Below are 55,507 nucleotides of genomic sequence, written 5' to 3'. Positions count from 1 at the left end.
TCGGGGAGAACAGGGTCCACTTGCCGTCTTCGAAGACGCGCTTCATGAACAGGTCCGGAATCCAGTTGGCGGTGTTCATGTCGTGGGTACGACGACGGTCGTCACCGGTGTTCTTGCGCAGCTCGAGGAATTCCTCGATGTCCATGTGCCAGGTTTCCAGGTATGCGCAGACCGCGCCCTTGCGCTTGCCACCCTGGTTGACGGCGACGGCGGTGTCGTTGACCACCTTGAGGAAGGGCACGACGCCCTGGGACTTGCCGTTGGTGCCCTTGATGTAGGAGCCCAGCGCGCGCACCGGGGTCCAGTCGTTGCCCAGGCCGCCGGCGAATTTGGACAGCATGGCGTTGTCGTGGATGGCGCCGTAGATGCCCGACAGGTCGTCCGGCACGGTGGTCAGGTAGCACGAGGACAGCTGCGGACGCAGGGTGCCGGCGTTGAACAGGGTCGGGGTCGACGCCATGTAGTCGAACGAGGACAGCAGGTTGTAGAACTCGATGGCACGCTCTTCGCGGTTCTTCGGCTCTTCGATGGCCAGGCCCATGGCCACGCGCATGAAGAACACCTGCGGCAGTTCGAAGCGGATGCCGTCCTTGTGGATGAAGTAGCGGTCGTACAGGGTCTGCAGGCCGAGGTAGGTGAACTGCTGGTCACGCTCGTGGTTCAGCGCGCGGCCCAGTTTCTCCAGGTCGTACTCTTTCAGTTTCGGGTCGAGCAGCTCGAACTCGGCGCCTTTGTCGACGTAGGCCGGCAGGGCCTTGGCGTACAGGTCGGCCATCTCGTGGTGAGTGGCGCTGCTGGTGATGTCGAGGAAGCTCAGGGCCTCGGCGCGGATGTTGTCCATCAGCAGGCGGGCGGTGACGTAGCTGTAGTTCGGCTCACGCTCGACCAGGGTACGGGCGGTCATCACCAGGGCGGTGTTGACGTCTTTCTCGGCCACGCCGTCGTACAGGTTCTTCAGGGTTTCGCGCTCGATCAGCGAACCGTCGACCTCGGCCAGGCCTTCGCAGGCTTCGCGGATGATGGTCTGCAGGCGGCCCATGTCCAGCGGCTGCAGTTCACCGCTGGCGGTAGTGATGCGGATGCTCGGGTGCGGCTGTGCGATGTCGCTGCCGGCGTTGGCGCTCTTGCGCTTGTTGGCCTGGGCTTCGCGGTAGATCACGTAGTCACGGGCGACCTTCTGCTCGCCGGCGCGCATCAGGGCCAGTTCGACCTGGTCCTGGATCTCTTCGATGTGGATGGTGCCGCCGGACGGCATGCGGCGCTTGAAGGTGGCGGTGACCTGCTCGGTCAGGCGCGCGACGGTGTCATGGATACGCGACGAGGCGGCGGCGGTGCCACCTTCCACAGCGAGGAACGCCTTGGTGATGGCAACGGTGATCTTGTCATCGGTGTAGGGGACGACGGTGCCGTTGCGCTTGATCACGCGCAGTTGGCCGGGCGCGGTGGCTGCCAGATCCTGGGAGGAATCGGCGGCCTGCGGCGCCACGGCCTGCGGGTTCTCGCGAGTGGTGTCGGTATGCATGGAGATCTCCGTGTTCTGTAATTTTCTGGTTGGACGTCACGACAGTAGATGCCGCGCCTTGTCCGCCGTTCATTCCATTAACAACTGTTCCGCACGCGGCAGGCGAGGCCGGGCACGGGGTGTCGCAAGAGCTGGCAGGGTGGGCACGACTTGAAGTGCCGTCCTGGCGCATAAGTCTGGCGAGGCATTACGGCACCTCACCTACTACATATAGTGGTCGACAGCTGAATCTGTTCACTGTCTGACCTGCTCACGCGTATCGTCGAGCGATGCGGCGTGGCCATGACCCGGGTCAGGCCCGGGTCGTGCAAAACGTTTGAACGAAATACCTGGAAAACCCTGTGAAAAGGGCTTGCGCGATGCGTTCTTGTAGTGTCCAGTTTTTCGTTGTGACCCAACATCTGGTGGGTGTCGCGCGATGGGGATACAAGATAGTGCGCTGTTTGAGGCATTGCAAGGCGCCGGGAAAAGAACAACCTGTGGATAAGATGTGAGTGCCTTGTGGGTGTGCCGGGCCAAGCGCCCGTGTTCTCTGGCTCTGGCTGCCGATGACCGTTCGTCGCCCCTGACGGAAGGATTTGCACGCGTTGGCGAAGCTGCCCGGTGCCGCACAGACTAACACTATATGTAGTGATCTTGGCATGTGCTGTGCTAGCGCCTGGCGTGCGGCGAAGGAGCCTGGTTTGCCGCTCGCACCGAGGTGCTGACAAGCCCTAGAATGGCCGCTGTGGTTGCGGCACTGGCCGGCATGCGAAAGGGGATAGGGTGTGGAACAAGAAGCGTGGCAGATTCTGATCGTCGAGGATGACCAACGCCTGGCGCAGTTGACCCGCGAGTATCTGGAAGGCAACGGTTTGCGCGTGGCCATCGAGGCCGATGGCGCCCGTGCCGCCGCGCGCATTCTCGCCGAGCAGCCGGACCTGGTGATCCTCGACCTGATGCTGCCGGGCGAAGACGGCCTGAGCATCTGCCGCAAGGTGCGTGCGGGCTACAAGGGGCCGATCCTGATGCTCACCGCCCGCACCGACGACATGGACCAGGTGCTGGGCCTGGAGATGGGCGCCGACGACTATGTGTGCAAGCCGGTGCGCCCGCGTGTGTTGCTGGCGCGCATCCGGGCGCTGCTGCGAAGGCGCGAAGGCGCGGAGGGCGAGCGCGACGAAGGCCAGCCACGACGCCTGCAGTTCGGCCCGCTGGCCATCGACAGCGCCATGCGCGAGGCCTGGCTCGGCGAGCAGGGCATCGAGCTGACCAGCGCCGAGTTCGACCTGCTCTGGCTGCTGGCGGTCAACGCCGGGCGCATCCTCTCGCGCGAGGAGATCTTCAACGCCCTGCGCGGCATCGAGTACGACGGCCAGGACCGTTCCATCGACGTGCGCATCTCGCGCATTCGCCCGAAGATCGGCGACGACCCCATGCACCCGCGCCTGATCAAGACGGTGCGCAGCAAGGGCTACCTGTTCGTCGCCGAAGCCGCCGAGGCGCTGCCGCACGGCGACGCGGCGCCCGTCGTGCGCAACTGACCGGGCGCCCATGAATTCGATCTTCCTGCGTATCTACGGCGGCATGCTCGCCGCGCTGGTGCTGGTGGCGCTGCTCGGCGTCGGCGCGCTGCACCTGGTCAACGAGGTGCGCGCCGACCAGTACCGTGAAAGCCTGGCGCGCGGCACCTTTCGCCTGATGGCGGACAACCTGCTGCCGATGAACGAGGTGGAGCGCCGGCGCGCCCTGGTGGTGTGGTCGCGGCTGCTCGGTATTCCCCTGGAGCTGCAGGCGATGAGCGACGTGGCGCTGGAGAGCCGCGAGCGCAATCGCCTGCAGCGCGGCCACGTGCTGGTGCAGCAGACCGGGCCGCACTCGGCCAGGGTCTATGGCCTGCTCGACGGCAAGCAGCCGTTGCTGCTGACCGGCGAGATCCAGCAGGTCAGCGAGCAGCTGGCGCGGGCCACCAACTACCTGCTGATCGACGAGCTGGTGCGCTATCCGGTGGACGAGCAGCCGCGCCGCCTGGCCGAGCTGAAGGAGGACAAGCAGTTCGGCTTCGACCTGCAACTGGTGCAACTGGAGGATGCCAGCATCGACCTCGACCAGCGTCGGCGGATCGACGAGGGCGACACGGTGATGGCGCTGGGCAAGGGTGGTGACTCGATCTATGTCTTCTCCGGCATCGTCGACACGCCCTGGGTGCTGGAGATCGGTCCGCTGTACCAGATGAATCCCTATCCGCCGCAGCTGCTGGTGCTGATCGGCGCGCTGGGGCTGAGCCTGATCGGCCTGATCGTCTACCTGCTGGTGCGCTCCCTGGAGCAGCGCCTGCGCGGGCTCGAGGGCGCCGCCACGCGGATTGCCAGTGGCCGCCTGGATGCCCGCGTGCCGGCGCGTGGCGCCGACTCGGTGGGGCGCCTGGCGAGCAGCTTCAACGCCATGGCCGAGCACCTGCAGACTTCGCTGAGTACCCAGCGCGAGCTGGTGCGGGCGGTGTCCCACGAGCTGCGCACGCCGGTGGCGCGCCTGCGCTTCGGCCTGGAGATGATCGCCGATGCGCCGAACGAGGCGGCGCGCAGCACGTACATGGAGGGCATGGACAGCGACATCCAGGACCTCGACAAGCTGGTCGACGAGATGCTCACCTACGCGCGCCTGGAGCAGGGCTCACCGGCGCTGAATTTCCAGCAGGTGGAGCTCAAGGCGCTGATCGACCAGGTGATCGACGAGCTGGCACCGCTGAGCAATCGGGTGCGCGTGGAGTGCGGCGCGGTGCTCAGCGTGCAGGCGGGCGGGGTGTGCTGGGTCGAAGCCGAACCGCGCTACCTGCACCGTGCCCTGCAGAACCTGGTGAGCAACGCCATGCGTCATGCCGAGGGGCGTGTGCTGATCAGTTGCCAGGTGGGCTACAAACGCTGCCGGATCGATGTCGAGGACGACGGTCCGGGCGTGCCGGAAGAGGCCTGGGAGCGCCTGTTCAGCCCCTTCCTGCGTCTCGACGACAGTCGCACGCGGGCCTCCGGCGGGCACGGCCTCGGCCTGTCCATCGTGCGGCGGATCATCTACTGGCATGGCGGTCGGGCGCAGATCGGTTGCAGCGACAGCCTCGGCGGTGCGCGCTTCAGCCTGGTGTGGCCACGGCTTCAGGGGGAGTAGGGCGCTCAGGCCGCCACGGCGACCAGGCTCAGCAGCCTGTCGTCGAACCGGGCGAACTGGCCCTCCAGCTCGGCGCCCGTGCGCCAGTCCGGGTGCAGGTCGATCAGCAGGCGCAGGCGGGCGCTGTCGTGATCGGCCTCGAGCAGCTCGGCGTCGTGGAAATAGAAGCGCGTCAGGGTCAGCGGGTAGAGCGCCTTGAACAGGCTTTCCTTCAGCGAGAAGGTCAGGCTGATGCGCAGGGCGCGGGCCGCGTCGTCCAGAGGCTGCAGGCGCTGCAGCTCGGCCTCGGTGAGAATCTCTCCCTGCAGGCGCAGGGCGCGCTCCGTCGGCAGCAGGCGTTCCACGTCCAGGCCCAGGGCGCGCCAGCGATTGCGCGGGGCGACCAGCGCGGCGGCCCAGTTGTCGCCGTGGGTGATCGAGCCGGCGACGCCTGACGGCCACTGCGGCGCACGATCGTCACCGACGGCCGGCACCTGGGCGTTGCCGGTCACGCGGCGCAGGGCTTCGCGGGCGCAGAGGCGACCGGCCAGGTATTCGGCCTGGCGCTTGGCCACGCCGCGCACTGGCGCGATGGCGCAGCGGGGGAAGTCGTCGGCGGCCAGCTGCGTGGGGTCGAAGCGCGTGCTGATCAGCTGCGCACCGGCCAGCGGGCGGGGCAGTGGGTCGTGGTCGTCGAGCGGGCTGCAGCAGGCGGGGTGGTAGGCATTCATGGCCGCGATTGTGCCGCGCGGCGGACCGCCCAGTCATCCATCGTTTACATTTCTTTGCAGGCAGTTAACAAAGCTAAACGGACGTTGCCCCGGGCTTTTGTCAGACTGCGCCTGCATTCCTCAGGGAATGCAGGTGAGGTTGTAGTCAGTGCGAGGCGCTGACGTTTTCTCCGAGTTCGAGAACGGTAGCCCGATTGGGCTGCCGTTTTTTTTGCTCGTTTTTCTGGGCGTGCACGAATGGGGGCACGCTTCAGCGATCCATCGCTCTGGTGGATGTAAAAGGCGACATCCACCCTACGGTGCTGGTGGATGTGAGAGGCGACATTCGCCCTGCGGCTCCGCGTGATCGCCAAGGCGTTCGCATTTGCGCTGTGGCTTTCTGGAGGGTATTTGCAGTCAAATGCCTGTGCGGGCAAACCAACCCCCGCGAGGACCATGGACGATGACCCAACAATCGCAATTCGCCCTGCTCGGCAAGAAGCGCTTCCTGCCGTTCTTCATGACGCAATTGCTCGGCGCCTTCAACGACAACATCTTCAAGCAGTCGCTGATTCTCGCCATCCTCTTCAAGCTCAACACTGGCGTCGACCGCGATCTGCTGGTCAATCTCTGCGCGCTGCTGTTCATCCTGCCGTTCTTTCTGTTTTCCGCGCTGGGCGGCCAGTTCGGCGAGAAGTTCGCCAAGGACGCGCTGATCCGCAAGATCAAGCTCGCCGAGATCTTCATCATGCTCGCCGGGGCTGCCGGGGTGCTGCTCGACAGCCTGCCGCTGATGCTCGGCGTGCTGTTCGCCATGGGCACGCAGTCGGCGCTGTTCGGCCCGGTGAAGTATTCGATCCTGCCGCAGCACCTGCAGGAGCAGGAGCTGGTGGGGGGCAACGCGCTGGTGGAAATGGGCACCTTCCTGGCGATCCTCGCGGGCACCATCGGTGCCGGGGTGATGATGGCCAGCAGCAGCTACGCGCCCATCGTCGCCGCTTCGGTGGTGGGGGTGGCGGTGCTCGGCTACCTGGCCAGTCAGGGCATTCCGAAGGCCTCGGCGGCCATGCCGGAGTTGCAGCTGGACTGGAACATCTTCCGCCAGTCCTGGGTGATCATGAAGCTCGGCCTGGGCCAGCGCCCGGCGGTGTCGCGCTCGCTGGTGGGCAACTCCTGGTTCTGGTTTCTCGGCGCGATTTACCTGACGCAGATTCCGGCCTACTCCAAGGAGTGGCTGTACGGCGACGAGAGCGTGGTGACGCTGATCCTCACCGTGTTCTCGCTGGGCATCGGCCTGGGGTCGATGCTGTGCGAGCGCATGAGCGGGCACAAGGTGGAGATCGGCCTGGTGCCGTTCGGCTCCATCGGCCTTACCCTGTTCGGCATCCTGCTTTGGTGGTTCTCCGGCGGCTTTCCGCAGGGCGCCGCGCCGCATGACTGGTTGGCGCTGCTGGGCCATGGCCAGGCCTGGTGGATCCTCGGCTGCATCCTCGGCATCGGCCTGTTCGGCGGCTTCTACATCGTGCCGCTGTATGCGCTGATCCAGTCGCGCACGGCGGAGCACGAGCGGGCGCGGGTGATCGCCGCCAACAACATCCTCAATGCGCTGTTCATGGTGGTCTCGGCCATCGTCGCGATTCTCTTCCTCAGCGTCGCCGGGCTGTCGATTCCGCAGCTGTTCCTGGTGGTGTCGCTGATGAACATCGCGGTCAACAGCTACATCTTCAAGATCGTCCCCGAGTTCAGCATGCGCTTTCTCATCTGGCTGCTCGGGCGTTCGATGTACCGGGTCGAGCACAAGGGGCTCGAGGCGATCCCTGACGAAGGCGCTGCGGTGCTGGTGTGCAACCACGTGTCCTTCGTCGATGCACTGCTGATCGGTGGTGCGGTGCGGCGGCCGATTCGGTTCGTCATGTACTACCGGATCTACGACCTGCCGGTGCTCAACTTCGTCTTCCGCACGGCCGGCACCGTGCCGATCGCCGGGCGCAACGAGGACCTGCTGATCTACGACGCGGCGTTCAAGAAGATCGCCGAGTACCTGCGCAATGGCGAGCTGGTGTGCATCTTCCCCGAGGGCAAGCTGACCACCGATGGCGAGATCGACGAGTTCAAGGCCGGGGTCGAGCGCATTCTCGACGAGAACCCGGTGCCGGTGATCCCCATGGCCTTGCAGGGCCTGTGGGGCAGCTTCTTCAGCCGTGACCCGCACAAGGGCTTGTTCAAGCGCCTGTGGTCGCGGGTGTGCCTGGTGGCGGGCCAGCCCGTCGCCGCGCAGGACGCCAGGCGCGAGGTGCTGCAGGCGCAGGTGGCGGAGCTGCGCGGGGACTGGCGTTGATCTGAATTCAGGGGGGGAGGGCTGCAGTCATGCAGGCGGCGCCGCGCTGCTGAAGCACCTCCCGCCGGGCTGATCGGGCTCAATGGCTCAGCTTGAGTCCGATCAGCCCGCAGACGATCAGCGCCACGCTGGCCAGGCGCAGCAGGGCCATCGATTCACCGAACAGAATGATGCCGGCGATCACCGTGCCCACGGCGCCGACACCGGTCCAGATGGCGTAGGCCGTGCCCAGCGGCAGTTCCTTCATGGCCAGGCCGAGCAGGCCAAGGCTGATCAGCATCGCGCAGACGGTCAGGGCGGTGGGCAGGGGGCGGGTGAAGCCGTCGGTGTATTTCAGGCCGATGGCCCAGCCGACTTCGAACAGGCCGGCGAGCAGCAGGATGATCCAGGACATATAGCCTCCAGGGGTGACTGAAGGGGCCGTCCCCGGATGAGCCACCCTGGGCTCAGGGTGTGGAGGTCGTCCTCGCGTGCGCCATTATTGTGCATATCGGCGCGCCCGGGGCAAGGCGCCCCGGATTGGTGCGAGTGCTGGGCTCAGTCGCTGTGCGTGCCTGTGCCCTGGCCCATGCGCCGGTAGAGGGTCGCCAGCAGTGGCCCGGAGAGGTTGTGCCAGACGCTGAACAGGGCGCTGGGCACGGCGGCCAGCGGGCTGAAGTGGGCGCTGGCCAGGGCGGCGCCGAGGCCGGAGTTCTGCATGCCGACCTCGATGGACAGGGTCTTGCGTTGCGCCAGCGACATGCCGAACAGGCGTCCGGCCAGGTAGCCCAGGCCCAGGCCGATGCCGTTGTGCAGGATCACCACGGCCATGATCAGCAGGCCGGATTCGGCGATCTTGCCCTGGCTGGCGGCCACCACCGCCGCGACGATGGCGACGATGCTCACCACCGATATCAGCGGCAGCACCTCGACGGCGGTCTTCACCCGCTCACCCAGCAGGCGCTGGGCGACCAGGCCGAGCACGATGGGCAGCAGCACCATCTTGAGGATGGAAATGAACATGGCGCTGAAGGACACCGGCAGCCATTCCGAGGCCAGCAGCCAGATCAGCGCGGGCGTCACCAGCGGGGCGAGCAGGGTGGTCACGGCGGTGATCGACACCGACAGCGCCAGGTCGCCACGGGCGAACCAGGTGATGACGTTGGAGGCGGTGCCGCCCGGGCAGCAGCCCACCAGTATCACGCCGACGGCGATTTCCGCCGGCAGCGCGAAGGCCTGGCACAGCGCCCAGGCCAGCAGCGGCATGATGCTGAATTGCGCCACCACGCCGAGCAGCACCGCCAGTGGCCGGCGCGCGACTTCCTGGAAGTCGGCAGCCTTGAGGGTCAGGCCCATGCCGAACATGATCAGCCCGAGCAGCGGGACGATCCAGGCGGTCAGCGGCAGGAACCAGCTGGGCTGGAAGAAGGCCGCGATGGCGAACAGCAGCACCCAGACGGCGAAGGTGTTGCCGATGAAGCGGCTGAGGGTGATCAGGGCTTGCATGGTGTGTTTCCTGGCAGGTTCGGAAAAGTCGGCCAGCCTAGCAGAAGCGCTGCTGGTCGGGTCGGGTACGCAGCCGCTGCGTGTAGCGCTGCGTACCCGGGTCGTAGGAACCGGCTTGCCGGCGATGCTTTTTCCAGGAGGGCACGGATCGCGAGCCAGCCCGCTCCTGCAGACGCCTTACAGCGGTTCCTCGTCCGCCGGGTAGCGGCTGGCGCTGAGGCTCTCCTTGATCTTGCGCAGGTGCGGCTGGAAGTCCACGCCACGGCGCAGGGTGACGCCGGTGGCGAGCACGTCGAGCACGGTGAGCTGGATGATGCGCGAGGTCATCGGCATGTAGATGTCGGTGTCTTCCGGTAGCGGAATGTCCAGGCTCAGGGTGCTGGCCTTGGCCAGCGGCGAGCCGGCGGCGGTGAGGCCGAGCACCGAGGCGCCGTTCTCGCGCGCCAGGCGGGCGACCTCCACCAGTTCGCGGGTGCGCCCGGTGTAGGAAATGATCACGAACAGGTCGCCGGTGTGCGCCACCGAGGCGATCATGCGCTGCATCAGCACGTCGGAGTGGGCCGACACCGCCAGGTTGAAGCGGAAGAACTTGTGCTGTGCGTCCAGCGCCACCGAGGACGAGGCGCCGAGGCCGAAGAAATGGATCTGCCGCGCCTGGATCAGCAGGTCGACGGCGCGGCTGACGTGCTGTGCGTCGAGGCTCTGGCAGGCGGCGTCGAGCGAGGCGATGGTGCTGCCGAAGATCTTCCGGGTGTAGGCCTCGGGGCCGTCGTCGGCGGACACCGCACGGCTGACGTAGGCGGCGCCACTGGCCAGGCTCTGCGCCAGCTGCATCTTCAGTTCCGGGTAGCCGTTGGCGCCGAAGGAGCGGCAGAAGCGGTTGACCGTCGGCTCGCTGACCCCGGCAGCCTGGGCGAGAGCGGCAATGCTGAAGCGGGTGGCCTGCTGGGGGTCGTAGAGGATCACCTCGGCGACCTTGCGTTCAGCCTTGTTCAGGTCGTCCAGGCGGCTCTGGATCTTTTCCAGCAGGTTGCGCACGCGGTCCATAGGGGCTCCTAACAGGCGGTTGAACGGGGGTGGCGGCATCGCGACGGGCGGTAAGACAGCCGGCCTATCCTACTGATGACGCTCGATGGTCTCCACCGACTTCTCTGTTCTAGAAAATAATGTTGTTGCTATAACAATATTTACCCTTGATAAAACCCTTATCAACCGGTATTTCTAACGCATCTTGATAAAAGAACAATCTCATGGCCGCAATCAAGCTTGAATCCTGTACCTTCGCCCTGTTCGGTGCCCTGGGTGATCTCGCCTTGCGCAAGCTGTTTCCCGCGCTTTACCAACTCGATCGTGCCGGTTTGCTGCACGATGGCACGCGCATCCTGGCGCTGGCCCGCGAGGCCGGGACCCCGGACAGCCACCTGGGCGCCATCGAGCAGGCGCTGCGCCTGCATGTGCCGGCCAAGGAACTGACGGACGTCGACCTCTCGCGTTTCCTGGCGCGGCTGAACTACCTGAGCATGGATTTTCTCAAGGCCGAGGACTACGCGGCGCTGCTCGAGCACGTCAGTCCGCAGGATCAACTGATCGCCTACTTCGCCACGCCGGCCTCCGTCTATGGCGGCATCTGCAGCAACCTGGCGGCCGTCGGCCTGGCCGAGGGCACGCGGGTGGTGCTGGAGAAACCCATCGGTCACGACCTGGCGTCCTCGCGCGCGGTCAACGATGCGGTGGCCCGGGTGTTCCCCGAGAACCGCGTCTATCGCATCGACCATTACCTGGGCAAGGAGACGGTGCAGAACCTGATCGCCCTGCGTTTCGCCAACAGCCTGTTCGAGACCCAGTGGAACCAGAACCATATCTCCCACGTGGAAATCACCGTGGCCGAGAAGGTGGGGATCGAAGGGCGCTGGGGCTACTTCGATCAGGCCGGGCAGTTGCGCGACATGATCCAGAATCACCTGCTGCAGCTGCTCTGCCTGATCGCCATGGACCCGCCCAGCGACCTCTCCGCCGACAGCATCCGTGACGAGAAGGTCAAGGTGCTCAAGGCGCTGGAGCCGATCAGCGTCGAGCAGCTCGGCCAGCGCGTGGTGCGCGGCCAGTACGTCGCCGGCAGCAGCGACGGGCGGCCGGTGCCCGGCTACCTGGAGGAAGAGAACTCCAACACGCAGAGCGATACCGAGACCTTCGTCGCCCTGCGTGCGGACATCCGCAACTGGCGCTGGGCCGGCGTGCCGTTCTACCTGCGCACCGGCAAGCGCATGCCGCAGAAGCTGTCGCAGATCGTCATTCACTTCAAGGCGCCGCCGCACTACATCTTCGCCCCGGAGCAGCGCCAGCTGATCGGCAACAAGCTGATCATCCGCCTGCAGCCGGACGAGGGCATCGCCCTGCAGGTGCTGACCAAGGACCAGGGGCTGGACAAGGGCATGCAGCTGCGCAGCGGCCCGCTGCAGCTGAGCTTCTCCGACACCTATCGCAGCGCCCGCATCCCCGACGCCTACGAGCGGTTGCTGCTGGAGGTGATGCGCGGCAACCAGAACCTGTTCGTACGCAAGGACGAGATCGAGTATGCCTGGCAGTGGTGCGATCAGCTGATCGACGGCTGGCAGCGTCTGGGCGAAGCGCCGAAACCCTACACGGCAGGCAGCTGGGGGCCGATGGCCTCGGTGGCGCTGATCACTCGCGACGGGAGGAGCTGGTATGGCGATCTCTGAGCTGCCGTTGCCGCCGGGGGTCAACGGCTGCGCGCACGGCGATGCCGGGCAACTGGCCGAGGCACTGGCGCAGCGCGTTGCCGCTGCACTGCGCCAGGCGCTTGCCGAGCGTGGCCAGGCGATCCTGGTGGTGTCCGGCGGGCGCAGCCCGGTGGCGTTCTTCGAGGCGCTGGCGCAGCAGGCGCTGCCCTGGGCGCAGGTGCTGGTGAGCCTGGCCGACGAGCGCTGGGTGCCGGTCAATCATGCCGCCAGCAACGAAGCCCTGGTGCGCCGTCATCTGTTGCGCGGGGCGGCTGCCGAGGCGCGCTTTCTCAGCCTCTATCAGGTCGCCGGCAGCCATGAGCAGGCCGCCGAGCTGGCCGATGCCGCCGTCGCCGAGATGGCAGACATCGATGTGCTGGTGCTGGGCATGGGCGACGATGGCCATACCGCCTCGCTGTTCCCCGGCAGCGCCCACCTGCGGCAGGCGCTGCAGGCGGATTGCCCGCGCCGCGTCCTGGCGATGCTCGCGCCGAGCGAGCCGACGCAGCGCCTGACCCTGACCCTGCCGGTACTGGCCCGTGCGCGCCTGCCGCTGCTGGCGATCCAGGGCCAGGCGAAACTGAACACACTGAGCGCGGCGCTGCTGCCGGGTGAGATCGCCGAGCTGCCGATCCGCGCTTTCCTGCATTCCCCTCTCGAAATTCATTGGTGCCCCTGACATGACCAGCCTCGACCAAGACCAGCGCGCGCGCATGGCCGAAAAAATCGCCGAGATCGACCGCATCTGTGCCCAGGCGCGGATCATGCCGGTGATCACCATCGCCCGCGAGGCGGACATCCTGCCGCTGGCCGATGCCCTGGCGGCAGGTGGTCTGCGCGTGCTGGAAGTGACCCTGCGCTCGGAGCACGGCCTGGAGGCGATCCGTCGTCTGCGCGCCGAACGGCCCGAGCTCTGCGTCGGTGCCGGCACCGTGCTGGATGAGCAGATGCTGGAGGCGGCCACCGCCGCTGGCGCGCAGTTCATCGTCACGCCGGGGAGCACGCGCGAGCTGCTGCTGGCGGCGCTGGACAATCCCTTGCCCTTGCTGCCGGGGGTGAGCAGCGCCTCGGAGCTGATGGTCGGCTACGCCCTCGGCTACCGCCGCTTCAAGCTGTTCCCGGCGGAGCTGTGCGGCGGCGTCGCGGCGCTCAAGGCGCTGTCCGGGCCTTTCGGTGGCGTGCGCTTCTGTCCTACCGGCGGCGTCAATCCGGACAACCTGCAGCGCTACATGGAGCAGCCCAACGTCATGTGCGTGGGCGGTACCTGGATGTTCCAGCGCGAGTGGGTGGAGAACGGCGACTGGGCGCGGATCCAGCAGTGCAGCGCCGAGGCCTTGCAGCTGTTGGGCTGAAGCAGGGCGCTCGATCAATTTCCGTCCAAGGTCACTTATATGGTCATCTAGTTGAATGATGACTTAATAGTGGCGCCATGATATCGTCGACCGATCAGTCACTTCCGAGTGCCGTGGTTAGCGTGCTGGCAACAAGAACAATTCTCCAGCGGATATCCAATCCCCATTCCTTGGACGGAGAATTTCATGAGCAAATGGCTCGGCAATGTCAGTGTCACCCTCAAGCTCGCTATCAGCTTCGGCCTCGTGCTTCTGCTTACCCTGCTTCTGGCGATCACCGGCTGGGACGGTATCGGCCGCCTCATCGAGCGCGGCCAGCGGGTCATCGAGATCAATGAGGTCAACAACCTGCTCGATGACCTGAGAGTCAACCGCGTGCGTTACGTCATGAGCAACGGCGACAAGGCGCTGGGAGACGAGATGCAGCGTGCGCTCGACCTCTACCGTGCATCGCATGAGCGCATCATGGGCAACTTCAGGTCGGCCGATAACATCCGCCTGCTCAAGCAGCAGAACGGCCAGATCGCCCATTATCAGGAGGCCCTGACGACCATGCGCAGCGCCTTCGCCGACGCCGCCGCGACGCGCCAGGAGATGGGCCGCCTGGCCCGTGAAGTCTTCGCCGAGATCGAGGCCCTCGACGCGGTGATCGCGCGCATGCCGGACTACGACCCGCAGCGGCAGGTGCGCTACCGGGCCATGCGTGATGCCAAGGAAGGCATCCAGCTGATGCGCTACGAGGTGCGTGGCTACACCGCCAAGGTCAATGCCGACAGCGAAGCCGCGGTGGTTCGCCAGGTGCAGCGAACCGCCGACAGCCTGGCTCAGCTCGAGGTGTCGATGGGCAGCGAGAGTGCGGCGCAGGTCGAAGCCATTCAGCGTGGCTTCGACAGCTACCGGGCGGTGGTGACGGCCTTCCAGCAGGCCAACACGGCGGCGATCGCGGCGCGTGACGAATTGGACCGGACCGGCAACGAAATCGTCAAACTGAGCGATCAGCTCATCCACAACCAGGTGCTGCAGCGTGACAGCGACACGGCCGCCGCCAAGTCCATGCAGCTGATCACCACGCTGGTGGCGCTGGCCATCGGCATCGGTTCGGCGATCCTGATCACCCGGCAGATCACCCGGCCGCTGGGTGACACGCTGGCGGTGGTGGAGCGCATCGCCTCCGGCGACCTCACCGATCTGCCGCCGAGCACGCGCCGCGACGAGATCGGCGTGCTGCAGCAAGGCGTCCAGCGCATGGGCCAATCCCTGCGCGAGCTCATCGGTGGCATTCGTGACAGCGTGAGCCAGATCGCCAGTGCCGCCGAAGAACTGTCGGCGGTGACCGAGCAGACCAGCGCCGGGGTCAACAGCCAGAAGCAGGAGACCGATCAGGTCGCGACCGCCATGCAGGAAATGTCCGCGACGGTGAACGAGGTGGCGCGCAATGCCGAGCAGGCATCGCTCGCGGCCGCCGATGCCGACGCCGAGGCGCACCAGGGCGATCAGGTGGTGAACGAGGCGATCGAGCAGATCGAGGTGCTGGCCAGCGAAATGGTGCGCTCTACCGATGCGATGAACCTGCTGCAGAAGGAAAGCGAGAAGATCGGCAGCGTGATGGACGTGATCAAGGCCGTTGCCGATCAGACCAACCTGCTGGCGCTCAACGCTGCCATCGAAGCCGCCCGCGCCGGCGAGGCCGGGCGCGGTTTTGCCGTGGTGGCCGACGAGGTGCGCGGCCTGGCGCGGCGCACGCAGCAGTCCACCGAGGAGATCGAGGCGCTGATCGGGGCCTTGCAGCGTGGTACCCAGCAGGTAGCGGGCGTGCTGGCGGAAAGCCGTGGCCTGACCGAAGGCAGTGTCGAGCTGGCGCGCAAGGCCGGCTCGGCGCTGGGGGTGATCAACCAGAAGGTCTCCAACATCCAGTCGATGAACCAGCAGATCGCTGCGGCTGCCGAGCAGCAGGGCGCGGTTGCCGAGGAGATCGGCCGCAGCGTGCTCAACGTGCGCGAGGTTGCCGAACAGACCGCCGCTGCCAGCGAGGAAACGGCGGCCAGCTCGGTGGAACTGGCGCGACTGGGCAACCATCTGCAGGTGCTGGTCAGCCGCTTCCGCGTCTGAGCCGAGCCGGTGTCGGTGCGCCGGGCGCACCCTCGTTCATCGATCCCTCCCGTGCGGCGCCCGGCAATTGGGCGCCCAATCGCTCGACCCTGTACTAGAGTGGCCTGGGTCCGGCGTGCAGCGCGTGCTGTCGCCGGGCGTTCATTCAGTGGGGTGGGCGGCGACGCCGGTTCGCAGCGTCGAACGTGCGCTGAAATTTTTTTTCCGGCGCCTGTCGATTCTTCCGTTGCCCGTTCGACTACTGCATAGAACCCCGCCCAGGGTTCACTGTCAGCCGTAGGGAGACGCCCTGCGCGCGATTCGACTCGAACAAGGAGAAAGGCGATGCGTTTCATGGTGATTGTCAAAGCAACCGCAGATTCCGAGGCCGGCATGATGCCCAGCGAGGAGCTGCTGACGGCCATGGGTCAGTACAACGAGGAACTGGCGGCGGCCGGTGTGATCCAGGCCGCCGAAGGCCTGCACCCCAGCTCGAAGGGCGCGCGGGTGCGCTTTTCCGGCGCGCAGCGCACGGTGATCGATGGCCCGTTCATGGAAACCAAGGAGCTGGTGGCCGGTTTCTGGATCTTCCAGGTCGAGTCGCTGCAGGCCTGCATCGACTGGGTCAAGCGTTGCCCCAATCCCATGCCTGGCGAGTCCGACATCGAGATTCGGCAGATCTTCGATGCCGAGGATTTCGGCGCCGAGTTCACCCCCGAGTTGCGTGAGCAGGAAGAACGCATTCGCGCACGCATGTGCGCTGAAGACTGAGGAGAGAATCGATGAAAATCCATGCCTATCTGATCTTCGACGGCCAGTGCGAAGCGGCCTTCAACTTCTACGCCGAGCTGCTGGGCGGCAAGCTGGAGCTGATGCGCTTCGCTGACAGCCCGGAGGCCGGCGAGGTGCCGGCGCAGTTCCATGACCGGGTGATGCACGTGTGCCTGACGGCGGGCGACCAGGTGCTGATGGCATCCGACACCATCCCGCAGTACCCGCATGAGGGTATCAAGGGCTGCTCGATTTCCCTGCAGGTGGACAACGTGCCCGAGGCCGAACGGCTGTACGCGGCACTCTCGGAGGGGGGCGAGGTGCAGATGGCGCTGCAGGCCACCTTCTGGGCGACCCGCTTCGCCATGCTCACCGACCGTTTCGGTGTGCCGTGGATGATCAACTGCGTGGTCGATAGCCAGCAGGGCTGACGGCGGCAGGGTGCAATCCGGGAACGCGGGATTGCACCCTGCGCGGCATTGCGCGTTAGCCGCGAAAAACTGAGGCGGCTCCTGCACGAGCAGCTATCCGACGGTGCTCGGTGGGAGGGGCTTCAGCCGCGATCAGTCGAGAAGCTCGCCGCTGAAGCGCCTGCCGCAAGGCACAGCCTCCGCCCGTTGGTGCTGCTAGCTCACCAGCGTCAGCGGCTCGGGCTCCTGCTGGAGCTGCACGCCGGCGAGGAATTCCTCGCCCCAGCGGCGGATGTCGTTGTAGCAGACGATATCGAACAGCTCGCGCAGGCGCGCCTGCGCCTCGCTCTTCGGCAGGTTGAGGGCCAGGTAGCAGGTCTGCGCCAGGTCGGCCGGGTCATGCGGGTTGGTCAGCAGCGCCCCCTTGAGTTCGGCTGCCGCGCCGGCGAACTCCGACAGCACCAGCACGCCACGTCCGTCGAGCAGGCCCTGGGCGGCGACGAACTCCTTGGCCACCAGGTTGAGGCCGTCACGCAGCGGGGTGATCCACATCACGTCGGCCATGGCGTACCAGGCGCTGACTTCCTCGAACGGCAGGCTGCGGAAGAAAAACTGCAGCGGCGTCCAGCCGATCCGTGCGAAGCGGCCATTGATGCGCCCCACGGCCTGTTCGATCTGCGTCTGCAGCTCGTCGTAGATGGTCATTTCCTTGGCTGCCGGTACGCACACGGTGACCAGGGTGACCTTGCCGATCAGCTCGGGATTGTCCGCGAGCAGACGCTCGTAGGCGTTGAGCTTTTCCAGGATGCCCTTGGTGTAGTCGAGGCGTTCCACCGAGAGGATCAGCTTGACGCCTTTCATCTCCTCACGCAGCTGGCCCATCAGCTCCTTGATCTTCGGCGCCTCCAGGGCGCTGCGCACGCGGTCGATGTCCAGCCCGACCGGATGGGCGCCGAGCTTGACCTGGCGGGTGCCGGTGTCGAGGGCGGTGGTCATGCGCTCCAGACCCACGGCGCAGCCGTAGGTGATGAAGCGCGGCGCGCAGTTCTGCCGTTCCAGGGTCTTGAGCGGGAACACGCCACGGGCGACGTCGACGAAGTTCTCCACCTGGCGCGGGATGTGGAAACCGATGTAGTCGCACTGCAGCAGGCTGCCGACGATCTGCCGGCGCCAGGGCAGCACGTTGAACACGTCCGCCGAGGGGAAGTAGGTGTGGTGGAAGAAGGCGATGCGCAGGTCCGGGCGCAGCTCGCGCAGGTAGGCCGGGACCATCCACAGGTTGTAGTCGTGCAGCCAGACGATGGCGCCTTCGGCGGCTTCCAGCGCGGTGCGCTCGGCGAAGGCGCGGTTGACCTTGAGAAAGATCTGCCAGTCGTCCTCGTTGAAGGTGGCGCGCTCCCAGAAGGTGTGCAGGGTCGGCCAGAAGGCCTCCTTGGAGAAGCGCTTGTAGAAGATGTCGACCTCTTCCTTGCTCAGCTTGACCCGCGCTGCGGTGAGCTTGGGATAGCGCTCGGCATCCACCGTGGTGTGGCTGTCGAACGGCTCGTCGTCGTCCTCGTGCACGGCCCAGGCGACCCAAGAGCCGGGGCGGCCGTCGCCGAAGAAACTCAGCAGGGTCGGGATGATGCCGTTGGGCGAGGTGGGACGGCGACGCTGCAGCTTGCCGGCGGCGTTGCGGTATTCCTCGTAGGGTAGGCGGTGATAGACCATCACCAGTTCGGACTTGCCAGGTTGTGCCGCCTGGCGACGTTCGGCGGCGATGCCGTGCTCGCCGAGGAAGCCGAAGTGGGCGAAGGCCTCGAGGATGCCGCCACAGCCGGGGCGGTTGGCGTGCAGGGTCCGCGAATGATGACGGGTGGCTTCCAGCAGCGCGCCCTCGGACTGGCCGACGCACACGCCATGGAAGCTGGCGCTGAGCATGGACAGGTCGTTGAGCGTGTCGCCCGCCGCCAGCACCTGGTCATGGTTCAGCTCCAGCCAGTCGGCCAGGGCCTTGAGGCTGCTGCCCTTGTTCACGCCCCGGGGCAGGAAGTCCAGGTACAGCTCGGCGGAGTACAGCAGGTCGCAGCCCAGCTGCTCCGCTGCTTCGCGCAGCGCCGGGTTGGCCGCCTGCTCGGGCGTGCAGAAGTAGGAACAGCGGCGCGCCTGCGGCACGTCCTGGCGTTCCAGGCCGAAGGATTCGATGGCGCTGGCGACCTGGCTCTCACCGGGCCAGTGGGCATCGACCAGGCTCTGCAGCGGCTGGATCGGCTGCAGGCTGTCGCCGTGCACCAGGGTCGCCCCGACGTCGGCGATGATGTAATCCGGCTGCGGCAGCGTCGGGTCGGCCAGCAGCGGCAGCACCGCCTCCAGGCTGCGCCCGGTGACGTAGGCGAGCTTGATCTCGGGGTGAGCGGCGATGGTCTGATAGAGGCTCAGGCGATCCTCGGGATCGCCGGCGAGAAAGGTTCCATCCAGGTCGGTGGCTAATAGCATCGTTGTTTCTCCAGAAGTGGCCAGTGCGGCGCGCCTCGTTGGCGAGCGGCCGGCAGGCCGGGTTCTGGCTGCTTGGGGTAGGCTCGGGGCCTTGCCGAAACAGCCGGTTGACGTCTTCAGGACACGGGGTTCGGGGTGTCCTCCATGGGTTCGTGTTCATGTGGCGGCGCATCGGGCATCAGCTCCAGTACCGTGGGGCTGGTGCGCAGCATGGGCACGAAGTGGGCGGCGTCGCCGCTGACCAGATCGCTGACATGGCGCAGCCGGTAGAGGGTGTAGGCGGCCAGCAGGCCGAGGGTGCTGGCGAAGTACAGCGGCAGTGCCGTGGCGCCCAGCTGCTCCATCAACACGCCGGCCAGCAGCGGCCCGCAGACCGAGCCGATGCCATTGACCATCAGCAGGCTGGCGGAGCCGGAAAGGATCTCGTCGCTGTGCAACTGGTCGATCAGCTGCGCCACGGCGATGGGGTAGATGGCAAAGGCCAGGCCGCCCCAGATGAAGATGGCGCCGAGCAGCAGCGCTCCGGCGGGCAGCAGGCTCATGACCAGCGCCAGGCCGACGGCCAGCAGCACGACCCAGAGCAGCACCTGGCGGCGGTCGTGACGGTCCGAGTAGATGCCGATCGGCCACTGCAGCAGGGCGCCGCCGAGAATGGTCGCGGTCATCAGCAGGCCGACGCCGGGGGTGTCGAAGCCGGCCAGGCTGGCGTATACCGGCGCCATGCCCCAGAAGGCTCCGAGGGCCAGGCCGGACAGGCCGGCGGCGACGATGGCCAGCGGCGCGATGCTCCACAGCTGACGCAGGTTGCTCGGTGGCGTTTCCGGCAGGCTCGGTTGCGCCTGGCGGGTCAGGGTGATGGGCATCAGCGCGGCGCTGATCAGAATCGCGGCGATGGCGAACAGGGTGAACTGCACCGGGTCAGCCAGGTGCAGCAGTTGCTGGGCCAGGGCCAGGGCACCGAGGTTGACCGCCATGTACACGGCGAACACCTGGCCGCGTTTCTCGTTCGCCGCCTGGGCGTTGAGCCAGCTTTCGATGACCATGTACAGCGTCACCAGGGCCAGGCCGTAGAGCACGCGCAGGCCCAGCCAGATCCACGGGTCGATCAGCAGCAGGTGGAGCAGGGCGGCGATGGCGGCCAGCGCCGCGCAACAGGCGAATGCACGGATATGCCCGATGCGCCGGACCAGCGGAGTCGCCAGCCAGGTGCCGAGGAGGAACCCGACGAAGTACCCGGACATGATCAGTCCGAGCATCGTGGTGGAGTAGCCTTCGGCGACGCCACGCAGGGTCAGTAGGGTGTTGAGCAGGCCATTGCCGAGCAGGAGTAACGCGACCCCGCTCAGCAACGAACTGATGGGGGCAATCAGGGACCACATGCGAACTACCCTAGGGAACTGTGCCCTCGATGGCAAGCATGAAACACGCCATGGTTTTCCTGATGTGTTTTCAAGCTATTGATATATATGAAGTATTTTTACTGATAAACGGTCGATCAATTTTTCGGTGGTGCCTGGCGCCCCGTCATGGGGCGTCGCTGGCATCCGGCAGGGGCAGCAGCGGGCGCTGGTCCGCAGGCAGCGTGCGGTTGAGGCGCGCGACGAACGCGTTGATTTCCTCGCGCTCGCGGCGCTCGAGCAGGTGGCGCTCGGCGGTGTCCCGCACGCTGCGCGCATGGCGCAGCAGCACCTCACGCTGCGCCGGGCTGCAGGGGCGGTGCAGCAGGTTCTTGAACGCCTGCAGGAGGCTGCTCAGCACGCTGACGTCCGCCGCGCCGTAGGCCCGAATCGGCCCCAGCAGTTGCAGCAGCAACTGGTCCAGCGAGAGTTCGTGGTAGGACAGCCGTGGCGGTTCGTCGGGCAGCGGCACGAAGTCGCGGTCGCCGAGTGCCAGGCGTCTGCTCAGCAGTACGCTGAGCAGGTCGACGGTCTTGATCGCGGTACCCGGATCGTTGATGCCGGGGCTGAGCGCCTTCACGGCGATCTCCGCCATCTGCCGGCAGCCGAAGAAGTAGTGGGTGCTGGCGTACTCCTCGATGAAGAAGTCGAAGCAGTCGAGCAGTTGCTGGCAGACGTCTTCGTCCAGCGGACGCTCCAGGCGCAGCAATGGATGGCCCTCGGTGACGAAGAAACCGCGGTGGGCGAGGACCGTCATGCGCACCTGGTGGCGGCGCAGCAGGGCGTTGGCTTCGCTGACGTTGAGGGCCTTGAAGTAGCCGTTGCGCTGCGCATTGATCGTCACCCAGGCGCTGTCGTCCGGCCACTCGGGTTGCTGCTCCCGGTCGGCCAGGTTCGTCTGGCAGGCGTCGAGCTTTTCCAGGCTGGCGCCGTAGAGATTGCTGAGAATGTGCTCGACCTGGATGGACTGCGAGATGGAGCGGATGAAGTGCACGAACAGGCCCAGGCAGGTGATGCCCAGGGCCAGGGTGATCAGCACGCCGAGGCTCGGCACCCGCTCGCTGTCGCCCTGTTCGATGGTGGTGATCAGCAGCAGCGCATAGAGGATGCTGCCCAGGTAGACGCCGAGGGTCTTCTGGTGCCCCTTGCTGCTGATCAGGCCCGGAATCACCCGTGGCGAGAGCGAGGCCGCGGCGTTGTTGAGCACCACCATGACCATCGAGAAGCTGAACACCATCAGCGAGAGGATGCCGGCCACCAGGGTGCCGAGGATCAGTCTGGCGTTGTCCGCATTGCGCACCAGGCCGATGTCGAAATTCTCCTTGAGCGCCATCATCCAGGGGCGATATTCGATGGCCATGGTCAGCACGCACAGCAGGAAGAAGCCGATGGCGATCAGCGTCGGGTAGAAGGCCAGGCTGTGGATGATGCGCTGGTAGGCGCGAAAGAGGATGTTGCTGGGTACGGCCATTGGCGAATCCGTCGTGGATGGCGTTGACCGCACTATAGCCGTGAAGCGGGCAGGCGGCAGGCCATAGTGACCGCCGCCCGCCGACTCAGTTCACGCAGACCCGGGCGATGGCGCTGGCCAGCTGCTCCAGGCGCGTGGCATCCAGCCCGGCGACGTTGGCGCGGCCGCTGCCGACCATGTACACGCTGAACTCTTCGCGCAGGCGTTGCACCTGCACCGCTGTCAGGCCGGTGTAGGAGAACATGCCGCGCTGCTCGGCGATGTGCGCGAAGCGCTCGCTCAGGCCGTGCGGTGCCAGGGCTTCGACCAGGCCGCGGCGCAGGCTGGCGACGCGCTGGCGCATGCCTTCCAGTTCGTCCAGCCACAGGCGCTTGAGCGCCTCGTCGCCCAGCACCTGCGCGACCACGGCGGCGCCATGGGCGGGTGGTGTCGACCACAGGTTGCGTGCGATGGACGCCAGCTGGCTGCGGATGTCGAGCAGCTTCTCGGCATCGGCGGCGCAGACGATCAGGGCACCGGTGCGCTCGCGATAGAGGCCGAAGTTCTTCGAGCAGGAGCTGGTGATCAGCAGATCGGGCAGCTCGGCGGCGAACAGGCGCACTGCCCAGGCATCGTCCTCCAGGCCATCGCCGAAGCCCTGGTAGGCGAAGTCGATCAGCGGCAGCAGTTCGCGCGCCTTGACCACTTCCAGCACGCGCTTCCAGTCACGCGGAGCGAGGTCGAAGCCGGTGGGGTTGTGGCAGCAGGCATGCAGCAGGACCACATCGCCCTTGGGCAGGTGGGTGAGTGCCGCGATCATGGCCTCCACGTCGAGGCGATTGTCGGCGCCGACGTAGGGGTAGTGGCCGACCTTGAGCCCGGCCTCGGCGAACAGCGTCTCGTGGATCGGCCAGGTCGGGTCGCTCAGCCAGATGCCGCGTCCCGGCAGGCAGTGGCGGATGAAGTCGCCGGCCAGGCGCAGGGCGCCGGTGCCGCCGGGGGTCTGCGTCGCCCCGGCACGCTGCTCGGCGAGCAGGACGGAACCCGCGCCCAGGACCAGCTCGCTGAGCAGGGCGCCGAACGCCGCATCACCGTGGCCGCCGACGTAGGTCTTGGTGCGCTCGCTGTCGATCAGCTGCTGCTCGGCCAGTTTCACCGCACGCGGGATCGGCGTCAGGCCCTGGGCATCCTTGTACACGCCGACCCCCAGGTCCAGGCGCGCCGGGTTGCTGTCCAGGCGATACGCCTCCATCAGGCTGAGGATCGGGTCGCCGGGCACGCGGGCGACAGCGGCGAAATGGCTCACTTGCGACCCTCGGCACTGGCGGCGAGTACATCGGTGCGGGCCGCCATGATGAAGTCGTTGCGGTGCAGGCCGCGCATCTCGTGGCTCCACCAGGTGACGGTGACCTTGCCCCATTCGGTGAGCAGGGCAGGGTGGTGACCGACTTCCTCGGCGATGGCGCCGACGGCGTTGGTGAAGGCCAGGGCGTGGCGGAAGTTCCTGAACAGATAGACGCGTTCCAGCTCCATGTGGTCGCCGCGCACCTCGATGTTCCAGTCGGGAATCTCGCGGATCAGCTCGGCCAGCTCCTCATCGGACACTTTCGGCGCATCGGCGCGGCAGGCTTCGCACTGGGCTTGGGCAAGACTCATTGGGGTTCTCCTGATTGTTCGTAGCCCGGATGCAATCCGGGGCGATGTCTGAGGGCCATCCCGGATTTCATCCGGGCCACTCGCTATAGCGATGGTGGACAAGCCTGGCGGCATGTCCACCCTACGCGGCTTTCGGCGGAAACTTCGGGGCATGCAGGCCCAGGCTCATGGCCTGTTGCACCAGCGCCATGATGTCCTGCTGGGCCAGCTCGAACAGGCGCTTGAGCTCCGGCAGGACGAAGTACACCGGTTGCAGGATATCGATGCGATACGGCGTGCGCATCGCTTCCAGCGGATCGAAGGCCTGGTGCTCGGGTACGTCGGACAGGGCGTAGAGGGTTTCCTTCGGCGAGGACAGGATGCCACCGCCGTAGATGCGTCGGCCTGCCGGGGTGTCGAGCAGGCCGAACTCGATGGTCAGCCAGTACAGGCGCGCCAGGTAGACGCGCTGCTCTTTCGTGGCCTGCAGGCCGAGCTTGCCGTAGGTGTGGGTGAATTCGGCGAACCAGGGGTTGGTCAGCAGCGGGCAGTGGCCGAAGATCTCGTGGAAGATGTCCGGCTCCTGCAGGTAGTCCAGTTCTTCGGGCGTGCGGATGAAGGTGGCGACGGGAAACTGCTTGCTGGCCAGCAGCTCGAAGAAGGTCTGGAACGGAATCAGCGCCGGCACCCGTGCCACGCGCCAGCCGGTGCTGGCTTCGAGCACCCGGTTGATCTCGCCCAGCTGCGGGATGCGCTCCAGCGGCAGGCCGAGCTGTTCGATGCCGTCCAGGTATTCCTGGCAGGCACGGTTCTCGATCACCTTCAGTTGGCGGGTGATCAGGGTATTCCACACCTGATGCTCGGCCTCGGGGTAGTGGATAAAGCCACTGTCGTCCGGTTCTCGGGCCAGGTACTGCGTGCTCTTCATCGCTGCCTCCTTCAGGGGGCTGTTGTTCTTGTCTTGACCAGAGCATGCCTGCGATCGCTCCGCCGCACAGGGGGCAGACCAGGCGGGATACGCGCGGACAGGGGGTTAAATCGTAAAGTTTTGATTACGACTTTGGTGGGGTGGCCGGCTTTCAGCTTGCTGTCACGCGAAACTGTCACATATTCTTGACGGAAAATATGCCGTCGCGGCGAATTTCCAGGCGTGACGGCCCATAACAAGACCCACAAGAGCCTGCGCCATGCGTATCAAGGTCCATTGCCAGAACCGTGTCGGCATCCTGCGTGACATCCTCAACCTGCTGGTCGACTACGGCATCAACGTCGCCCGTGGTGAAGTCGGCGGCGAGCAGGGCAACGCCATCTACCTGCACTGCCCGAACCTGATCAACCTGCAATTCCAGTCGCTGCGCCCCAAGTTCGAGGCGATTCCCGGCGTGTTCGGCGTCAAGCGCGTCGGCCTGATGCCCAGCGAGCGGCGCCACCTGGAACTCAACGCACTGCTCGGCGCTCTGGATTTTCCGGTGCTGTCGATCGACATGGGCGGCAGCATCGTCGCCGCCAACCGCAGTGCCGCGCAGTTGCTCGGCGTGCGGGTGGACGAGGTGCCCGGCATGGCGCTGTCGCGTTACGCCGAGGACTTCGACCTGCCCGAGCTGGTGCGCGCCAACAAGACGCGGATCAACGGCCTGCGCGTGAAGATCAGGGGGGATGTGTTCCTCGCCGACATCGCGCCGCTGCAGAACGAGCATGACGACAGCGAGGCGCTGGCCGGCGCCGTGCTGACCCTGCACCGCGCCGATCGCGTCGGCGAGCGCATCTACCACGTGCGCAAGCAGGAGCTGCGCGGGTTCGACTCGATCTTCCAGAGCTCGAAGGTGATGGCGGCGGTGGTCAAGGAGGCGCGGCGCATGGCGCCACTGGATGCGCCGCTGCTGATCGAGGGCGAGACCGGCACCGGCAAGGAACTGCTGGCGCGCGCCTGTCACCTGGCCAGCCCGCGCGGCCAGTCGCCATTCATGGCCCTCAACTGCGCCGGCCTGCCCGAATCCATGGCCGAGACCGAGCTGTTCGGTTATGGCCCCGGCGCCTTCGAGGGCGCGCGGCCGGAAGGCAAGCTCGGTCTGCTGGAACTGACGGCCGGCGGTACGCTGTTTCTCGATGGTGTCGGCGAGATGAGCCCGCGCTTGCAGGCCAAGTTGCTGCGCTTTCTCCAGGATGGCTGTTTCCGCCGGGTCGGCAGCGACGAGGAGGTGTACCTGGATGTGCGGGTGATCTGCGCCACCCAGGTCGATCTCTCCGAGCTGTGCGCGCGTGGCGAGTTTCGCCAGGACCTCTACCACCGCCTCAACGTGCTCAGCCTGCACATCCCGCCGCTGCGCGAATGCCTCGATGGCCTGGCGCCGCTGGTGGAGCACTTCCTCGATTCGGCCAGCCGGCAGATCGGTTGCGCGCTGCCCAGGCTGGCGCCGCCGGCCCTCGAACGCATGGCGCACTACCACTGGCCGGGCAACGTGCGGCAGCTGGAGAACGTGCTGTTCCAGGCGGTATCGCTGTGTGACGGTGGCACGGTGAAGGCCGAGCACATCCGCCTGCCGGACTATGGCGCGCCGCAGCCGCTGGGCGAGTTCTCGGTGGACGGCAGCCTCGAGGACATTCTCGGCCGCTTCGAGAAGGCGGTGCTGGAGCGTCTGTTCCGCGACCACCCGAGCAGTCGGCAACTGGGCAAGCGCCTCGGGGTGTCCCACACCACCATCGCCAACAAGCTGCGTCAGCATGGCCTGGGCAAGGACTAGGCTCTGTACGAACAGTCGTCGAGCGAAGGTCAGGCCAGGCCGATGGCGGCCCCACGAAATCGCTCGAAGAAGCGCAGTTTACGTGCTGTAAATGAGCATTCTGAGAGCGATTTCAACGCAGCATCACCGAGCGCAGGCACTTTTCGTGCGGAGCCTAGGCAGTGCTCATGGCTGGCCGCGCCAGGCCCGGGCCACCCGCTGGCGCAGCGCCTGGCGGTTCTGCAGGCGATGAATCGCCAGTTCGGACAGCTCGGTCCAGTAGGGCGCGACCTCGGCCTGGGCCACCGACAGGCGTGAGGCCAGGCTTTCCCAGACGGGCGGCAGCTGGCCGTGGCCCACGGCGAAGCCACCGTCCTGGTCACGCGCCAGGTAGCGCACGCGCGGTATGCCGGCCAGCAGGATGCGGCCGTAGCACATCAGGCAGGGTTCCAGGCTGACATAGAGCGTCAGGCCGTCGCGGTCGACCTCGGGGTGCAGGCGTTCGAGCTGGTCGATGACCTTCATCTCGGCATGGGCGGCGCTGTCGAAGCCGTTGGTGAACACCTGGTTGCGGCCGCTGCACAGCAGCTCCTGGCGCTCGTTGACCAGCACCGAGCCGACGGCGTAGCAACCCTCCTCCAGCGCCAGCAGGGCCTGCTCGCAACACATCCGGCCCCAGATGTCCTCGGTGTTGTTGCTGGCCGGTGCCTGTTGCAGGAGGGCGAGATGCTCGGGGCTCATGAAGGTGTCCTCATCCACCACTACGGATTGCCAACAGTATGGCTCGCGCCCACGAGTTCGCCTGCATACGACCATGGTGCAATAGGCAGGCGGGCGGGTGAGGGCGACACTGAGGCCGTACCGATCATCCTGCGTGATTTGGGTGCAAGCGTTTCCGCATTCCTTTTCAGGAATGCCCTGAATGGGCGGGCGACCTGATGGTCGCCCTTTTTTTGCCTGCCGTTCCTGCTGACGCCGCCCGGCGTCAGACGCCCTGAGTCAGCCTGTCGATCAATGCACGGACGCTGCCCGGCAGCGCATCCAGCTCGCGTACCAGCATGCTGCGCTCGCGTACCGCCCAGTCCTCGTCCAGCTGCAGGACGGCCAGTTGCATGGTGCGGCTGTGCCGGCGTGCGGCGGACTCGGGAATGATGCCGATGCCCACGCCGCCCTCGATCATCCGGCAGATGGCCTCGAAGCTCGACACCTGGATGCGCAGGGCGAGCGTGCCGCCGAGCTTCTCCACCTGTTCGCGCAGAAAGCTCAGCAGGGTGCTGCCCTCGTGCAGGCCGATGTGCTGATAGGCGAGGGTGTCGCTGAAACTGACCGACTGCCGTTGCGCCAGGGCATGGCCCAGGGGTACCGCCAGTACCAGGCGGTCGGTGCTGAAGTGCAGCACCTGCAAGCCCGTTGCCTGCACCGGGCCGGCGATGATGCCGAGGTCGGCGGCGCCATCCAGCACGCCGCGCACGATGTCGCGGCTCAGGCGCTCCTGCAGATCGACGGTGACCCCGGGGCGCTCGGCGAGGAAGCCGGCCAGCACCTCGGGGAGGAATTCGGTGACCGCCGTGGTGTTGGCGAAGATGCGGATGTGCCCGGCGGCGTCGGTGCCGTATTCGGTGAACTCGCTTTTCAGGTAGTCCACCTGGCGCATGATCAGCCGCGCGTGCTGCAGCAGGCGCTGCCCCGCCGGGGTCAGCTCGACGCCACGGCTGTCGCGGTACAGCAGGCGGCTGCCGAGCTGGCCCTCCAGGGCCTTGATCCGTGCGCTGGCCGCCGCCGGCGAGAGAAAGGCCCGGCGCGCGCCCTGGGTCAGGCTGGGCGACTCGGCGATATGGATGAACAGGCGCAGGTCGGCTAGGTCGAAATGCATGGTGGCCTCGGTGACGGCGCAAAGGTCCGCTGGGAGCGATCGGCCGGGGATCGCGGCTAGAAGTCGCCCCTGCGTGGTGAAGGCGTTAAGCATATCCGAACGCTGGATTAAATAAATGGAGATTCTCTGAACGCAGGCCGGGTTGCATGCTCTGCTCCACACAAGAACGAGCCGGAACCCTGCACCATGAGCGACTCTGCTTTCTCTGCCTGGATTGGTCGTAGCGAAGAAGTCCACGACCAGATCAGCCGTAACCTGGTCAAGCGCATCGCCGCCACCCTGGGCGACGCCACGCCTGCCCATGGCGAGGCACTTCCCCCTCTCTGGCACTGGGCGTTCTTCCAGGAGCCCGTGGCCGAGAACGGCCTGGGTACGGATGGCCATCCGGCGCGCGGTGGCTTCCTGCCGCCGGCCGACGACCGCAACCGCATGTGGGCCGGTGGCCGCATCGAGTTCTTCCAGGCGCTGCGTGTCGGCGGCGAGGCCAGTCGTGTGTCGACCATCACGCACATCGAGGAGAAGCACGGCCGCACCGGCGCACTGCTGTTCGTCACCGTGCAGCACGACTACCTGCAGGACGGCCAGCTGGCCATCCGCGAAGAGCAGGACATCGTCTACCGCGAGCCCAGCCCACCCAAGGCCAGCAGCGGTGAGCCGCTGGTCGCCGGGGACTGGCGCGAGGCGGTGACGCCGAGCAGCACGCTGCTGTTTCGCTACAGCGCGGTGACCTTCAACGGCCATCGCATCCACTACGACTGGCCCTATGTCACCGAAACCGAAGGCTACAGCGGCCTGGTCGTGCACGGCCCGCTGATCGCCACGCTGAGCCTGCGCGCCTTCTGCCGCGCCAACCCGCAGGCGCGTCTGCGCCGCATCGCCTACCGCGGCCTGCGTCCGCTGATCGCACCGCAGCCCTTCGAAGTCGGCGGGCGTATCAGCGAGGTCGGCCATGCCGAACTGTGGGCGGGCAACGAGGCCGGCCTGGCGCAGCGCGCCGAGGTGCAATTCGACTGATTGTTCGTAGCCCGGATGCAATCCGGGAAATCGCCCCGGATTGCATCCGGGCTACGGCTCACTGAGGAACTGTGATGAACGCCAGCAACAACGAAGAACTCAATGCCATCCGCGAAGGCGTGCGCGCCCTGTGTGCGGAGTTTCCCGCCGAATACTGGCGCAAGATCGACGAGGAGAAGGGCTTCCCGGAAGCCTTCGTCAGCGCCATGACCGAGGCCGGCTGGCTGTCGGCGATGATCCCGGAAGAGTACGGCGGCTCGGGCCTGGGCCTGGCCGAGGCGTCGGTGATCCTCGAGGAGGTCAACCGCTGCGGCGGCAACTCCGGGACCATCCACGGGCAGATGTACAACATGTTCACCCTGCTGCGTAACGGCAGTGACGAGCAGAAGCGCTACTACCTGCCGAAACTGGCCAGTGGCGAGCTGCGCCTGCAGTCGATGGGCGTGACCGAGCCGACCACCGGCACCGACACCACCAAGATCAAGACCACCGCCGTGCGCAAGGGCGACACGTACGTGATCAACGGGCAGAAGGTGTGGATCTCGCGCATCCAGCACTCCGACCTGATGATCCTGCTGGCGCGCACCACGCCGCTGGCCGAGGTGCAGCGCAAGTCCGAAGGCATGTCGATCTTCCTGGTCGACCTGCGCGAAGCCATCGGCAACGGCCTGACCGTGCAGCCGATCGCCAACATGGTCAACCACGAGACCAACGAGCTGTTCTTCGACAACCTGGAGATTCCCGCCAGCAGCCTGATCGGCGAGGAGGGCAAGGGTTTTCGCTACATCCTCGACGGCCTCAATGCCGAGCGTACGCTGATCGCCGCCGAGTGCATCGGCGATGGCCGCTGGTTCATCGAGAAGGCCAGCCAGTATGCCCGCGACCGCGTGGTGTTCGGTCGCCCCATCGGCCAGAACCAGGGCGTGCAGTTCCCCATCGCCAAGGCACACATCGAAGTGGAGGCGGCCGACCTGATGCGCTGGCGCGCCTGCGAGCAGTACGACCGTGGCGAGAATGCCGGGGCCAGCGCCAACATGGCCAAGTACCTGGCGGCGGAAGCGTCCTGGGCGGCGGCCAACGCCTGCCTGCAGACCCACGGCGGTTTCGGCTTCGCCAACGAATACGACGTCGAGCGCAAGTTCCGCGAGACCCGTCTGTACCAGGTGGCGCCGATCTCCACCAACCTGATCATGTCCTATGTGGCCGAGCACCTGCTCGAGCTGCCACGCAGTTTCTGAGGAGCCGACCATGAGCACGGACACCCAGAAGCTCGCGGCCTTCCTCGCCGAGCTGCGTTACGACGACCTGCCCGAACATGTGCTGGAGCGCACCGAGGACCTGCTGCTCGACTGGCTGGGCTCGGCCCTGGCCAGCGAAGGCGCACGACCGATTCCGCTGTTCGAGGCCTACGCGCAGAAGATGGGCCCGGCCGACGGCCCGGCGCGCATCCTGGTCAACGGCCGGGGCACCTCGGCGTACTTCGCCGCCCTGGTCAATGCCGCATCCTCGCACCTGGTGGAGCAGGATGACCTGCACAACAGCTCGGTGCTGCATCCGGCTACTGTGGTCTTCCCGGCTGCGCTGGCGGCGGCGCAGGACCTCGGCAAGTCCGGCCGCGAACTGCTGCTGGCCTCGGTGGCCGGCTACGAGGCGGGCATCCGCATTGGCGAGTTCCTCGGCCGTTCGCACTACCGCATCTTCCACACCACGGCAACCGTCGGCACCCTGGCGGCCGCCGTGGCCGTGGGCAAGCTGCTGGATTTCGACCAGCGGCAGTTCATCCATCTGCTGGGCAACGCCGGCACCCAGGCCGCCGGTCTCTGGGAGTTCCTGCGCGACGCTGCCGATTCCAAGCAGCTGCACACGGCCAAGGCAGCGGCTGACGGCCTGCTCGCCGCCTACCTCACCGAGCAGGGCTTGACCGGCGCGCAGAACATCCTCGAAGGCGAGCAGGGCATGGCGGCGGGAATGTCCCGCGATGCCGACCCGCGCAAGCTGTCCGATCGCCTCGGGCGGCGTTGGGCGCTGGTGGAGACCTCGTTCAAGTTCCACGCCTCCTGCCGGCATACCCATCCGGCTGCCGATGCCCTGCTGGCGCTGATGCAGCGCGAACGCCTGCGTCACGAGGACATCCAGCGGGTGACGGCCCGCGTGCACCAGGGCGCGATCGACGTGCTCGGCCGCGTGAAGGTGCCGCAGAGCGTGCACCAGGCCAAGTTCTCCATGGGCACCGTGCTGGGCCTGATCGCCGTGCATGGCAAGGCGCAGCTCACCGAGTTCGCCGAGCTGGCGCTGCAGGACCCGGCCGTGGCGGCGTTTCGCGACAAGGTGCAGATGCGCCTGGACCCCGAGGTGGACATCGCCTATCCGCAGCGCTGGCTGGGTCGCGTCGAAGTGCTCACTCGCGATGGACGCACGCTGTTCAGCGCCATCGACGAGCCCAAGGGCGACCCCGGCAACACCCTCAGCCGCGCCGAGCTGGAAGACAAGTTCCGCCGTCTGCTGGCCTTCGCCGGCAAGCGCAGTGGCGATGAGGCCGGCGTGCTGATCGAGCGGGTCTGGCGCCTGCGCGACAGTGACGATCTGCACCAATTGTTCTGATGGGAACAGCCAATCTGTGGGAGCGGATTCATCCGCGAATGCAATGTGTTAGGCGCTGCCGTTGTGTGGAATTGACATACGTCTTCGCGGATGAAGCGGTACGCCGCCCGCCGCTCCTACAAGAATGCTGTGGCGCCTGAGTAAATGAGGCTTTCGATATGACTCAAAGTAGTCCCCGGCCACTGGATGGCATCACCGTGGTCAGCCTAGAACATGCCATCGCCGCGCCGTTCTGCACCCGCCAGCTCGCCGACCTCGGTGCGCGGGTGATCAAGGTGGAGCGTCCGGGCAGTGGCGACTTCGCCCGTGGCTACGACGAGCGCGTCAGCGGCCTGGCCTCGCACTTCGTCTGGACCAACCGCTCCAAGGAAAGCCTGACCCTCGACCTCAAGCAGGACGATGCCTCTGAGGTGCTCGACAGCCTGCTGGCCAAGGCCGACGTGTTGGTACAGAACCTCGCGCCCGGTGCCGCCGCGCGCATGGGCCTGTCGTTCGAGGCCCTGCACGAGCGCTTCCCCAGGCTGATCGTCTGCGACATTTCCGGTTACGGCGAGGGCGGCCCCTATGAGCAGAAAAAGGCCTACGACCTGCTGATCCAGAGCGAGGGCGGCTTTCTCTCCGTCACCGGCGGGCCGGGCGAGGAGGAGATGGCCAAGGCCGGTTGCTCCATCGCCGACATCGCGGCCGGCATGTATGCCTACACCGGCGTGCTCTCGGCGCTGATGCTGCGTGGTCGCATCGGCGTCGGCAGCCGCGTCGACGTGTCGATGCTGGAGAGCCTGGTGGAGTGGATGGGCTACCCGCTGTACTACGCATACGAGGGGGCCACGCCGCCGCCACGCGCGGGCGCAGCGCACTCGACCATCTACCCCTATGGCCCGTTCCCGGCCGGCGATGGCGGCACGGTGATGCTCGGCCTGCAGAACGAGCGCGAATGGGCGGCGTTCTGCGACAAGGTGCTGGAGCAGCCCGCGCTGGCCAGCGACGAGCGCTTCAGCGCCAACTCGCGGCGCTCGGCCAACCGCAGCGAGCTGCGCGCGATCATCCTCGAGGCCTTTGCACGCATGACTGCTGCGCAGGTGATCGAGCGCCTGGAGCAGGCGCAGATCGCTAACGCCCAGGTCAACGACATGGCCGGCGTCTGGGCCCATCCGCAACTGCAGGCGCGGCAGCGCTGGCGCCAGGTCGACAGCCCCAGCGGCAGCCTGCCGGCCCTGCTGCCGCCGGGGCGCAACAGCGCCTTCGAACCACGCATGGACGCCATCCCCGCGCTGGGCCAGCACACCGACGCGCTGCTCGCCGAGCTGGGCTATGCCGCCGGCGATATCCAGCGCCTGCACCAGCAGGGGGCCGTATGACCGACAAGCGCCTCCCGGCCGAGTGCCGCCATTCATTGCGCAGGATGGCCGACGCACGTTGCGTCCAGCACACGCCTGCCAACCGCACAGAGGTGCGAGCATGAACACGCCAATCATCCGCAGCGCCCTGTTCGTGCCGGCCAGCCGTCCCGAGCGTATCCCCAAGGCACTCGCCGTCGGCGCCGATGCCGTGATCGTCGATCTGGAAGACGCCGTGCAGGAGAGCCTGAAGGTCGAGGCCCGGGCCAATCTCGATGCCTTCCTCAGCGCCAACCCCGAGGCGCGCCTGCTGGTGCGCATCAATGCCCCCGAGCATGCCGGGCATGCGGCCGACATCGCCCTGTGCGCCCGGCATGCCGGGGTGGTCGGCGTGCTGCTGCCCAAGGTGGAGTCTGCCGCCCATGTCGCACGTGTCGCGGCCTGCGCCAAACCGGTCTGGCCGATCATCGAGAGCGCGGCGGGGCTGCTGGCGCTGGCGGACATCGCCCATGCCGACGGTGTCGAGCGCCTGTCCTTCGGCGCGCTCGACCTGGGCCTGGACCTGGGCCTGAGCAGCGGTTCTGCCGCCGCCGAACGCATCCTCGATCAGGCCCGCTACGCCTTGCTCCTGCAGTCGCGCGTGGCCGGTCTGGGCGCGCCGCTGGACAGCGTCTTCCCGGCCATCGAAGACCGTGAAGGGCTCGCCCGCACGGCGCGTGATGCACGCGACATGGGCTTCGACGGACTGCTGTGCATCCACCCCACCCAGGTCGAGATCGTGCACCGCGCGCTGTGCCCGGCCGACGAGGAACTGGCTTGGGCGCGGCGGGTGATGGCCGCTGCCAGCAGTGGTGCAGGGGTGTTCGTGGTCGACGGGCAGATGGTCGACGCCCCCGTGCTCGGCCGCGCCCGGCGCCTGCTGCAACGGGCAGGGGAGGCCTGCGACTGACAGGCCTGACGTGTTGCTCTGCCCCTGAGAGGAACCTGAGGTTTTCCAGTGATGTAACCGCACGGTTGCCCCAAGGCAGCCGGCTCTTTCCACGTACCAAGCAAACAACAACAACGAGGTAACGTCATGTTCAGATTCACCGCCAAGGCACTCGCCTGTGCCGCGATCCTTTCCTGTGCCGGCCTGGTCCAGGCTGCCGAGGAGCCCATCATCATCAAGTTCGCCCACGTGGTGGCGGACAACACGCCCAAGGGACAGGGTGCGCTGCTGTTCAAGAAGCTGGCCGAGGAGCGTCTGCCCGGGCGGGTGAAGGTAGAGGTCTACCCCAACTCCTCGCTGTTCGGCGATGGCAAGGAAATGGAGGCGCTGCTGCTCGGCGACGTGCAGATGCTGGCGCCGTCGCTGGCCAAGTTCGAGCAGTACGCCAAGCCGGTGCAGCTGTTCGACCTGCCGTTCCTGTTCGATGACATGGCGGCGGTGGACCGCTTCCAGGCCAGCCCGCAGGGGCGTGCGCTGCTGACCTCCATGGAGAGCAAGAACATCACCGGCCTGGCCTACTGGCACAACGGCCTGAAGGTGATGTCCGCCAACAAGCCGCTACGTGACCCGGCCGATGCCCGTGGCCTGAAGTTCCGCGTACAGGCTTCCGCCGTACTGGAAGAGCAGTTCAAGGCCGTGCGCGCCAACCCGCGCAAGATGAGCTTCGCCGAGGTCTACCAGGGCCTGCAGACCGGCGTGGTCAACGGCACCGAGAACACCTGGTCGAACTACTACAGCCAGAAGGTGCACGAGGTGCAGAAGTACATGACCGAGTCCGATCACGGCCTGATCGACTACATGGTGATCACCAACACCCAGTTCTGGAAAGGGCTGCCGGCCGATGTGCGCAGCGAGCTGGAAAAGGTCATGGCCGAAGTGTCCGTCGAGGTGAACAAGCAGGCCGATGCGCTCAACCAGAGTGCCAAGCAGGACATCGCCAAGGCCGGCACCACCGAGATCATCGAACTGACCCCGCAGCAGCGCGCCGAATGGCGTGAAGCGATGCGCCCGGTGTGGAAGAAGTTCGAGAAGGAGATCGGTGCCGAGCTGATCGAGGCGGCGGAGAAATCCAACCAGGGTTGATGCTGCGCTGCACATGAAAACGCCCGGTGCTTGCACCGGGCGTTTTCGTGTTGGAGCAGAAGGTCGCGGCTAAAGCCCCTGGCACATTGTTCAGAGCCCGGCTTCCTGCATCCACTTCGGCTTGGGATAGCGGCGGTCCGACTTGCCTGCCTTGAGGATGGCGCCGGGTACGTCGTGGTCGATCAGGTCGGGCAGGGTGGCGGCGGCTTCGAGCAGTGCGTCGAGGTTCACGCCGGTGTCCAGGCCCATACGCTGGAACATGTGCACCAGGTCTTCGGTGCAGATGTTGCCGCTGGCGCCCGGTGCGTAAGGGCAGCCGCCGAGGCCGCCGAGCGAGGCGTCGAAGCGGTCGATGCCGGCGTTCAGTGCTGCCAGTGCGTTGGCCAGGCCCATGCCTCGGGTGTTGTGGAAGTGCGCGGTGAACACGGCCGCGGGCCAGCGTTGCAGTGCCGCGCGGCAGATGCGCTCGACCTGCGCCGGGTCGGCCATACCGGTGGTGTCGCACAGGGTCACGCCCTGCACGCCGATGTCCAGCAGGCGCTGGATCAGTGTCTGCACACGGCTCTCCGCCACCTCGCCTTCGAACGGGCAACCGAAGGTGGTCGACAGCGAGGCGTTGATGAACACGCCGCTGCCACGGGTGACTTCGATGATTTCGGCGAACTGTTGCAGCGATTGTTCCGGCGTCATGCGCAGGTTGGCCAGGCCGTGGGTGTCGCTGGCCGACATGACCAGGTTGATCTCGTCCACCGCGCACGACAGCGCGCGTTCGCAGCCCTTCACGTTAGGCACCAGCACGGTGTATTCGACACCGGCCACGCGCTGGATGCCGCGCATCACTTCTTCGGCGTCGCGCAGGTTGGGAATGGCCTTGGGCGAGGTGAAGGAGGTGACTTCGACCTTGGCCAGGCCGGTGTGGGAGAGGCGGTCGATCAGGGCGATCTTGTCTTCGGTCGGGACGAAGGAGGCTTCGATCTGAAAGCCGTCGCGGGTGGCGACGTCCTGGATGTAGAGGCGTTTGCTCATGGGTAGATCCTTGCGGTATTGGCTGGCTGGGAGGCGCGCTTTCCATCCATTGCGGCGCTGACCAGCGGTGTCGTGGTTCTGGCGAACAAGCTTCGCGTTGTCCACCCTACGGGGCTTCGTCATTGCAATGAGCCGCGCCTGCGTAGGGTGGATGGCGCTTTTTCCATCCACCGCTGCGGTACCCGGCGGTGTCGTGGTTCTGGCGGACAAGCTTCGCGTTGTCCACCCTACGGGGCTTCGTCATTGCGATGAGCCGCGCCTGCGTAGGGTGGATGGCGCTTCTTCCATCCACCACTGCGGTGTCCGGTGTTGGCGTGGGTTTGTGTGGACAAGCTTCGCGTTGTCCACCCTACGGGTGCCGTGATCGCGGCTTTTGGGTGCTCAGATGATTCCGCGTTCGCGCAGGCCGGCGACCTGGGCCTCGCTGAGGCCGAGGCCGGCGAGGACGTCATCGGTGTGCTCGCCCAGCTGTGGGCCACCATTGCCGATGCGTCCTGGCGTGCGGCTGAGCTTGGGCAGCACCCCCGGCACTCGCAGCGGGCCGGCGCTGGTCTGCACCTGCTCGATCATCTGCCGCGCCAGGTAGTGCGGGTCCTGCACGATGTCGGCGGCGGTGTAGGGATAGCCGGCCGGTACGCGGGCCCCCTTGAGCGCTTCGATCACTTCGTCACGGCCACGCTGGGCGGTCCATTCGGCGATGGCGTTGTCGATCAGTTCGGCGTGCTGGCTGCGCCCATCGTTCTGCGCCAGGCGCGGGTCGTTGCCCAGGTCGTCGCGGCCGATCAGGCTCATCAGGCGCTTGTAGATGCTGTCGCCGTTGCCGGCGATCAGCACGTAGCTGCCGTCGTTGCACGGGTAGGAGTTGGACGGCGTGATGCCGGGCAGGGCGCTGCCGGCCGGCTCGCGGATGTAGCCGAAGGCGTCGTATTCGGGGATCAGGCTTTCCATCATGGCGAACACCGATTCGTACAGCGCCACGTCGATCTCCTGGCCCTGGCCGCTGCGCGCACGCTCCTGCAGGGCCAGCAGCACGCCGATCACGCCGTACAGCGAGGACAGCGAATCGCCGATGCTGATGCCGACGCGCACGGGCGCCTGGCCGGGATAGCCGGAAAGGTGGCGCAGGCCGCCCATGGCCTCGCCGATCACGCCGAAGCCGGGCAGGTCGCGGTAGGGCCCGGTCTGCCCGTAGCCGGAAATGCGCAGCATGATCAGTTTCGGGTTGATGGCCTTCAGTTCGTCGTAGCCCAGGCCCCAGCCTTCCAGCGTGCCGGGGCGGAAGTTCTCCACCAGCACATCGGCTTCACTCACCAGTTGGCGGACGATGTCCTGTGCTTCGGCTTCCTTCAGGTTCAGCGTCAGCGAGCGCTTGTTGCGCGACTGCACGTGCCACCAGAGCGAGGTGCCATCCTTGATCTTGCGCCACTTGCGCAGCGGGTCACCGATGCCTGGCGGCTCGATCTTGATCACGTCGGCGCCGAATTCGCCGAGCAGCTTGCTGGCGAAGGGACCGGCGATGAGCTGGCCCATCTCGATCACCTTGAGCCCCTGCAGGGCCATGTTGCCGTTGTTGCTTTGAGTCATGGCTGCACCTGATTTGCCTGTGCGTTTCTTGTGGTGCGCAGAATGGCGCAGTGAGGCGACTCGGACAATTGCTCAATGGCCAAGCTAGGCTTCGCGGCTGACGAAGTGTCATGCTGTAAACCGGCTTTGCCATGGTGATATGGCCTGGCTGCTTCGCCAGGCACGAAACGGAGAATCCTCATGCGGCGTATCGATTTCGTCACCCTCAAGCTGTTCGTGGCCATCGCCGACGAGCGCAGCCTGACCCGCGCCGCCGAGCGCGAGCACCTGGCGCTGGCGGCGGTGAGCAAGCGCGTCAGCGACCTGGAGAGCCAGCTCGGCATCGCGCTGCTCTATCGCCAGCCCAAGGGCGTCGAGCTGACGCCGGCCGGCCACGCCCTGCTGCACCACGCACGCAACATGATGGACAACCTCGAGCAGCTCAACGCCGACCTCAGCGAGTTCAGCGAGGGGGTGAAGGGCCACGTGCGCATCCACGCCAATACCTCGGCGGTGATCGAGTTCCTGCCCGAGGACCTGGCCAGCTTCAGTCGCCACCACCCGCAGGTGAAGATCGACCTGGAGGAGCGGGTCAGCAGCGAGACCCTGCGTGCGGTGCGCGAGGGCCTCACCGACATCGGCATCTTCGCCGGGCATGTACCGGCCGATGACCTGCAGGTGTTCACCTACCGCCACGACCAGCTGGTGCTGGTCACCCCGCGCGACCATCCGCTGGCCGGGCGTGACGGCCTTCATCTGCGCGAAGCGGTGGGCTACGACTTCATCGGCCTGCAGCAGGACGCCTCGCTGCACAGCCTGCTGCAGCACTCGGCGCACAATCAGGGCATGGCATTGCGCCTGCGCATCCAGGTGCGCAGCTTCGAGGCCATCTGCCGGATGATCCACACCGGCATGGGCGTTGGCGTCCTGCCGGACCTGGCGGTACGCACCTATCTGCCGGCGCTCGATGTGCGGGTGATCCCGCTGCACGATCCCTGGGCCAGGCGTGAGCTGAAGGTGGCCGTACGCAATCAGGACAACCTTTCGCTGACCGCGAAGCAGATGCTCGACCACCTGCGCAACAGTGGATCGGCAGGGGATGATCTCGCGTTGCCTTCGTGAATGCCGAAGGCTCGGTTGTTCAAATGTGAATTTCAGCGCGGAGGAGGGCGGGGTAGAGTCCGGGCCAATCGAAGGGTTTTCGCCCTCGACGCTCAGACAAAAACAACAGGAGCTTTCCATGAAGTTTTCATTCGTTCGTCGCGGCCTGGCTGGCGTACTCGCCGGCTGTGCCCTGCTTGGCGCACTGTCGGCCCAGGCTGCCGATCCGATCTTGATCAAGTTCTCCCACATCACTGCCGACAGCACGCCGAAGGGGCAGGGCGCGCTGCTGTTCAAGAAGCTGGTGGACGAGCGCCTGGCCGGCAAGGTCAAGGTCGAGGTCTACGCCAACTCCTCGCTCTATGGCGACGGCAAGGAGATGGAAGCCCTGTTGCTCAACGAAGTGCAGATGCTGGCGCCGGCACCGTCCAAGCTGGAGCAGTACACCAAGCAACTGCAGCTGTTCGATCTGATGTTCCTGTTCGATGACGTGGCAGCGGCGCAGCGCTTCCAGGCTTCGGACAAGGGCAAGGCGCTGCTCAAGTCGATGGAAGACAAGGGCATCACCGGCCTCGCCTACTGGCTCAACGGCATGCGCCAGCTGACCGCCAACAAGCCGCTGGTCGAGCCTGCTGACGCCCGTGGGCAGAAGTTCCGCGTGCAGCCGTCCGACCTGCAGGCGGCGCAGTACAGCGCCCTGCGTGCAGTGCCGCGCAAGATGGCCTTCGCCGAGATCTACCAGGGCCTGCAGACCGGCGTGGTCAATGCCCAGGACAACCCCTGGTCGAACATCTACTCGCAGAAGTACTTCGAGGTGCAGAAGTACATGACCGAGTCCAACCATGCGATCGGCAACTACGTGCTGATCACCAACACCAAGTTCTGGAACGGTCTGCCGGCGGATATCCGCGGCGAGCTGGAGGCGATCGTCGACGAGGTCACCGTCGAGGTGAACAAGCAGGCAGAGGCGCTCAATGCCAAGGCGCGCCAGGGCATCCTGGACACCGGCAAGAGCGAGATCATCACCCTGACCCCCGAGCAGCGTGCCCAATGGCGTGACGCCGTGCGCCCGGCGTGGAAGAAGTTCGAAGCCGACATCGGTGTGGACGTGATCGAGGCCGCGCAGGCCGCCAACCAGTAATTTCCCCCCAGAGCCACCCCGGGCCCACGCACCCGGGGTGGTTCGCCATTCAGCACCGCCTAAGGCGGTGTTTGCCAATGACGAATATCCCGCGGGCGCCCGGCTCGGTTAGATTCGTCCGACTCCTGACAATCACAACAACCTCGCGGAGATGCCATGAACGCCTTGCGGCGCGCCTGGGAGCACTTCGAGGAAGGCTTCATCGCCTTTCTTCTCGCTGCCATGACCCTGATCACCTTCGTCTACGTGATCCTCAACAACTTCTACACCCTGTTCTACTGGCTGGGTGACTATTTCGGCGGCAACGAAACCCTGCTGGGTATCGGTGACGCCATCCTCGACATGGCCCAGGCCATGACCTGGAGCAACGCCCTGACCAAGGCGCTGTTCGGCTGGCTGATCTTCTTCGGCCTGGCCTACGGCGTGCGCACCGCCGGCCACATCGGCGTGGATGCGCTGGTCAAGCTCGCGCCACGCGGCATCCAGCGCGTCATCGGCGTCATCGCCTGCCTGTGCTGCCTGGGCTACGCCGGCCTGATCGCGGTCGGCAGCTTCGACTGGGTGCACACCCTGTTCAGCGCCGGCATCGGCGCCGAAGATCTCGGCCACTACGGCATCCAGCAATGGCACATCGGCATGATCGTGCCGTTCGGCTACGCCATGGTGTTCATCCGCTTCCTGGAAATTCTCGTGCGCATCCTGCGCAACCAGCAGACCGGCCTCGGCCTGGCTGACGAAGCCGCCGACGCCCTGAAGGTCAATGAGCACGAGGAGAGCAAATAATGACCGTCCTGTTCCTCTTCCTGCTGCTGTTCCTGCTGATGTTCATCGGCGTGCCGATCGCCGCCTCGCTCGGCCTGGCCGGCTCGATCACCATCATGCTGTTCAGCCCCGACTCGGTGCGCTCGCTGGCGATCAAGTTGTTCGAGACCTCCGAGCACTACACCCTGCTGGCGATTCCGTTCTTCCTGCTCTCCGGTGCCTTCATGACCACCGGTGGCGTGGCGCGGCGCCTGATCGACTTCGCCAACGCCTGCGTCGGCCACATCCGGGGCGGCCTGGCCATCGGCGCGGTGCTGGCGTGCATGCTGTTCGCCGCGCTGTCCGGTTCGTCGCCGGCCACCGTGGCGGCAGTGGGTTCCATCGCCATCGCCGGCATGGTCCGCTCCGGCTACCCGCAGGCCTTCGGCGCCGGCATCGTGTGCAACGCCGGGACCCTGGGCATCCTGATTCCGCCGTCGATCGTCATGGTGGTGTACGCCGCCGCCACCGAGCAGTCGGTGGGCAAGCTGTTCATGGCCGGGGTGATCCCGGGCGTGCTGCTCGGCCTGGTGCTGATGATCGCGATCTACGTGGTGGCGCGGATCAAGAAGCTGCCGGCCCTGCCGCGTGCCAGCTTGCGCGAATGGCTGCGCTCGGCGCGCGAGGCGTTCTGGGGCCTGCTGCTGATGGTGATCATCCTCGGCGGCATCTACACCGGCATGTTCACCCCGACCGAGGCCGCTGCCGTGGCCGCCGTGTACGCCGGCTTCGTGGCCCTGTTCGTGTACAAGGACCTGACCCTGCGCGAGTGCCCGAAGGTGCTGCTGGAGTCCGGCAAGCTGACCATCATGCTGATGTTCATCATCGCCAACGCCATGCTCTTCGCCCACGTGCTGACCACCGAGCAGATCCCGCAGCAGATCACCGCCTGGGTGGTGGAGCTGGGCCTGCAACCGTGGCAGTTCCTGCTGGTGGTGAACATCGTGCTGCTGATCGCCGGTGCCTTCATGGAGCCGTCGGCGATCATCCTGATCCTCGCGCCGATCCTGTTCCCGATCGCCGTGCAGCTGGGTATCGACCCGATCCACCTGGGCATCATCATGGTGGTGAACATGGAGATCGGCCTGATCACCCCGCCGGTGGGGCTGAACCTGTTCGTCACCTCGGCGGTGACCGGCATGCCGCTGACCGCGGTGATCCGCGCCGCGCTGCCGTGGCTGATGATGCTGATCAGCTTCCTGCTGGTGATCACCTACATCCCGGCCGTGTCCATGGCCCTGCCGAACTGGCTGGGCATGAGCTAGGACCACCGACGATACCGCGTCTACCTCTGCGCCCGGCCCTGTGCCGGGCTTTTTTTCGGCGGGCGTGCAGTGCGCAAGGGCAACGCTCGGTGGACCCGCCGGCGCGGGGGCATGCGCCTGACGAAACGCGAGGAACGCTGTCGATGCGCGTCGTGTCGAACGGTGCATGACGCTGCCGCATGGGCTCGACACCTGCAGGGCAGGGCCTCGAGACCATGGTCTTAGAGCGGTAAGACCATGGTCGAATGGCCTCACGAAGGGTCGGGAGATACAAAAGGCAGCATACAAAAACAACTACCCACCGAGGTGATTCCATGAGTGCTGCGTCTCTTTACCCTGTGCGCCCCGAAGTGGCCGCGCGGACACTGACCGACGAGGCCACCTACAAGGCCATGTACCAACAGTCGGTGGTCAACCCCGAGGGTTTCTGGCGCGAGCAGGGCCAGCGCATCGACTGGATCAAGCCCTACACCAAGGTCAAGCAGACCTCTTTCGACGACCACCATGTCGATATCAAGTGGTACGCCGATGGCACCCTGAACGTGTCCTACAACTGCCTCGACCGTCACCTGGAAGAGCGCGGCGACCAGATCGCGATCATCTGGGAAGGCGACGATCCGTCCGAGCACAAGGAAATCACCTACCGCGAGCTGCACGAGCAGGTGTGCAAGCTGGCCAACGCCCTGCGCGGCCAGGACATCCACCGCGGCGACGTGGTGACCATCTACATGCCGATGATCCCGGAAGCCGTGGTGGCCATGCTGGCGTGCGCCCGTATCGGTGCCATCCACTCCGTGGTGTTCGGTGGCTTCTCGCCCGAGGCGCTGGCCGGCCGCATCATCGACTGCAAGTCCAAGGTGGTGATCACCGCCGACGAGGGCGTGCGCGGCGGCAAGAAGGTGCCGCTGAAGGCCAACGTCGATGACGCGCTGACCAACCCGGAAACCAACAGCGTGCAGAAGATCATCGTGGTCAACCGCACCGGTGGCAGCATCAAGTGGAACCAGCACCGCGACATCTGGTACGAAGACCTGATGAAGGTCGCCGGCAGCGTCTGCGCGCCGAAGGAAATGGGCGCCGAGGAAGCGCTGTTCATCCTCTACACCTCCGGTTCCACCGGCAAGCCCAAGGGCGTGCTGCACACCACCGGCGGCTACCTGGTGTACGCCTCGCTGACCCACGAGCGTGTGTTCGACTACCGTCCGGGCGAGGTCTTCTGGTGCACCGCCGACATCGGCTGGGTCACCGGCCACAGCTACCTGGTCTACGGACCGCTGGCCAATGGCGCCACCACCGTGATGTTCGAGGGCATCCCGAACTACCCGGACGTGACCCGTGTCGCCAAGATCGTCGACAAGCACAAGGTCAACATCCTCTACACCGCGCCGACCGCCATCCGCGCCATGATGGCCGAGGGCAAGGCTGCCGTGGAAGGCGCCGACGGTTCCAGCCTGCGCCTGCTCGGTTCGGTCGGTGAGCCGATCAACCCGGAAGCCTGGCAGTGGTACTACGAGAACGTCGGCCAGAGCCGCTGCCCGATCGTCGACACCTGGTGGCAGACCGAAACCGGCGCCTGCCTGATGACGCCGCTGCCGGGTGCCCACGCCATGAAGCCAGGTTCCGCCGCGCGTCCGTTCTTCGGCGTGCAGCCGGCGCTGGTGGACAACCTGGGCAACATCATCGACGGGCCGGCCGAAGGCAACCTGGTGATCATCGACTCCTGGCCGGGTCAGGCGCGTACCCTGTTCGGTGACCACGACCGCTTCGTCGACACCTACTTCAAGACCTTCAAGGGCATGTACTTCACCGGCGACGGCGCCCGTCGCGACGAGGATGGCTACTGGTGGATCACCGGGCGTGTCGACGACGTGCTCAACGTCTCCGGCCACCGCATGGGCACCGCCGAGATCGAGAGCGCCATGGTCGCCCACAACAAGGTGGCCGAGGCCGCGGTGGTCGGTGTACCGCACGACATCAAGGGCCAGGGCATCTACGTCTACGTGACCCTGAACGCGGGCGAGGAACCGTCCGAGCAGCTGCGTCAGGAACTGAAGAACTGGGTGCGCAAGGAAATCGGCCCGATCGCCACGCCGGATGTCATCCAGTGGGCGCCAGGTCTGCCGAAGACCCGCTCGGGCAAGATCATGCGCCGTATCCTGCGCAAGATCGCTACCGCCGAATACGCTGCACTCGGCGACATCTCCACGCTGGCCGATCCTGGCGTGGTGCAGCACCTCATCGATACGCATCGCCAGATGCAAGCCGCCTGCGCCTGACCGGCAACGGCAAACGAAAGCCCCGCCCGGCCACAAGCCCGGCGGGGCTTTTTCATTGTGCTCAGCGTGGTTGCGAGGTCGTGGCCAGCCACAGGGCAAAGCCGACCAGCAAGGTGCCGAACAGTTGCTCGATGCGCTGCCGCATGGCCAGCAGGCGCAGCCGCACGGCCTGCGCTGACAGGCCCAGGGCGACCAGGGCGAACCAGGCGACATGGGCGATGGCGATGAATGCGCCATAACCCAGCTGGCTGGCCAGCGAGGTCTGCGGGCTGACCACGCCCATGAACAGGCTGACGATGAACAGCGATGTCTTGGGGTTCAGCGCATTGCCGAGGAAGCCCATGCGCAGGGCGGCGAAGGCGTCGACGGCCAGCGCCGGGCTGTTCGTCTGCTGTTCCTCGGGGCGGCTACGCAGCATGCGCAGCCCCAGGTAGAGCAGGTAGCCGGCGCCTGCGAACTTGCACAGGGTGAACAGCCAGGCGGACTGCTGCAGCAGCAGGCCGAGGCCGAGCAGGGTGTAGGACACGTGCACGAGCACGCCCAGGCCGATGCCGACAGCGGTGAACAGGCCGGCGCGCCGGGACAGCATCAGCGATTGCCGGCAGACCAGCGCGAAGTCCGGGCCGGGACTGATGCAGGCGAGTAGGGTGATGGTGATTACAACTATCCATTCGCTCATGAGGTATGGTGTCTCTTGGTTAGTTAACGCCTATATTTTCCTCGTTTGCTGCATAGGCCTGTAACGATGATTTCTGATGCATATAGTGAGTTTGAGTCGTCATCTTCTGGCGCCCGTCTGCCCTCGCTGACGGCCCTGCGCTGCTTTGCGGCAGCGGCGCGCGAGGAGCACTTCGCCCGTGCGGCCGAGGCGTTGCACGTGACCCCCGGCGCCATCAGCCGCGCGGTGCGCCTGCTCGAGGCCGAGCTGGAGGTGACGCTGTTCGAGCGGCGCCGGCAGCGTGTGTTTCTCACCGACGAGGGGCGGCAGCTGGCCCGGGCCGTGGAGGAGGGGCTGGCGGTGATGGCGCAGGCGGTCGCTGAACTGCGCGCCAGGGCCCGGCGCGGGCGCCAACTGGTGATCTCCTGCGAGCCGACCCTGCTGATGCGCTGGCTGATCCCGCGCTGGAGCGAGTTCCAGGCGCGCCATCCGCAGTTGCCCATGCATCTGGTGGCGGGCGGCGGCGGTTTTTCCTTCGAGCAGGGGATCGACCTGGCCATTCGCCGCGACGATTTTCCCTGCCCGGCGCATTACCACCGCGAACCGCTGTTCGAGGAGCAGGTGGCGGCGGTGTGCCGCGCGGACAAGATCGAGCAATGGTTCACCGCCGATGGCCAGTTGCGCCCGTCGGCGCCGCTGCTGCATACGCGCACCCGGCCCACGGCCTGGAGCGCCTGGGCGCAGGCTGCCGGACAGTCCGTCAAGGCGCAGGGCGGGCAGGTGTTCGAGCACTTCTACTTCAGCCTGCAGGCGGCGGTCGCCGGGCTGGGGGTCGCCATCGGCCCCTGGCACCTGGTGCAGGATGACATTCGCAGTGGCGTTCTGGCGGCGCCGTCGGGGTTCTTCGGCGATGGCTCGCGCTACTGCCTGTACCTGCCGGCGGCTCCGGCAGAGGATTCACTGGCGAGCGAGCTGCTCGCCTGGCTGCGCGCGGTGGGCTGAGGGCCTGCGACGTCCCGTTGCGGGGCGTCGCAGGCGCCGGGTTGGCTCAGAGCGCGCCGAACACCTTCTTCGCCAGGCTGGTGGCGGCGGCGGCCGGGTTTTCGCGGATGCTGGCTTCCTGCTTGGCGATCATCTCGAACAAGCCATCGAGCGCCTGTTCGGTGACGTAGCCTTCCACCGTGCTGCTCTTGGCGTCGACCACGCCGAAGCTGGCAGCCTGGCCGGCAAAGGCATTGTACTGCTGGGCCAGGCCGACCTGGTCGGTGGCCTGCTTGACGATGGGCAGGAACTTGGCGCGAATCTGCTCGCGGCTGCTCTTGTTCAGGTACTGCGTGGCCGAGTCCTGCGGGCCGCTGAGGATCGCCTTGGCGTCGGCCACGGTCATCTTCTTCACGGCATCGACCAGCAGCGCCTGGGCTTGCGGCACGGCGGCCTCGGCGGCCTTGTTCATGCTGCTTTCCAGCTGTTCGACCTGGGCACCCATGCCCATCATCTTCATGGTCTTGGCGGCTTTGCCGAGCTTGCCCGGCAGTTCGATACGCACGTCGGGATTGTTGCTGAAGCCACCGGGCGTGCCCAGTTGCTTGACCGCCACCTGGGCGCCCTGGATCAGGGCGTCCTTCAGGCCGCCGCTGGCGTCCTGCTGGCTCAGGTCGGAGAGGGACAGGGCGAAGACGTTGGCCGAGAGCAGCAGGCCAGCGGCGAACGTGGTGAAGCGCAACATGGTGTTCATCCTTGCATCGAGGGGGAATGCTGTGAGCTTAACGAAGTCTGCCACGCTGGCAAGCCGGCCGATGGGCGTGGATGGGCAGCGCGCCTGGCTATGGCTATGATCAGGGGCATGAATTCACCCCTGCCTCTGCGTAACCCCTGTCCGCCGGGTGCCTGTGACTGTCAGCGCGATGAGCTGCTGGCGTTGCCGGGCGCCGATACGCGTGTGCTGCTGCTGACCCGGCAGGAGGAGCAGCGCCTGCTCGAACGCCTGGAGAGCCTGCAGAGTCTGGAGGACCTGCAGCGCATGCAGCAGCGCATGTACGAACAGCTGGGCATTCGCCTGCAGATCGAGCCCAGCCATGGCGAGGTGCGCAGCATGCGTGGCATCCACATGCACTTCGAGGCGCATCCGGGGCTGTGCCGCAAGACCCGGCAGAGCATCCCCGCCGCGATTCGCCGGGCCATGGAGACGACGCCGGAAATCGCCTGGCGCCTGCTCGACTCCTTCGATCTGTTCGGTGGCGCGTAGCTCGCCCTACCAGGGCAGCGGCTGACCGTCGTAGGCATGGAAGCTGCCGCTGTGCTCCGCTCCCAGGCTGTCGATCACCCGCAGCAGCTCCCTGGCGGCCTGCTCGGCCGGGCGAGCCGCCAGCGCGCCACGGAAGGGCTGCGACAGAGGGGAGATCACCGTACCGGGATGCAGGCTGAGCAGGCGCGCCCTGGGTTTGCTGCGCGCCAGTTCGATGGCCGCGGTCTTGATCAGCATGTTCAGCGCCGCCTTGGACGAACGGTAGGCATACCAGCCGCCCAGGCGGTTGTCGCCGATGCTGCCGACCTTGGCCGAGAGCATGGCCATGGCGCCCTGCGCGTCGAGCAGCGGCAGGAAGTGCCGCAGCACCAGCGCGGGCCCCAGGGCGTTGACCTGGAACACCGCCTGCAACGCCTCGGCCTCGATGGCTGCCAGGCTCTTTTCCGGGGCGATGCCGGCGCGATGCAGGAGCCCGGCTGCATGCACGATCAGCTGATAGGGCCCTTCATCGGCCAGCGCAGCGGCGGCCTCGGCGATGCTGGACGGGGCTTCCAGGTCCAGCGCCGGTGAGCTGCCACGGCTCAGCTCGCGCACGCTGGCGCAGTGGACGTCGGCGCGCAGCAGCTGGCAGAAGGCCTGGCCGAGGGTGCCGCTGGCGCCGATGACCAGCGCCTTGTAACGCGTCCCCAGGCTGCCGAGCAGTGGCGTGTTCATGGTGTGGCCGCCGCGCGGCGGAAGAACAGCGTGACCTGGCCCAACTCGATGCCGAACTTGCTCATGCTGGAACGGTTGATCAGGGTGTCGTCGTCCATCAGGTACATCCAGTCGTCGAAGTAGACGACGTAGGTGCTGTCATCCACCGGCAGGTTGAGGTGATAACGCCAGCGCAGGGCGTTGCCGGCGACTTCGCCGACGGCCTGGCCGACCACGTCGTCGGCGCTGCCGAGCCAGCGCCCGGTGCCGTCCGGGGTGAGGGTCCAGACCCGGCGCTGGCGCGTGCCGTCGCTGTACAGGAAGCGCTCGTCGAGAATCAGCCTGTCGCCGTCGCGGCGACTGTCGATGTCGACGTGAAAGCGTTTGATCACTTCGCCGGAACGATCCTGGAACATGCCCCAGACCTGTACCGGACCGCTGAAGAAGGTGGGCAGGTCCAGTGCGGGGCGTTGGTCGGCGTAGCGCTCGACGGGAACCTGGCCGCAGCTGACCAGCAGCAGGCAGGCGAGCAGGATGGCTGGCGTTCTCATGGCACTCCTCATCGGTTGAGGCCGAGCAGCGCGGCACGCAGTTTCGGGCTGCGGGTCTGCGGGTCGAGCCAGATGGCGAAGAAGGCGCGGGCGAACTCGTCATCCTCGATGACGTGCTGCAACTGGCCATTGACGTAGAAGCGACAGCCCCGGCCGGGGAGGAACACGCCGGTGATGCGCGTGCCGTCCTCGACGTCGACGAAGGCCTGCTGCATCTGCCGGACCCAGTCTGCCTGCTGTTCGCGATCGAGCGGCTCGCCGTTGAGGCGGCGGATTTCGTCGAGGCTGGTGTCCACCAGGGTGTCGCGGCTGATGCGGCGCCGGTAGGTCAGCTCCAGGGCGAAGGGCTGCGAGAAGTCCACCTGCGCCACCGGGCTCCACAGCTTGGCGTTGTATACCGAGAAACCGAACCAGCTGAAGTCGCCGCTGCCGATCAGGGTCGCCTGTGGCACCTGGGCACGCCAGCTGCCCTGGGCGCAGGCCGGCGCGGTGACGCAGGCCAGCAGGAGCAGCGCCAGGAGGGCTGCTGGCAGCGGTCGAAGCGAGGTCGCCATGGGCGCTTCCTCCGGGGCTGGCGGTGGCCGCGTCCAGCCGTGCAGCGAGTGGCCCGGCGGCGACGGGCGATGAATAAAAAAATCCGGCAACCAGGAAAGGGGGGAGAAGAGGGTTGCCGGATTGCGCAGCGTGTCGAGTTCGAGCGTTCACGGGCGCCCGGTACGGCGTCCATGAGGAATGTTGCTATCCAATATATGTACAAAATCTAGTTTTGTAAAAGAATTGTATAGCTGTGTGCGAATGCAGTGAGGTTGTGCGGGCGGCGGGGCGGGAGCGTCGAAGACCCTGTGCCTCGTTCGGGCGAGGCACGGGCAGGCGTGTGGCGGGGCGTCACCAGGGCAGTGACTGGCCCTGATGATCGAGGAAGGCGCACTGGCGACGCCCGAGTTGATCGAGGATCACCTGGCGCAGGTCACTGGCGCTCTGTTCCACGCTCAGTGGGGCGGCGTCACCGCCCATGTCGGTGCGCACCCAGCCGGGGTGCAGCGCCAGCAGGCTCCAGGGCAGGCGTGGCAGTTGCGCCTGCCAGCTGCGCAGCAGGCTGTTCAGCGCGGCCTTGCTGGCGCCATACAGCGGCATGTCGGCGGCACGTGCCAGCGTCAGGCTGGCCATCTGCGAGCTCATGAAGGCGATCACGCCACCGTCGGCCACCTGCTCGGCCAGGCACTGGGCCAGGCGGATCGGGGCCACCGCGTTGGCCAGAAACAGCTGGCCGACATCGTCGAACAGGGCCTGGCGCGGGTCCTGGTGGCCCGGGCCATAGACCCCCGCATTGAACAGCGCGCAGTCGAGGCGCCGGCCATGCAGGGCGGCTTCGATGGTGCTGGCCGCGTCGAGGCGAGCGAGGTCGCAGGCGATCACCTGCAGCGCCTGTGGGTGGCGGGTGCGCAGGGCGTCCAGCGGGCTGGCCGGACGCAGCTCGCGCACCACTGCCAGCACCTCCCAGCCCGCCTCGACGAACGCGCGGACCAGGCCGAGGCCCAGTCCGCGCGAGGCGCCACAGATCAGGATGCGGCCACTCATGGCCACTGCATTTCGCCCTTGAGCACCTTGGCGCTCAGCTCCAGGCTGCTGTCATCCTGCAGCTGGGGATAACGCGCCTGCATGGCGGCGATCAGCGCCTGGCTGTTCTTGGCCTTGGGCAGTTGCTGCTCCAGCGTCAGCAGGTATTCGCGGGTGAAACGCAGGTCGTCGAGGCCCATCGCCGGCTTGCCGAGGTAGTGCCCGGGCACCAGGGTGGTCGGCTGCAGCGCTTCGAGTTCGTCCAGGGATTTCAGCCAGCGCTGGCGCGCTTCGGCGCTCTGCGCATCGGCCACCCAGAGGTGGATGTTGGCGCTGGTCAGCACGCCGCCGACCACGGCCTTGATGGCGGGAATCCACAGGCTGGTGTGCTGTGGGTCGTGACCGACCACTTCGATGCGCTGCCCTTCGAGTTCCAGCGCATTGCCTTGCAGGGGCTCGGGCACCTGGGTGCGGGCCGGGGCGCTTTCCTTCAGGATCGGGCCCCAGTAGGCCAGTTTGGGCGCGCGGGTCTTCTCGATGTAGGCGACGGTGGCCGGGGTGGCCAGTACCTTGGCGTCGGGGTAGGCGCGGGTCAGGGTATCGAGGCCGAAGTAGAAATCGGGATCGCCATGGCTGATGAAGATGGTGGTCAGGCGCTTGCCGCTGGCGCGGATGCGTTCGACCAGGGCCTGGGCCTCGGTGTTGGAGAACTGCGCGTCCACCAGGATGGCGTCCTTCTCACCGCTGATCAGGGTCGAGCTGACCGGGAACACGGCATTCTCGCGCGGGTTGTAGATGTCCAGGGTCAGTGGCTGGGCGAGGGCGCCAGCCGCCACGGCGAGCAGGCCGAGGCCGGCGAAGAAACGGGAAGTGAGGGACATGGTGGTCTCCAGGCAGGTGAGGGGCGCATCTTATGCGCTACCTGGCGAGCGAAAAGCCCCGTAAGCTGGTCATGTTTGTTGCATGAATCGAGCGAATTATGGATCGACTGACAGCGGCACGGGTTTTCGTCGAGGTGCTGGAGCGCGGTAGCCAGACGGCTGCGGCCGAGGCGCTGGACATGTCGCGGGCCATGGTCTCGCGCTACCTGGCCGAGCTGGAAGGCTGGGCCGGGGTGCGCCTGTTGCACCGCAGCACGCGCAAGCTGAGCCTGACGGCGGCCGGCGAGCAGATGTTGCCGCAGTGCCGCGAGATGCTGGCACTGGCCGAGCGCATGCAGGCCCTGGGGCAGAGCGTGGACGCCGTGCCGCGCGGCACGCTGCGCATCACCAGCAGCCAGTCCTTCGCCCAGGCCTGGCTGGTGCATGCGTTGCACGACTTCACCAGCCGCTACCCGCAGGTCAACATCGACCTGCTGATCGGCAGCGAGGCCGTCAACCTGGTCGAGGCGCGCATCGACCTGGCGCTGCGCATCACCAACCAGCTCGACCCCAACCTGATCGCCCGGCACCTGGCGGTATGTCGTTCGGTGGTGTGTGCCGCCCCGGCATACCTGGCGCGCCAGGGCACGCCGCAGCATCCGCAGGACCTGACCCGGCACAACTGCCTGGCCTATGCCTACTTCGGCCGCAGCCTGTGGGAGTTCGCGCACCAGGGCGAGGCGACTGCGGTGTCGGTCTCCGGCAGCCTCAGCGCCAACGAGTCGATGGTGCTGCTGGAGGCGACGCTGGCCGGCGCTGGCGTCAGCCTGCAGCCGCTGTATTCGGTGGAGGCGCTGCTGCGCGAGGGCCGGCTGGTGCAGCTGCTGCCCGAGTATCGCTCGCCCGAACTGGGCATCCATGCGCTCTACGGCAGTCGCCGGCAGATGCTGCCGGCCATGCGTCTGCTGCTGGATTTTCTCGCCGAACGCCTGGCCAGCAAGGAACACTGGCGCTACTGAAGCGGTGCCGAAACTTGCATTCGGCCCAGCAGCTTCAAGAATGAGAGTGATCGCTCAAGGACTTTCCCATGCCATCACTCTCGATCTTCGGCAAACGTGTCCGCCAGCTCTGGCATGGCGCGGACCTGGCGCTGGTCGGTCAGCGCCGCGAGCGGCGCATGCGCATGCTGGCCAGCCTGGTCATGGTCGGGATGGGGGTGTTCTGGGGGCTGTTCTTTCTCTCGCACGGCTACACGGCCATCGCCCTGATGGACCTGGCGATCATTCTCAGTGGCGTGGCGGTCTTCCTCCTGACCCTGCGCAACCGGGCGCTCAGCGCCAACCTGGTGCTGTTCGGCGCACTGCTGGTGGTCGTGGTCGCCTCGACCCTGCTGCTCGACCCGCCCACGCTCGCCGCGCCGCGCGCCACTCACCTGTACCTGCTGCCGATGGCCGTGGCGGCGCTGATGGCGTTTCGCGACGAGCCCATGGGCTTGCGCTACGGCATCTCCCTGTTCTGCCTGCTGCTGTTCGTCGCGCTGGCGGCCTCCACCTGGCGGCCGACCGACCTGCATGCACTGCCGGACGGGGTGCGGGTGGTCGGCTCCTGGGTGCAGGCGCTGGTGGCCATGCTGATGTTCTTCTTCCTGCTGCACATCCTGCAGACCGACACCGCCGAGCGCTCCGAGCTGGACCGGGACCTGCGCGCTGCCGTGCGCGAGCGTCAGTTCGTCCTGCACTACCAGCCGCAACTGAACGGCGCCAACCGGGTGATCGGCGCCGAGGTGCTGATTCGCTGGCTGCATCCGCAGCGCGGCCTGCTGGCGCCGGGGGAGTTCATCGACCACGCCGAGCATACCGGGCTGATCATCCCCATCGGCCACTGGGTGCTGGAACAGACCGCCGAGCAGCTGCACCAGTGGCAGGACGAGCCGCTGTACCGCGACATCGACCTGGCGGTGAACATCAGCCAGAAGCAGTTCTCGCAGAACAGCTTCGTCGCCGAGATCGCCGGGCTGATCGAGCGGCATCGGATCGACGCGCAGCGCCTGGAACTGGAGCTGACCGAGACGCTGATCGTGCACGACATGGAGGACCTCACGCGCAAGATGACGGCGCTGGTGGAGCGTGGCGTGCGCTTCTCGCTGGATGACTTCGGCACCGGCTTCTCCTCCCTCAGTCATCTCAAGCGCTTGCCGCTGAGCAAGCTGAAGATCGACCGCTCGTTCATCTGCGACGTGCTCAGCGATGCCAACAGCGAAGCCATCGTGCGCAGCGTCATCGCCCTCGGCCAGAGCATGGGCATGACGGTGATCGCCGAAGGCGTGGAAACCGAGGCGCAGCGCCACTTTCTGGCGAGCAACGGCTGCAACCAGTTTCAGGGATACCTGCTCGGGCGGCCGATGCCGCTGGCGGATTTTCGCGCCTTCGTCCAGCGCCACAACGGTTGAAGCGCTGCTGCGTCCATCGTTCATCGTCAGCGGCGAGTGAACTCGAAGGCGTCCGCCAATGTCTGTCTGCTGTCGGCCCGAACGGGGAGGGGTAGATGGCTAATTGCCGCTAGTGTGGCGTCTTCGTCGCAGATTCTGCTCGTATCGTGTTGCAGCGCGTTTGCCGTGCTCGCCGTCATCGCCCATCCCGCTCGCCGGGTCCGTCTGACTGCCACGTGAAGATCCTCCCATGCTTTTATCCCGTCATTTCTCCTGTCGCATCGCTCCGCTCCACACCCGTGCCCTGGGCGCCTGCCTGCTGCTCGGGGGGCTGCTCGGCAGTACCCTGCTGCACGCCGAAGAGACCGCCGGCAATCAGCGCTGGGTCAGCGACAGCCTCAACACCTATGTGCGCAGTGGCCCCACCGACGGCTACCGCATCGTCGGCACGCTGACGTCCGGGGAGAAGGTGGAGCTGCTGCGTACCCAGGGCGACTACAGCCAGGTGCGCGGCGCCAGCGGCAATGCGGTGTGGATTCCCAGTCGTGACCTGCAGTCGGTGCCCGGCCAGGCCGAGCGCCTGCCGCAGCTGGAGCAGAAGGTCGCCGACCTGAGCGCCGAGCTCAAGGGCATCGACGATGCCTGGAAGGCGCGCGTGCAGGGCATGCAGGAGACCCTCGACTCGCGCAAGAAACTCATCGAGGAACTGCAGGCCGCGCGCAGCGCGCTGGATGCCGAGCTGACCACCACGCGCTCGCAACTGCGCGATGCCCAGGCGCAACTGGGCAACGAACAGCAGCAGGCGTTGATGCGCTACATGGCCTATGGCGGCAGCATCGCCGGTGCCGGGCTGCTGCTCGGCCTGATCCTGCCGACCATGCTGCGCGTGCGCCGCAAGCGCAACGATCAGTGGGTCTGAAGCGCTACAACAGGCGCTCCCCGAGGTGCTCGCAACGTCCGTCGCAGGCCCCCGGGCAGGCGCAGCCGCTGGTGCTGCGCCCGGTGTCGCGTTCCACCCGGCGCGCCACTTCGGGGTCGTCGACGAAGGGCAGCATGGTCGCTTCGTCGAGCTCGCGCTGCGTCGTCCGGCCGAGGCTGATCTGTACGCCGAGGTAGAACAGCAGCAGCGCGAGTATCCCCCAGGCCTCAGCGGGCATGAGCGACCTCCGGCGCAGGCTGCGTGGCCCGTTCGCCGGCGCGCAGGGTCAGCCAGGTGTTGAAGGCCATCAGCAGCATGCCGCTGAGGAAGCACAGGCCGCCGACCAGGCGCACCACGAAGCCGGGGTGGCTGGCCTCCAGCGCTTCGACGAAGGAGTAGGTGAGGGTGCCGTCTTCGTTGACCGCGCGCCACATCAGGCCCTGGGTGATGCCGTTGACCCACATCGAGGCGATGTACAGCACGGTGCCGATGGTGGCCAGCCAGAAGTGCGCGTTGATCAGGCCGATGCTGTACATGCGCTTGCGGTCGAACACCTTCGGGATCAGGTGGTAGAGCGAGCCGAAGGTGATCATCGCCACCCAGCCGAGGGCCCCGGCGTGGACGTGGCCGATGGTCCAGTCGGTGTAGTGGGACAGGGCGTTGACGGTCTTGATGGCCATCATCGGACCTTCGAAGGTGCTCATGCCGTAGAAGGCCAGGGACACCACCAGGAAGCGCAGGATCGGGTCGGTGCGCAGCAGGTGCCAGGCGCCGGACAGGGTCATCATGCCGTTGACCATGCCGCCCCAGCTCGGCGCCAGGAGGATGATCGACATCACCATGCCCAGGCTCTGCGCCCAGTCCGGCAGGGCGGTGTAGTGCAGGTGGTGCGGGCCGGCCCAGATGTACAGGGTGATCAGCGCCCAGAAGTGCACGATGGACAGGCGGTACGAGTACACCGGCCGGTTCACCTGCTTGGGCACGAAGTAATACATCATGCCGAGGAAGCCGGTGGTGAGGAAGAAGCCCACGGCGTTGTGCCCGTACCACCACTGCACCATGGCGTCGGTGGCGCCGGAATACACCGAATAGGACTTGAACCAGCTCACCGGGATCGACAGGTGGTTGACCACGTGGAGGATGGCGATGACCAGGATGAAGGCGCCGAAGAACCAGTTGCCGACATAGATGTGAGGCGTCCTGCGGCGGGTCAGGGTGGTGAAGAACACGATGCCGTAGGCGACCCAGACCACGGCCATCCACAGCGCGCCGGTGAATTCGATCTCGGCGTATTCCTTGGTGGTGGTCAGGCC

Annotated in this window: 50 protein-coding genes (2 of these 50 cut by a window edge); 26 read left to right on the top strand and 24 right to left on the bottom strand. The window is 66.4% G+C overall.

What is annotated here, in order from left to right:
* Window positions 1-1,522, bottom strand: partial view of a ribonucleoside-diphosphate reductase subunit alpha gene (locus JLK41_RS17800; RefSeq protein ID WP_175254230.1) — the 5' portion only. 1,388 nt of this gene lie to the left of the window's left edge; 1,522 of the gene's 2,910 nt are visible here — the first part of the coding sequence; the start codon lies at window positions 1,520-1,522; its stop codon lies off the left edge, out of view.
* 767 nt (window positions 1,523-2,289) lie between these two features.
* Between JLK41_RS17800 and JLK41_RS17795 the strand changes: the two genes are divergently transcribed.
* Window positions 2,290-3,045, top strand: a complete 756-nt coding sequence (locus JLK41_RS17795; protein WP_047590854.1) for a response regulator — start codon at window positions 2,290-2,292, stop codon at window positions 3,043-3,045.
* A gap of 10 nt (window positions 3,046-3,055) precedes the next feature.
* Window positions 3,056-4,663, top strand: coding sequence for an ATP-binding protein (locus tag JLK41_RS17790; protein WP_210389485.1), 1,608 nt, complete (start codon window positions 3,056-3,058; stop codon window positions 4,661-4,663).
* 5 nt (window positions 4,664-4,668) lie between these two features.
* On the opposite strand, the gene JLK41_RS17785 is transcribed toward JLK41_RS17790, so the two are convergent.
* Window positions 4,669-5,373, bottom strand: coding sequence for a 4'-phosphopantetheinyl transferase family protein (locus JLK41_RS17785; protein ID WP_134677208.1), 705 nt, complete (start codon window positions 5,371-5,373; stop codon window positions 4,669-4,671).
* Between the two features lie 442 nt (window positions 5,374-5,815).
* Here JLK41_RS17785 and JLK41_RS17780 point away from each other — a divergent pair, with 442 nt between their 5' ends.
* The gene (locus tag JLK41_RS17780; protein ID WP_210389484.1) at window positions 5,816-7,690 is read left to right on the top strand and encodes an MFS transporter; all 1,875 of its coding nucleotides are present in this window, start codon (window positions 5,816-5,818) and stop codon (window positions 7,688-7,690) included.
* Window positions 7,691-7,769: 79 nt separating this feature from the next.
* Here the strand turns inward: JLK41_RS17780 and sugE are convergent, their stop codons facing one another.
* The 3 genes from sugE to JLK41_RS17765 all read right to left on the bottom strand — a co-directional run bounded on the left by sugE (window position 7,770) and on the right by JLK41_RS17765 (window position 10,222).
* Window positions 7,770-8,084, bottom strand: a complete 315-nt coding sequence (gene sugE / locus JLK41_RS17775) for a quaternary ammonium compound efflux SMR transporter SugE (protein ID WP_037056406.1) — start codon at window positions 8,082-8,084, stop codon at window positions 7,770-7,772.
* A 143-nt stretch (window positions 8,085-8,227) separates the two neighbouring features.
* Window positions 8,228-9,175 carry a bile acid:sodium symporter family protein gene (locus tag JLK41_RS17770; protein WP_037056404.1) on the bottom strand — a complete coding sequence of 316 codons (948 nt, stop codon included), beginning with the start codon at window positions 9,173-9,175 and terminating at the stop codon, window positions 8,228-8,230.
* Between the two features lie 177 nt (window positions 9,176-9,352).
* A complete protein-coding gene (locus JLK41_RS17765) occupies window positions 9,353-10,222 on the bottom strand; it encodes a MurR/RpiR family transcriptional regulator (protein WP_037056402.1) in 870 nt (289 codons plus the stop codon).
* A 203-nt stretch (window positions 10,223-10,425) separates the two neighbouring features.
* On the opposite strand from JLK41_RS17765, the gene zwf reads away from it, so the two are divergent.
* The 6 genes from zwf (at window position 10,426) to JLK41_RS17735 (ending at window position 16,558) form a co-directional block, all read left to right on the top strand.
* Window positions 10,426-11,895 carry a glucose-6-phosphate dehydrogenase gene (gene zwf / locus JLK41_RS17760; protein ID WP_210389483.1) on the top strand — a complete coding sequence of 490 codons (1,470 nt, stop codon included), beginning with the start codon at window positions 10,426-10,428 and terminating at the stop codon, window positions 11,893-11,895.
* Window positions 11,882-12,595 (top strand): 6-phosphogluconolactonase, encoded by a 714-nt coding sequence (gene pgl, locus JLK41_RS17755; RefSeq protein WP_210389482.1) that lies wholly within the window; start codon window positions 11,882-11,884, stop codon window positions 12,593-12,595. Before zwf ends, pgl begins: the two co-directional genes overlap by 14 nt.
* A 1-nt stretch (window position 12,596) precedes the next feature.
* The gene (locus JLK41_RS17750) at window positions 12,597-13,268 is read left to right on the top strand and encodes a bifunctional 4-hydroxy-2-oxoglutarate aldolase/2-dehydro-3-deoxy-phosphogluconate aldolase (RefSeq protein ID WP_037056395.1); all 672 of its coding nucleotides are present in this window, start codon (window positions 12,597-12,599) and stop codon (window positions 13,266-13,268) included.
* A gap of 186 nt (window positions 13,269-13,454) precedes the next feature.
* Window positions 13,455-15,377, top strand: a complete 1,923-nt coding sequence (locus JLK41_RS17745) for a methyl-accepting chemotaxis protein (RefSeq protein WP_210389481.1) — start codon at window positions 13,455-13,457, stop codon at window positions 15,375-15,377.
* 324 nt (window positions 15,378-15,701) lie between these two features.
* Window positions 15,702-16,127: a YciI family protein gene (locus tag JLK41_RS17740; protein WP_037056390.1), complete on the top strand. Its 426-nt coding sequence runs from the start codon at window positions 15,702-15,704 to the stop codon at window positions 16,125-16,127.
* Between the two features lie 11 nt (window positions 16,128-16,138).
* Window positions 16,139-16,558 carry a VOC family protein gene (locus JLK41_RS17735; protein ID WP_037056387.1) on the top strand — a complete coding sequence of 140 codons (420 nt, stop codon included), beginning with the start codon at window positions 16,139-16,141 and terminating at the stop codon, window positions 16,556-16,558.
* Between the two features lie 195 nt (window positions 16,559-16,753).
* On the opposite strand, the gene ggpS is transcribed toward JLK41_RS17735, so the two are convergent.
* The 6 genes from ggpS to phhA form a co-directional block, all read right to left on the bottom strand.
* Window positions 16,754-19,012, bottom strand: coding sequence for a glucosylglycerol-phosphate synthase (ggpS, locus tag JLK41_RS17730; RefSeq protein WP_047588528.1), 2,259 nt, complete (start codon window positions 19,010-19,012; stop codon window positions 16,754-16,756).
* Between the two features lie 116 nt (window positions 19,013-19,128).
* Window positions 19,129-20,391, bottom strand: a complete 1,263-nt coding sequence (locus JLK41_RS17725) for an MFS transporter (protein ID WP_047588530.1) — start codon at window positions 20,389-20,391, stop codon at window positions 19,129-19,131.
* 145 nt (window positions 20,392-20,536) lie between these two features.
* The gene (locus JLK41_RS17720) at window positions 20,537-21,880 is read right to left on the bottom strand and encodes a DUF2254 domain-containing protein (RefSeq protein ID WP_210389480.1); all 1,344 of its coding nucleotides are present in this window, start codon (window positions 21,878-21,880) and stop codon (window positions 20,537-20,539) included.
* A gap of 85 nt (window positions 21,881-21,965) precedes the next feature.
* On the bottom strand, window positions 21,966-23,165 hold the full coding sequence (locus JLK41_RS17715; RefSeq protein WP_210389479.1) for an amino acid aminotransferase: 1,200 nt from the start codon (window positions 23,163-23,165) through the stop codon (window positions 21,966-21,968).
* Entirely contained in the window at window positions 23,162-23,515 is a 354-nt protein-coding gene (locus JLK41_RS17710) for a 4a-hydroxytetrahydrobiopterin dehydratase (protein ID WP_037056381.1), read from the bottom strand. The genes JLK41_RS17715 and JLK41_RS17710 overlap by 4 nt, the downstream gene beginning before the upstream one ends.
* A gap of 121 nt (window positions 23,516-23,636) precedes the next feature.
* On the bottom strand, window positions 23,637-24,422 hold the full coding sequence (gene phhA, locus JLK41_RS17705; RefSeq protein WP_037056375.1) for a phenylalanine 4-monooxygenase: 786 nt from the start codon (window positions 24,420-24,422) through the stop codon (window positions 23,637-23,639).
* A 259-nt stretch (window positions 24,423-24,681) separates the two neighbouring features.
* Here phhA and JLK41_RS17700 point away from each other — a divergent pair, with 259 nt between their 5' ends.
* Window positions 24,682-26,235, top strand: a complete 1,554-nt coding sequence (locus tag JLK41_RS17700; RefSeq protein WP_037056373.1) for a sigma-54-dependent phenylalanine hydroxylase transcriptional regulator PhhR — start codon at window positions 24,682-24,684, stop codon at window positions 26,233-26,235.
* A 165-nt stretch (window positions 26,236-26,400) separates the two neighbouring features.
* Here JLK41_RS17700 and JLK41_RS17695 read toward each other — a convergent pair whose 3' ends face one another.
* Together JLK41_RS17695 and JLK41_RS17690 are read right to left on the bottom strand one after the other, a co-directional pair.
* On the bottom strand, window positions 26,401-26,955 hold the full coding sequence (locus JLK41_RS17695) for a nucleoside deaminase (RefSeq protein ID WP_210389478.1): 555 nt from the start codon (window positions 26,953-26,955) through the stop codon (window positions 26,401-26,403).
* A gap of 244 nt (window positions 26,956-27,199) precedes the next feature.
* Window positions 27,200-28,087, bottom strand: coding sequence for a LysR family transcriptional regulator (locus JLK41_RS17690; RefSeq protein WP_037056369.1), 888 nt, complete (start codon window positions 28,085-28,087; stop codon window positions 27,200-27,202).
* Between the two features lie 186 nt (window positions 28,088-28,273).
* On the opposite strand from JLK41_RS17690, the gene JLK41_RS17685 reads away from it, so the two are divergent.
* From JLK41_RS17685 to JLK41_RS17660, 6 genes are all read left to right on the top strand, one after another.
* Window positions 28,274-29,101 carry an HTD2 family dehydratase gene (locus tag JLK41_RS17685; protein ID WP_037056367.1) on the top strand — a complete coding sequence of 276 codons (828 nt, stop codon included), beginning with the start codon at window positions 28,274-28,276 and terminating at the stop codon, window positions 29,099-29,101.
* A 74-nt stretch (window positions 29,102-29,175) separates the two neighbouring features.
* Entirely contained in the window at window positions 29,176-30,339 is a 1,164-nt protein-coding gene (locus JLK41_RS17680; RefSeq protein WP_037056365.1) for an acyl-CoA dehydrogenase family protein, read from the top strand.
* Between the two features lie 10 nt (window positions 30,340-30,349).
* Window positions 30,350-31,702 carry an MmgE/PrpD family protein gene (locus tag JLK41_RS17675; protein ID WP_210389477.1) on the top strand — a complete coding sequence of 451 codons (1,353 nt, stop codon included), beginning with the start codon at window positions 30,350-30,352 and terminating at the stop codon, window positions 31,700-31,702.
* 158 nt (window positions 31,703-31,860) lie between these two features.
* Window positions 31,861-33,060 (top strand): CaiB/BaiF CoA transferase family protein, encoded by a 1,200-nt coding sequence (locus tag JLK41_RS17670; RefSeq protein ID WP_210389476.1) that lies wholly within the window; start codon window positions 31,861-31,863, stop codon window positions 33,058-33,060.
* Between the two features lie 100 nt (window positions 33,061-33,160).
* Entirely contained in the window at window positions 33,161-33,988 is an 828-nt protein-coding gene (locus JLK41_RS17665) for an HpcH/HpaI aldolase/citrate lyase family protein (RefSeq protein WP_210389475.1), read from the top strand.
* Between the two features lie 126 nt (window positions 33,989-34,114).
* The gene (locus JLK41_RS17660) at window positions 34,115-35,110 is read left to right on the top strand and encodes a TRAP transporter substrate-binding protein (RefSeq protein ID WP_134677224.1); all 996 of its coding nucleotides are present in this window, start codon (window positions 34,115-34,117) and stop codon (window positions 35,108-35,110) included.
* Between the two features lie 90 nt (window positions 35,111-35,200).
* Here the strand turns inward: JLK41_RS17660 and JLK41_RS17655 are convergent, their stop codons facing one another.
* Both JLK41_RS17655 and JLK41_RS17650 read right to left on the bottom strand, forming a co-directional pair.
* Window positions 35,201-36,136: a hydroxymethylglutaryl-CoA lyase gene (locus JLK41_RS17655; protein WP_210389474.1), complete on the bottom strand. Its 936-nt coding sequence runs from the start codon at window positions 36,134-36,136 to the stop codon at window positions 35,201-35,203.
* 381 nt (window positions 36,137-36,517) lie between these two features.
* The gene (locus tag JLK41_RS17650; RefSeq protein ID WP_037057459.1) at window positions 36,518-37,720 is read right to left on the bottom strand and encodes a CaiB/BaiF CoA transferase family protein; all 1,203 of its coding nucleotides are present in this window, start codon (window positions 37,718-37,720) and stop codon (window positions 36,518-36,520) included.
* A gap of 180 nt (window positions 37,721-37,900) precedes the next feature.
* On the opposite strand from JLK41_RS17650, the gene JLK41_RS17645 reads away from it, so the two are divergent.
* From JLK41_RS17645 to acs, 5 genes are all read left to right on the top strand, one after another.
* On the top strand, window positions 37,901-38,821 hold the full coding sequence (locus JLK41_RS17645; RefSeq protein ID WP_037057457.1) for a LysR family transcriptional regulator: 921 nt from the start codon (window positions 37,901-37,903) through the stop codon (window positions 38,819-38,821).
* A gap of 118 nt (window positions 38,822-38,939) precedes the next feature.
* A complete protein-coding gene (locus tag JLK41_RS17640; protein WP_037057453.1) occupies window positions 38,940-39,941 on the top strand; it encodes a DctP family TRAP transporter solute-binding subunit in 1,002 nt (333 codons plus the stop codon).
* A 156-nt stretch (window positions 39,942-40,097) separates the two neighbouring features.
* On the top strand, window positions 40,098-40,724 hold the full coding sequence (locus JLK41_RS17635) for a TRAP transporter small permease (RefSeq protein ID WP_134678343.1): 627 nt from the start codon (window positions 40,098-40,100) through the stop codon (window positions 40,722-40,724).
* Window positions 40,724-42,007: a C4-dicarboxylate TRAP transporter large permease protein DctM gene (gene dctM, locus JLK41_RS17630; protein WP_150606958.1), complete on the top strand. Its 1,284-nt coding sequence runs from the start codon at window positions 40,724-40,726 to the stop codon at window positions 42,005-42,007. Before JLK41_RS17635 ends, dctM begins: the two co-directional genes overlap by 1 nt.
* Window positions 42,008-42,321: 314 nt before the next feature.
* A complete protein-coding gene (acs, locus tag JLK41_RS17625) occupies window positions 42,322-44,283 on the top strand; it encodes an acetate--CoA ligase (protein ID WP_047592968.1) in 1,962 nt (653 codons plus the stop codon).
* A 61-nt stretch (window positions 44,284-44,344) separates the two neighbouring features.
* Here the strand turns inward: acs and JLK41_RS17620 are convergent, their stop codons facing one another.
* Window positions 44,345-44,962, bottom strand: coding sequence for a LysE family translocator (locus JLK41_RS17620; protein ID WP_210389473.1), 618 nt, complete (start codon window positions 44,960-44,962; stop codon window positions 44,345-44,347).
* 66 nt (window positions 44,963-45,028) lie between these two features.
* Here JLK41_RS17620 and JLK41_RS17615 point away from each other — a divergent pair, with 66 nt between their 5' ends.
* Window positions 45,029-45,943 (top strand): LysR family transcriptional regulator, encoded by a 915-nt coding sequence (locus tag JLK41_RS17615; RefSeq protein ID WP_210389472.1) that lies wholly within the window; start codon window positions 45,029-45,031, stop codon window positions 45,941-45,943.
* Window positions 45,944-45,989: 46 nt separating this feature from the next.
* Here JLK41_RS17615 and JLK41_RS17610 read toward each other — a convergent pair whose 3' ends face one another.
* Window positions 45,990-46,667, bottom strand: a complete 678-nt coding sequence (locus tag JLK41_RS17610) for a DUF4197 domain-containing protein (RefSeq protein ID WP_037057390.1) — start codon at window positions 46,665-46,667, stop codon at window positions 45,990-45,992.
* Between the two features lie 117 nt (window positions 46,668-46,784).
* On the opposite strand from JLK41_RS17610, the gene JLK41_RS17605 reads away from it, so the two are divergent.
* A complete protein-coding gene (locus JLK41_RS17605) occupies window positions 46,785-47,186 on the top strand; it encodes a hypothetical protein (RefSeq protein ID WP_210389471.1) in 402 nt (133 codons plus the stop codon).
* A gap of 6 nt (window positions 47,187-47,192) precedes the next feature.
* Here the strand turns inward: JLK41_RS17605 and JLK41_RS17600 are convergent, their stop codons facing one another.
* From JLK41_RS17600 to JLK41_RS17580, 5 genes are all read right to left on the bottom strand, one after another.
* Window positions 47,193-47,900 (bottom strand): SDR family NAD(P)-dependent oxidoreductase, encoded by a 708-nt coding sequence (locus JLK41_RS17600; protein ID WP_210389470.1) that lies wholly within the window; start codon window positions 47,898-47,900, stop codon window positions 47,193-47,195.
* Window positions 47,897-48,430, bottom strand: coding sequence for a DUF3833 domain-containing protein (locus tag JLK41_RS17595; RefSeq protein ID WP_210389469.1), 534 nt, complete (start codon window positions 48,428-48,430; stop codon window positions 47,897-47,899). Before JLK41_RS17595 ends, JLK41_RS17600 begins: the two co-directional genes overlap by 4 nt.
* 8 nt (window positions 48,431-48,438) lie before the next feature.
* Window positions 48,439-48,984, bottom strand: a complete 546-nt coding sequence (locus JLK41_RS17590) for a chalcone isomerase family protein (RefSeq protein WP_134677438.1) — start codon at window positions 48,982-48,984, stop codon at window positions 48,439-48,441.
* 331 nt (window positions 48,985-49,315) lie between these two features.
* Window positions 49,316-50,008, bottom strand: coding sequence for an SDR family oxidoreductase (locus JLK41_RS17585; protein ID WP_244976439.1), 693 nt, complete (start codon window positions 50,006-50,008; stop codon window positions 49,316-49,318).
* A complete protein-coding gene (locus JLK41_RS17580; RefSeq protein WP_210389468.1) occupies window positions 50,005-50,868 on the bottom strand; it encodes an MBL fold metallo-hydrolase in 864 nt (287 codons plus the stop codon). The genes JLK41_RS17585 and JLK41_RS17580 overlap by 4 nt, the downstream gene beginning before the upstream one ends.
* Window positions 50,869-50,966: 98 nt before the next feature.
* On the opposite strand from JLK41_RS17580, the gene JLK41_RS17575 reads away from it, so the two are divergent.
* From JLK41_RS17575 to JLK41_RS17565, 3 genes are all read left to right on the top strand, one after another.
* Window positions 50,967-51,866, top strand: a complete 900-nt coding sequence (locus JLK41_RS17575; protein ID WP_210389467.1) for a LysR family transcriptional regulator — start codon at window positions 50,967-50,969, stop codon at window positions 51,864-51,866.
* 68 nt (window positions 51,867-51,934) lie between these two features.
* The gene (locus tag JLK41_RS17570) at window positions 51,935-53,296 is read left to right on the top strand and encodes an EAL domain-containing protein (protein WP_150605878.1); all 1,362 of its coding nucleotides are present in this window, start codon (window positions 51,935-51,937) and stop codon (window positions 53,294-53,296) included.
* Between the two features lie 229 nt (window positions 53,297-53,525).
* Window positions 53,526-54,194 (top strand): TIGR04211 family SH3 domain-containing protein, encoded by a 669-nt coding sequence (locus JLK41_RS17565; RefSeq protein ID WP_037057374.1) that lies wholly within the window; start codon window positions 53,526-53,528, stop codon window positions 54,192-54,194.
* A gap of 4 nt (window positions 54,195-54,198) precedes the next feature.
* On the opposite strand, the gene JLK41_RS17560 is transcribed toward JLK41_RS17565, so the two are convergent.
* Together JLK41_RS17560 and ccoN are read right to left on the bottom strand one after the other, a co-directional pair.
* Window positions 54,199-54,432: a cytochrome Cbb oxidase CcoQ gene (locus JLK41_RS17560; protein ID WP_047587507.1), complete on the bottom strand. Its 234-nt coding sequence runs from the start codon at window positions 54,430-54,432 to the stop codon at window positions 54,199-54,201.
* On the bottom strand, window positions 54,422-55,507 hold the 3' portion of the coding sequence (gene ccoN / locus JLK41_RS17555; protein WP_210389466.1) for a cytochrome-c oxidase, cbb3-type subunit I. It continues 348 nt past the right edge of the window; 1,086 of the gene's 1,434 nt are visible here — the last part of the coding sequence; its start codon lies off the right edge, out of view — the gene reads right to left on this strand; its stop codon occupies window positions 54,422-54,424. Before ccoN ends, JLK41_RS17560 begins: the two co-directional genes overlap by 11 nt.

Source organism: Ectopseudomonas khazarica (assembly GCF_017915135.1).
Lineage (GTDB): Bacteria > Pseudomonadota > Gammaproteobacteria > Pseudomonadales > Pseudomonadaceae > Aquipseudomonas > Aquipseudomonas khazarica.
Note: the sequence above shows the minus strand (reverse complement) of the source record. Positions and strands in the feature narration are given on the sequence as shown.

What these genes read in the sequence shown, in the direction of transcription:
- JLK41_RS17700 (WP_037056373.1), top strand. Translation starts at nt 24,682, where the DNA reads ATGCGTATCAAGGTCCATTGCCAGAACCGTGTCGGCATCCTGCGTGAC.
- JLK41_RS17645 (WP_037057457.1), top strand. Translation starts at nt 37,901, where the DNA reads ATGCGGCGTATCGATTTCGTCACCCTCAAGCTGTTCGTGGCCATCGCC.
- sugE (WP_037056406.1), bottom strand. Translation starts at nt 8,084, where the DNA reads ATGTCCTGGATCATCCTGCTGCTCGCCGGCCTGTTCGAAGTCGGCTGG.
- JLK41_RS17785 (WP_134677208.1), bottom strand. Translation starts at nt 5,373, where the DNA reads ATGAATGCCTACCACCCCGCCTGCTGCAGCCCGCTCGACGACCACGAC.
- JLK41_RS17635 (WP_134678343.1), top strand. Translation starts at nt 40,098, where the DNA reads ATGAACGCCTTGCGGCGCGCCTGGGAGCACTTCGAGGAAGGCTTCATC.
- JLK41_RS17765 (WP_037056402.1), bottom strand. Translation starts at nt 10,222, where the DNA reads ATGGACCGCGTGCGCAACCTGCTGGAAAAGATCCAGAGCCGCCTGGAC.
- pgl (WP_210389482.1), top strand. Translation starts at nt 11,882, where the DNA reads ATGGCGATCTCTGAGCTGCCGTTGCCGCCGGGGGTCAACGGCTGCGCG.
- JLK41_RS17600 (WP_210389470.1), bottom strand. Translation starts at nt 47,900, where the DNA reads ATGAACACGCCACTGCTCGGCAGCCTGGGGACGCGTTACAAGGCGCTG.
- JLK41_RS17675 (WP_210389477.1), top strand. Translation starts at nt 30,350, where the DNA reads ATGAGCACGGACACCCAGAAGCTCGCGGCCTTCCTCGCCGAGCTGCGT.
- JLK41_RS17560 (WP_047587507.1), bottom strand. Translation starts at nt 54,432, where the DNA reads ATGCCCGCTGAGGCCTGGGGGATACTCGCGCTGCTGCTGTTCTACCTC.
- JLK41_RS17620 (WP_210389473.1), bottom strand. Translation starts at nt 44,962, where the DNA reads ATGAGCGAATGGATAGTTGTAATCACCATCACCCTACTCGCCTGCATC.
- JLK41_RS17740 (WP_037056390.1), top strand. Translation starts at nt 15,702, where the DNA reads ATGCGTTTCATGGTGATTGTCAAAGCAACCGCAGATTCCGAGGCCGGC.
- JLK41_RS17640 (WP_037057453.1), top strand. Translation starts at nt 38,940, where the DNA reads ATGAAGTTTTCATTCGTTCGTCGCGGCCTGGCTGGCGTACTCGCCGGC.
- phhA (WP_037056375.1), bottom strand. Translation starts at nt 24,422, where the DNA reads ATGAAGAGCACGCAGTACCTGGCCCGAGAACCGGACGACAGTGGCTTT.
- JLK41_RS17590 (WP_134677438.1), bottom strand. Translation starts at nt 48,984, where the DNA reads ATGGCGACCTCGCTTCGACCGCTGCCAGCAGCCCTCCTGGCGCTGCTC.
- JLK41_RS17585 (WP_244976439.1), bottom strand. Translation starts at nt 50,008, where the DNA reads ATGAGTGGCCGCATCCTGATCTGTGGCGCCTCGCGCGGACTGGGCCTC.
- dctM (WP_150606958.1), top strand. Translation starts at nt 40,724, where the DNA reads ATGACCGTCCTGTTCCTCTTCCTGCTGCTGTTCCTGCTGATGTTCATC.
- JLK41_RS17615 (WP_210389472.1), top strand. Translation starts at nt 45,029, where the DNA reads ATGATTTCTGATGCATATAGTGAGTTTGAGTCGTCATCTTCTGGCGCC.
- JLK41_RS17790 (WP_210389485.1), top strand. Translation starts at nt 3,056, where the DNA reads ATGAATTCGATCTTCCTGCGTATCTACGGCGGCATGCTCGCCGCGCTG.
- JLK41_RS17670 (WP_210389476.1), top strand. Translation starts at nt 31,861, where the DNA reads ATGACTCAAAGTAGTCCCCGGCCACTGGATGGCATCACCGTGGTCAGC.
- zwf (WP_210389483.1), top strand. Translation starts at nt 10,426, where the DNA reads ATGGCCGCAATCAAGCTTGAATCCTGTACCTTCGCCCTGTTCGGTGCC.
- acs (WP_047592968.1), top strand. Translation starts at nt 42,322, where the DNA reads ATGAGTGCTGCGTCTCTTTACCCTGTGCGCCCCGAAGTGGCCGCGCGG.
- JLK41_RS17665 (WP_210389475.1), top strand. Translation starts at nt 33,161, where the DNA reads ATGAACACGCCAATCATCCGCAGCGCCCTGTTCGTGCCGGCCAGCCGT.
- JLK41_RS17570 (WP_150605878.1), top strand. Translation starts at nt 51,935, where the DNA reads ATGCCATCACTCTCGATCTTCGGCAAACGTGTCCGCCAGCTCTGGCAT.
- JLK41_RS17720 (WP_210389480.1), bottom strand. Translation starts at nt 21,880, where the DNA reads ATGGCCGTACCCAGCAACATCCTCTTTCGCGCCTACCAGCGCATCATC.
- JLK41_RS17770 (WP_037056404.1), bottom strand. Translation starts at nt 9,175, where the DNA reads ATGCAAGCCCTGATCACCCTCAGCCGCTTCATCGGCAACACCTTCGCC.
- JLK41_RS17650 (WP_037057459.1), bottom strand. Translation starts at nt 37,720, where the DNA reads ATGACTCAAAGCAACAACGGCAACATGGCCCTGCAGGGGCTCAAGGTG.
- JLK41_RS17690 (WP_037056369.1), bottom strand. Translation starts at nt 28,087, where the DNA reads ATGCATTTCGACCTAGCCGACCTGCGCCTGTTCATCCATATCGCCGAG.
- JLK41_RS17745 (WP_210389481.1), top strand. Translation starts at nt 13,455, where the DNA reads ATGAGCAAATGGCTCGGCAATGTCAGTGTCACCCTCAAGCTCGCTATC.
- JLK41_RS17655 (WP_210389474.1), bottom strand. Translation starts at nt 36,136, where the DNA reads ATGAGCAAACGCCTCTACATCCAGGACGTCGCCACCCGCGACGGCTTT.
- JLK41_RS17575 (WP_210389467.1), top strand. Translation starts at nt 50,967, where the DNA reads ATGGATCGACTGACAGCGGCACGGGTTTTCGTCGAGGTGCTGGAGCGC.
- JLK41_RS17710 (WP_037056381.1), bottom strand. Translation starts at nt 23,515, where the DNA reads ATGAGTCTTGCCCAAGCCCAGTGCGAAGCCTGCCGCGCCGATGCGCCG.
- JLK41_RS17610 (WP_037057390.1), bottom strand. Translation starts at nt 46,667, where the DNA reads ATGTTGCGCTTCACCACGTTCGCCGCTGGCCTGCTGCTCTCGGCCAAC.
- JLK41_RS17580 (WP_210389468.1), bottom strand. Translation starts at nt 50,868, where the DNA reads ATGTCCCTCACTTCCCGTTTCTTCGCCGGCCTCGGCCTGCTCGCCGTG.
- JLK41_RS17660 (WP_134677224.1), top strand. Translation starts at nt 34,115, where the DNA reads ATGTTCAGATTCACCGCCAAGGCACTCGCCTGTGCCGCGATCCTTTCC.
- JLK41_RS17565 (WP_037057374.1), top strand. Translation starts at nt 53,526, where the DNA reads ATGCTTTTATCCCGTCATTTCTCCTGTCGCATCGCTCCGCTCCACACC.
- JLK41_RS17735 (WP_037056387.1), top strand. Translation starts at nt 16,139, where the DNA reads ATGAAAATCCATGCCTATCTGATCTTCGACGGCCAGTGCGAAGCGGCC.
- JLK41_RS17605 (WP_210389471.1), top strand. Translation starts at nt 46,785, where the DNA reads ATGAATTCACCCCTGCCTCTGCGTAACCCCTGTCCGCCGGGTGCCTGT.
- JLK41_RS17680 (WP_037056365.1), top strand. Translation starts at nt 29,176, where the DNA reads ATGAACGCCAGCAACAACGAAGAACTCAATGCCATCCGCGAAGGCGTG.
- ggpS (WP_047588528.1), bottom strand. Translation starts at nt 19,012, where the DNA reads ATGCTATTAGCCACCGACCTGGATGGAACCTTTCTCGCCGGCGATCCC.
- JLK41_RS17685 (WP_037056367.1), top strand. Translation starts at nt 28,274, where the DNA reads ATGAGCGACTCTGCTTTCTCTGCCTGGATTGGTCGTAGCGAAGAAGTC.
- JLK41_RS17595 (WP_210389469.1), bottom strand. Translation starts at nt 48,430, where the DNA reads ATGAGAACGCCAGCCATCCTGCTCGCCTGCCTGCTGCTGGTCAGCTGC.
- JLK41_RS17725 (WP_047588530.1), bottom strand. Translation starts at nt 20,391, where the DNA reads ATGTGGTCCCTGATTGCCCCCATCAGTTCGTTGCTGAGCGGGGTCGCG.
- JLK41_RS17780 (WP_210389484.1), top strand. Translation starts at nt 5,816, where the DNA reads ATGACCCAACAATCGCAATTCGCCCTGCTCGGCAAGAAGCGCTTCCTG.
- JLK41_RS17750 (WP_037056395.1), top strand. Translation starts at nt 12,597, where the DNA reads ATGACCAGCCTCGACCAAGACCAGCGCGCGCGCATGGCCGAAAAAATC.
- JLK41_RS17695 (WP_210389478.1), bottom strand. Translation starts at nt 26,955, where the DNA reads ATGAGCCCCGAGCATCTCGCCCTCCTGCAACAGGCACCGGCCAGCAAC.